Source organism: Microbacterium sp. MYb45 (assembly GCF_002979655.1).
In the GTDB taxonomy this organism is placed as follows: domain Bacteria; phylum Actinomycetota; class Actinomycetes; order Actinomycetales; family Microbacteriaceae; genus Microbacterium.
In genome coordinates this window covers 57,672-113,464 of the sequence record NZ_PCPG01000008.1, presented here as the reverse complement: position 1 = coordinate 113,464, position 55,793 = coordinate 57,672, and the positions used below count along the sequence as shown (strand labels likewise).

The following is a 55,793-nucleotide window of genomic DNA, read 5'->3' as shown; positions in this document are numbered from 1 at the left end:
CCCCGCGCCCTGGCCTGAGCCGTCCCTCACTCGGAGTATGAAGAAAGGCCCCTCGCTGTGCGAGGGGCCTTTCGGGAAGAAGGAGTGGCGTCAGCGCCAACGAGTGGTCATCAGGAAGCCGATCAGAGCGATGCCGAGACCGATGGCCAGGTTCCAGTTGTCGAGACCCGGGATCGGGAACTGCATGCCCGAGATGTAGAAGACCAGGATCCACGCGAGACCGAGCAGCATGAAGCCGATCATCACCGGCTTGAACCACACCGCGTTGGGAGCGGCCTCGCCTTCGGCGCGCTCTACGACGGGTTCTTCACTCTTACGGTCACGTGCCATGCCGTCATTGTACCCATCAGACCCATGAGCCGCCGAGTCCGCAGCGTGCGAGAGACGGCGGGCTCACCGACATCCGTTCAGCGTCCCGGGATATGATCGCGCCATGACTGCATCCGTCGTGCCTGGGGGGCGACGCCCGCGGCGAGAGCGACCACGCTCTCGCGCCACCTTCGCGAGCGTGCTCGGCGAGCTCCTCCTCACCGCCGGAGTGCTCGTCCTGCTCTTCGTCGCCTGGCAGATGTGGATCGGCGACATCATCATCAGCGCCCAGAAGAACGACGAGGGCGCAGCCATCTCGCAGGAGCTCGCACAGGGCGAGGCGCCGGAGCTGCCGCCGGTCGTGGAAGAGGACGACGGCACCACCACCTACGTGCCCCCGGTGCCCGCAGCACCGGCAGACGCCACATGGTTCGGGCAGATGCACATCCCCCGTTTCGGAGCCGACTACAACTTCGGCATCTACGGCGGAACGAGCCGTGCGCGAACCCTGGATCAGAAGGGGATCGGCGTCTACAAGGACTCCAAGATGCCCGGCGAGGTCGGCAACTTCTCGATGGCGGGACACCGCACCACCTGGGGCAAGCCTTTCAACCAGCTCGACAAGCTGCAGCTGAACGACGCGATCGTCGTCGAGACTCCCGACGGCTGGTACACCTACCGCTTCCGCACGCTCGAGTACGTCAAGCCGACACAGACCGATGTGCTCGCCGACGTGCCGCAGATGCCGGAGCAGCAGACCGGAGAGCAGTACATCACGCTCACCGCCTGCTCTCCGCTCTACTCCCTCGCCGAGCGTATCGTCGCCTACGGGGTGTTCGAGAGCTTCCAGCCCCGCGCCGAGGGGCTCCCCACCGCGCTGACCGACCCGCCGCCGCCTCCGGCCGCACCATCGGTGTGACCGTGGACGCTCACGAGGGAGAAGACTGATGTACGCCGCACTCTGGCGCCTGCTGCCCGGCCCGTGGTGGCTGCGCGTCCTCATCCTGGTCGTCGTCATCGCCGCCGTGTTGTACGGGCTGTTCTGGTACGTGTTCCCCTGGATCAGCCCGATCATCGCCCCCGGCGAGGTCGACGTCGAATGACCCGAGTTCTCGTGGTGGACAACCACGACAGCTTCGTGCACACGCTGGTCGGCTACCTCCACGAGCTCGGCGCCGAGACCACCATGGTCGAATCCGACGCGCTGGACGCCGCCGAGTTCGAGCGGATGCTCACCGGCCACGACGCCCTGTTGCTCTCCCCCGGCCCCGGACGTCCCGCGGACGCGGGAGTGTCGCTCGACGCGGTGCGGATCGCCGTTCGACGGCGGATGCCGACGCTCGGCGTCTGCCTCGGACACCAGACCATCGGCGAAGCGCTCGGCACCGCGGTGAGCGAGGCGCCCGAGTTGATGCACGGCATGGTCTCCGCGGTCACGCACGACGGATCAGCGCTGTTCGCGGGGATCCCGTCGCCGTTCGACGTCGGCCGATATCACTCCCTGGCGCTCGCGGCAGCGGACCTCCCGCCCGAGATCGTCGTCACCGCCTGGACGGAGAGCGGAACGGTCATGGCGCTGTCGCACCGAGAGCTGCCGCTGCACGGCGTGCAGTTCCACCCGGAGAGCGTGCTCACCGAAGGCGGGTACCGGCTTCTCGCGAACTGGCTGGAACTCTGCGGCGACGCGGATGCCGTGGCGCGATCCGAGACCCTGCATCCACTCTCGCGCTGACATCTCGACGCGCGATTCGCGTCACGAGAGACTCAGGGCGCGGCGCAGTAGCGAAGCTCGACCGGTGATCCGATCGGCACGTCACCCGGTGCGACCGACATCGAGTGCACGGTCGGGGGCTCCGTGGGAGCGCAATCCGCCTCTTCCACCGGCTCGGGAGTCAGACCGAGGTCGGTGAGGTTCGTCGTCGCGGCCTCGACGGTCCACCCGACGAGATCGGTCAGCGTCACCTTGCCGCTGGCGACGACGAGATTGACGACGGTGTCGGGGGCGACCTCGGTCTCTGCCGCTTCGCTGGCGGAGATCACGGTGCCGGCGGCCAGACCCTTGTCGTTGCGCTGGATGACGGTCCCGAGTTCGAGGCCGGCGGCCTTCAGTGCCTTGGTGGCATCCTCGAGGCCCATGCCTTCGATCTTCGGCACCACCACGGTCTCCACGCCCGAGGAGACGTGAACGGTGACCGTCGAGCCCTCCTCCACCGAGACTCCTGCCTCGGGGTCGGTGCGGATGACGTTGCCCTCGGTGATCTCGGAACTCGACTCGATCACGATCTTCGCGGTCAGATCGAGCTTGGCGAGGTCGTCCTGCGCGCGCTCGGATGACACGTTCACGAGATTGGGGATGATGCGCGAGGTGCTCGGCACCTCGGGCGGACGCATGCTGATCGTGACCACCCAGAACAGCACGGACGCCAACAGCACCGCGAGCAGCGCGACACCGGCCCAGATCCAGGCGACCGGAGGGCCGGACTGGGTGCGGGTCATGGTGGTGTCGGAGCTGAGCTGGCGCAGCGAACGTGCCGTCTCCTGCGCCTGACGCGGGCTCGGACCGTACAGCTCGCTCGTCAGCGCACCGAGCTGCTTGCGGGTCGGCGCGCTCCCGGTGACGGCGGCATCGAGGGCGGCGCGGAAGTGCGCGGCATCCGGGTACCGCTGGTACGGGTCCTTCGCGAGGGCTCGCAGGACGATCGGGTCGAGTGCGCCCGGCGCATCCTCGTTCACCTCGGTCGGTGGGATCGGGGTCTCGCTGACGTGCTGGTAGGCGACGGCCACCGGCGACTCGCCACGGAACGGCTGGCGGCCGGTGAGCAGCTCGTACAGCACGACACCGGTCGAGTACAGGTCGGCGCGGGCATCCACGGGCTCGCCCTTGGCCTGCTCCGGTGAGAAGTAGGCGGCCGTGCCGATGATCTGCGTGGTCTCCGCCACGGTCGACGAGGAGTCGGAGACGGCTCGGGCGATGCCGAAGTCCATCACCTTGACCTGGCCCTTGTCGGTCACCATGACGTTGCCGGGCTTGATGTCGCGGTGGACGACACCCGCGCGGTGGGAGTAGTCGAGCGCCTCGAGGATGCCGTCGACGTAGCGCACCGCGTCTTCGACCGGCACCGGGCCGTCGGCGATGATCTTCTTCAGCAGCGTGCCCTTGACGAGCTCCATCACGATGTACGGCGGCTCGTCGGATGACGGGTCGTTCGACGACGGGTCGCCGGCGTCGAACACGCGGACGATCGAGGGGTGCGACATGCGGGACGCCGCCTGCGCCTCCAGCCGGAACCGGGTGCGGAAGGCGGTGTCGCGAGCGAGGTCGGGATCGAGGATCTTGATCGCGACCTCACGGCCGAGCGTCAGGTCGAATCCGCGATAGACCTTGGCCATTCCGCCATGCCCGATGAGCTCGTCGACGCGGTATCGACCCGCGATGACTCGTGGCTCTGTGGACACGTACTACCCCCTGGAAAACGACTGCGGCTGAGCTGGATTAAAGGCTACCCTTCGGTGCCGCCGCCTCCGTCACCCTCGCCGGGGTCGGTCGCGGCGACGATCGGAACCGAGAGCGGCGGCGACGCGGACGACGTGCGCTGGTCGCCACCCGAGCACATGCCCTGGTACGTGACGATGAGCTGCTGGCCCGCGGCATCAGCCACCTGAATCTGCGTGTTCCGCTGCGTCGGCTGGAAGTTCGGCCCGCCCGACACGAACGTGCCGTTCTGGAGCGAGACGACGTATCCGGAGAGCGTCGTGCCGCTCGGGCACGTGAACCCGGTGCCCCAGGAGATGGTGACCGTGCTGCCGGCGATCGGGTCACCCGTGATGGTCGGGGTGTCGGTCGGGGTCGGCAGGGCGGCGCGCGCGGCGTAGATCGTGAGGGTCATCGGCTGCGTCGTCTCGACGTTGCCCGAGGGGACGACACGGTACACCTTGCCGACGTCGCCGTCGGTCGGGGCCGGGTCGCCCTCGGGGCAGGTGATCTCGCCCGTGAAACCGGCCTCCTTGAGCGTGGACGTGGCCGTGCCGCAATCCATGCCCGCCAGGCCCAACGCGGTCACGTCGACGCGAACCACCTCGGGCGGCGGGGTGGTCGCCGGTGGTGGCGTCTGCGTCTGGGACTGCGACGGAGAAGCCGAATCCGACGGCTTGGCGTCAGGGTCGCCCTGGTTCATCAGCATCGCCCACACGGCTCCACCGAGCACGATCACCAGCAGGGCGATCAGCGCGATCAGCGGCCAGGTCCACGGGCTCTTCTTCTTCTTCTTCTCGTCCGCCGCCGCGTCCTCGGTGGGGAGCTGAGCGGTGGTGGGAAGGATGCGGGTGGTGCCGTCGTCTCCGGACGCCGTGAGCATGCGCGTCGCGTCGTCATCGCCGGCGATCCCGCCGGTCGCAATCGCGGGCACGGCGATGGCCGCGGAGTTCAGGTCGCCGCGACGAAGCGCCTGGGCCGCACGGGCCACCGTCGCGGACGACGAGGGGCGGTCGCTGGGCTTCTTGGCGATCATCGCCATGACGAGGTTCTGCACCGGGATCGGCACGGTAGGCGGCAGCGGCGGCGGCTGCTCGTTGATCTGCGCCATCGCGATCGCCACCTGCGACTCGCCCGTGAACGGACGCTTGCCTGCCAGGCACTCGTACGCGACGATGCCGAGCGAATAGGTGTCGGTGGCGGGAGACGCCGGGTGACCCGATGCCTGCTCGGGAGACAGGTACTGCACGGTGCCCATGACCTGGCCGGTCGCCGTCAGCGGAACCTGATCGGCGATGCGGGCGATGCCGAAGTCGGTGATCTTGACGCGGCCGTCGGGCGTGATCAGCAGGTTTCCCGGCTTGATGTCGCGGTGCACGAGACCGGCCGCGTGTGCGGCCTGCAGAGCGGATGCCGTCTGGGCCACGATGTCGAGCGTCTTGTCGGCGCTGAGTGCACCGTCGCGCTCGAGCACGGTCGAGAGAGCCTCGCCGGGCACGAGTTCCATGACGAGGTAGGCGCTGCCGTTCTCCTCGCCGTAGTCGAAGACGCTGGCGATGCCCTCATGGTTCACGAGAGCGGCGTGCCGCGCTTCTGCACGGAACCGCTCGAGGAACCCGGGGTCCCCCATGTACTCGTCCTTGAGGATCTTGATCGCGACGGTACGTCCGATGACGTGATCCGTCGCTTCCCACACCTCGCCCATGCCACCGATCGCGATACGCGACTGCAGCTCGTAACGACCACCGAACGACACACCCTGCGTCGGCCTCATCTGCCCAGCACCGCCTCTATGACCTTCTTCGCAATCGGAGCGGCGATGGTGTCGCCACTGCCTGATTGTCCCTGTCCGCCGCCGTCTTCGACGACGACCGCTACTGCGACCGCGGGGTCGTCCGCCGGCGCGAAGCCGGTGAACCACAACGTGTGCGGCCTGTTTCCGTTCTCTGCGGTGCCCGTCTTACCGGCCACGTCGATCCCGTCTATTCTTGCACCCTGGGCCGCGCCCGTAGCGACGCTGGCCACCATCGACGCGGTCACGTCGTCGGCGACATCGGCTTCCATCGCACGGCCGAACTCGCTGTCCTGGAAGGCCTCGATCACCGACAGGTCGTTCCCGATCACGGCATCCACCATCCGGGGATTCATCACGACGCCGTCGTTCGCGAGACCGGCCGACACCATCGCCATCTGCAGGGGGGTCGCGGTGACCTTGCCCTGGCCGAATCCGGTGAGTGCGGTCTGCGCGTCGTCGAGGGCGCGGGGGTAGCTGGAGGGGGTCGATTCCAGCGGAGTCTCGAAGGACTTGTTGAAACCGAGCTTCTCGGCCATCTCGCGGATCGTGTCGTCGCCGAGCTCGACGGCGAGCTCCGCCATCGGGATGTTGCAGCTGAGCCGGATGGCCTCGGCGATCGTGACCGTGGCGCCCGGCCCGCACTTGCCGCCCCAGGCGTTCGACACCCGATTGGAGGAGCCGGGGAGGGTGTACGAGATGGGGTTGGGCAGCGTCGACTGCGGGGTCCAGTTCCCGCTGGCGTACGCCGCCGCCGCGACGACCACCTTGAACGTCGATCCCGGCGGGTTGAGGTCGCCGGCGATCGCGCGGTTGGACAGCGGCTTGCCGGGGTCGGCCGCGAGCTGGTCGTAGGTGGCGTTCGCCGCATCCGCGTCGTGCGTCGCCATCTGATTCGTGTCGAAACCCGGGGTGGAGACCATGGCGAGGATGCGTCCGGTCTTCGGTTCCATCGCGACGACGGCACCCTGCAGCCCGCCGAGTGCTTCATAGGCGGCGCGCTGAGCCGCCGTGTTCAGCGACAGCTCCACGCTGTACCCGCGCTGGGGCTGGCCGGAGATGATGCGCTCGACCTCGGCCAGCAGGGCGTTGGCGCCCGTGCCCGAGAGTTCGGCGTTCATGGCGCGTTCGATACCCGTGCGCGAATCGAGTGCCGCGTTGAAGTAGCCGGTCACCGGTTCCCACATCGCGGCATCCGTGTAGACGCGCTGGAACTGGTACCTGTCGTCGCTGGGCACGGAGTTGGCGATGGTAGCGCCGTCGACGATGATCGCGCCGCGCTGGATCTCGTAGCTGTCGAGGCGCGTGCGCTTGTTGTTGCTGTTCTGGGCCAGGGCATCGGCCTCGACGACCTGGATCCAGCTGGTCGCGGCGAACAGGGCGATGAACATGAACAGCATCACGATGCTGAGGCGGCGGAGCTCTCGCGTCATCCGATCACGACCCTCGGTTGGCGGCGGACGCCGTCGGAGATGCGCAGCAGCAGCGCCACGATGAGCCAGTTGGCCACGAGCGACGATCCGCCGGCGGCGAGGAACGGGGTGGTCAGGCCGGTCAGCGGGATCAGCCGGGTGACGCCGCCGACCATGATGAACACCTGCAGCGCGATGGTGAACGAGAGGCCGGTGGCGAGCAGCTTGCCGAAGTCGTCCTGACCCGCGAGACCGATGCGCATGCCGCGGCTGACGAAGACCATGTACAGGCACAGGATCGCGAACAGCCCGATCAGGCCGAGCTCTTCACCGAGGCTCGTGATGATGTAGTCGCTGTGCGCGAGCGGCGTGACCTCTGGGCGTCCCTGGCCCCAGCCGGTGCCGATGAGTCCGCCGCGGGCGAGACCGAACAGCCCCTGCATGGGCTGATACCCCGCGCCGTCGGGGTCGACCTGGTTCGCGTCGAACAGGAACAGCCAGTTGATGAAGCGGCCGTGCACGTAGCTCAGGATCTGCGTCGCGACCGCCACACCGGCGACCACGAGGCCCAGGCCGATGAGGACCCAGCTGGTCTTCCCTGTGGCGACGTAGAGCATCGCGACGAACATGCCGAAGATCAGGGTTCCGGTACCGAGATCGCGCTGGAAGACGATGATCCCGAGCGAGATGAGCCAGACCACGAGGACAGGTCCCAGTTCCCGCATGCGGGGCCAAGTGATGCCGAGAACCCTCTTGCCGACCGACGTGAGGCTTTCGCGGGTGCGTACGAGGTAGCCGGCGAAGAAGATCGCCAGGCAGATCTTTGCGAGCTCGCCGGGCTGGAAGGCGAAGACGCCGCCCAGCGACACCCAGACGGCCGCGTTCGCGTCGTCGATGCGGAGGCCGGGCACGAACGGCAGCAGCAGGAGCAGGATTCCGGCGAGACCGAAGATGTAGGTGTACCGGAACAGGATCCGATAGTTGCGCAGCAGGATCACGACCGCGATGGCGCCCGCGAGGGAGATCGCGGTCCAGGCGAGCTGTTTCGTGGAGTAGGCGTCCCAGCCGGTGTTCTTGAAGGCGATGTCGATGCGGTAGATCATCGCGATGCCGAGGCCGGTCAACAGCGTCGCGATGGGCACGACGAACGGATCCGCATCGGCGGCGACGAAACGCAGCACGATGTGCAGCGCGAAGGCGAGGGCCGCGAGACCGCCGCCGATCGCGAGGATCATCGGGTCGATCACGCCGAGTGCGCCCAGCTGGACGAGAGTGAGCGCGGCGCCGCTCATCGCACAAGCGAACAGCAGCAGCCAGAACTCGCGGTTGCGCTGCGTCTGCGGCATCCGGAGTCGCTTGAGGGCCTTGATGACGGTGGTGTCCGCCTGCACGTCGGTGCTCATCCCTCACCCCCCGCGGGGGTCGCGCTCGGCGTCGGCAGCGGGGTGGGAAGCGGTGTCTGCTCGATCACGTTCGCGTCGGCGCCCGCCCGCAGACGGTCGACGATGGCCATCGCATCGGCCAGCGAGCGCGCATTGATCGTGCGTTCGACGGATGCCCGCTGATACTGCGGCAGGTTCGCGAGGAGGATGTCGGTGTCCTCGATCGGGGTCGACAGCGTGATCGGGCCGATGTTCTGCTGCACACCCTGGAAGATCACGACGCTGTCGTCGTCGGCGCCGATGAAGTAGCGCGTCTGGGTCCAGCTGTACGCGGCGAAGGCGGCGACGACCAGCATCGCGACGACCAGGAGTGCGCCGGCGATCCAGCCCGCCCGGCGGCGCTTCGCGCGACGCCGATCCTCTTCGATGAGCTCCTCGAGATACTCGGGGGCGGGCTCGAAGTGGCTGGGCTCGTTCGCGGCCTGCCGAACCGGGTGCAGCCAGTTTCCGCGCGGCGGGCGCACCGGCGGCACGTAGACGCCGTCGGGGTTCGAGGCCGAGCCCACGATCGTGGGGGTGCCGGAGTGGATCGGATGCTGCCCGCCGACGTCGACCAGCACGATCGTGACGTTGTCGGGAGCGCCTCCGTCGAGTGCCTGCTTGAGCAGGTAGTCCGCCGTGCGGCCGGGGGCGACGCCGAGCTGCATCGCCTTGAGGATGCGAGTCTCGTCGACCACTCCGGAGAGCCCGTCGGAGCAGAGCAGCCATCGGTCGCCGGGCTGCGTGTGCATGACGAACATGTCGAGCTCGGGGTCGGCGTCCATGTCGCTGAGAACGCGCATGAGGACCGAGCGCCGCGGGTGGTAGCGCGCCTCCTCCGGGGTGATCCGACCGGAGTCGACCAGGCGCTGCACGAAGGTGTGGTCGGCGGTGATCTGGGTCAGTGCGTCGTCGCGGTACAGGTAGATGCGCGAGTCGCCGATGTGGCCGATGACCGCGTACTCGTCGACCATGATGATCGCGCTGACCGTCGTGCCGAGGCCGGCGAGTTCGGGACGCTCCTTCGCGGCGCGGATGAGGTCGCCTGCGGCGGTCGTCGCGGCGGCCTGCAGCGAGGCCTGCGCGTCTTCGACCGAGGAGTAGCCCTGGTCGAGGGGCTGCAGCCGCTGGATCGCGATGCTCGAGGCGACGTCTCCACCGGCGTGGCCGCCCATGCCGTCGGCGACGGCGAACAGGTTCGCTCCGGAGTACCCGGAGTCCTGGTTGTTGGAGCGGATCTTCCCGGTGTGGGAGATCGCGACGCTCGAGCCTTCGAAGACCATGCCGGGGTCAGGCTCGCAGCTCGAAGGTCGTGGCGCCCACCTTGATGGGGGTGCCGAGCGAGAGGGCGACCGGTGAGGCCGACACGCGCTGGCCGGCGACGAAGGTCCCGTTGGTCGAGTCGAGGTCCTGGATCGCCCAGCTGTCGCCGCGCAGCATCAGGCGGGCGTGGTGGCTGGACGTGTAGTCGTCACGGATCACGAGGGCCGACTCGCTGGAGCGGCCGATCGTGAGCGAGTCGGCACTGAGTGGCAGCTCGAGGCCGGCCTTGGGCCCGGACGTGATGACCAGGCGCTTGGCGGTGGCGACGGTCGCCGGTCCGGTCGAGGAGCGTGCGGATGACGGCTTCGCCGCGGGGGCCGCTGCCGGTGCTGCCGCAGGAGCGGGTGCGCCGGCGGTCGCCTCGGCGGGGAGCTTGCGCACACGGACGCCGAAGAGGTCGGCGCGGAGCGAGTACACGACGCCGAACACGAAGAACCACATCAGGACGAGGAACCCGATGCGGAGCAGGAGGAGGATCAGTTCACTCAACCGAGGGCTCCGAACGCTCGGGTGGCGTCGTCGCCGCGGGGCGCAGGACGCGACGGGCTGGCCACGGGGACGATCCGGAACACCAGGTCGGTACGTCCGATGGTGATGGTCGTGTCGGTGGGGAGGGCGGCCTCGCGGAGCTTCTGGCCGTTGACCTTGGTGCCGTTCGTGGAGCCCAGGTCGCGCATCATGGCGCGCTCGCCGTCCCACAGGATCTCGGCGTGCTTGCGGCTGGATCCGGCGTCCGCGATCGTGATGTCGGCATCCGTCCCCCGGCCGATGACCGTACGGGCGCGGTTGATCGCGTGACGACGGCCGTCGACGTCGACCACGGCCTGCCAGCTCACGCGGCCCTCGACCGTGCCCGAGTTCACGCGCACGGTTCCCGTGGCGACCTTTTCGTCGGCCTCGAGGTTGATCGACAGGGGGCCGGAGAAGCTGTACCCCTGCGCCTTGGCGTGCTTGGTCAGCAGCGCGAGCAGCTCATCGGTGAGGGCGCCGCCGAGTCCCCGCATCCGCTCCGCGTCGTCCGGGCTGAGGCGCACGACGAAACTGTTCGGCGCGATGATGCGGTCGCGGCTCACGACCGCCGCCTTCGTGTCGGCCTCGCGGCGGAGCGCAGAAGCGATCTCCACCGGCTGAATGCCGCTGCGGAAGGTCTTCGCGAACGCGCTGTTGACTGCGCGCTCGAGACCCTTCTCAAAGCTGTCAAGTAGTCCCACTGGGCTCCTCTGGCATGCCGACCGGTAGACACATCGTAGCCAGGTGACCTGGGGGAACGCCGCCGATCGGGGTCTGAGGCGTGCATCAGGGGGTGAAATCGCGTGATATCTTTGGGAAGTTGAGTTCTTCGGAACGAGACACTCGCGCGAGTGGCGGAATGGTAGACGCGCTGGCTTCAGGTGCCAGTGTCCGTAAGGACGTGGGGGTTCAAGTCCCCCCTCGCGCACAGCGAATGACACAAGGCCGGGCCCACAGGGCTCGGCCTTCTGTCATTCTGAAGAAGGCCCGGTTCCGTTGAGGACACCGGGCCTTCTCCTTCTCCGGGCGCCGCTCAGGCCACAGGAAGATACCGGCTCAGGTGTTCGAACGGGGGCTGGGACGACAGGTGCGACACCGCCGCGGATCCCACCGCACAGGCGGCGGCCAGCGCATCGGCCGGCGCGTGCCCGGCACGCAGCGCGAGTACGAGCGCCGCGCAGAAGGCGTCGCCCGCCCCGACGGTGTTGACGGCCTCGGCGGGGACGCCGTCGGCTCGGGCGATCTCCTCGCCACGGCGATACAGCGCAGCGCCGGCCGCGCCGTAGGTGACCGCGACGAGTTCCGCCTCGGCCAGCTCGGGCATGAGATCCCGCTCGGTCTCGTTCACGATGAACAGGTCGACCCGGCGCAGCAGAGCCTCGGGCAACGGCTGGGCGGGTGCGGCATTGAGCGCGATGAAGCCCTCCGCCGAGGCGACGACCTCCTCGACCACCGCGAGCGCGATCTCCAGCTGCATGAGCACGGCCTCGTCCGCGCCGAACGTCACACTGTCCAGGGAGACGTGGTCGTTGGCGCCGGGGCAGACCGCGATCTGGTTCTCGGCATCCGCGTCGACGACGATGAGCGCGGTGCCGGTGGCGTCATCCACCGTGCGCAGGTCGGCGACATCCACTCCGGCGCGCTTCATCTCCGCGCGGGTCCAGGAACCGTCGGCATCGTCACCGACGGCACCTACCATCCGGACCTTTCCGCCCAACTTCGCGGCGGCGACGGCCTGGTTCGCGCCCTTCCCGCCCAGGTCACGGGAGAGTCGCCCGCCGGCCACGGTCTCCCCGGCAGTGGGGAGTCGTTCGACGAACGCGGTGACGTCGACGTTCGCGCTGCCGACGACGACGAGGGATGGAAGAGCAGGAGAGGTCATGGCAGCAGCTTTCGGATCGAGCGGAGGCATCGGAACGCGGAAATCGCGGCCGGCTTGACGTTCATGATAGAAAGTGTAAACGTTTACGCACGCACATCTGCAAAGGAGCACCATGACAACTCCCGTCCTTCTCGACTGCGATCCCGGCCACGACGACGTCTTCGCCATCTGGCTCGCGGCCGGAAACGACGCCATCGACCTCCGCGGTGTGACGACGGTGGGCGGCAACGGCTACCTCGAGCACACCACCCGGAACGCGCGGATCGCACTCACCGTCGCCGGCGTGACGGACGTGCCGGTCGCCGCCGGAGCCGACAAGCCCCTCGTCCGTGAACTCACCCCCGGCGCATGGATCCACGGCGAGAACGCGCTCGGCGGACCGGTGCTCCCCGAGCCGACCGTGCCCCTCGACCCGCGCCACGCCGTGCAGTTCCTCGCCGACACCCTCGCCGCCTCGCCGGAGCCGATCACCGTGATCCCCACCGGCCCGCTCACCAACATCGCGCTCCTCCTGCAGCAGCATCCGGAGGTCGTGCCCCAGATCAAGGAGATCATCTGGATGGGCGGCTCGACCGGCCGCGGCAATGTCGGCGCGTATCCGGAGTTCAACGCCTGGGCAGATCCCGAGGCCGCGGCCGTGGTGTTCGCATCCGGCGTTCCGCTCACCATGGTCGGGCTCAACATCTCCCACCAGGCACTGATCACCGAAGAGGTGATCCAGCGGATCGGTGCGGTCGGCAACGAGACCTCGGCATTCGGAGTGGAGCTGCTGCGCTTCTTCTGCAGCACCTACGAGAAGGCCGAGGGCATGCCGGAGGGACCTCTGCATGATCCCATCACCGTCGCCATCGCGATCGATCGGGCCGTCGCCACGGTCCAGCGCTGCCACGTCGACATCGAGACGACCGGTGAGTTCACGGCCGGTGCGACCTGCGTCGACCTGCACGACATGCTGGGCAAGGAGCCGAACACCGACGTCGCGATCACCCTCGACGCGCCGAAGTTCTGGGACCTGGTGACGGATGCTGTCGGCGCATTGGCCTGATGCTCAGCGCGGTGCGGCGGGCGTCGTGGACTCGGCCACGCGCAGACTCGGCGCGAGACGGCTGAGGATGTACGGCGCGTCGGGATCCTCCATCCGCCGCACCAGCGCCTCCGTCGCCTCGCGGGCCAGCTCGTCGAACGGCTGCACCACGGTCGTCAGCCGCGGCTCGCAGACATCCGCGAGCATCGTGCCGTCGAACCCGGTGACCTGCACGTCGGAGGGGACGCTCCGCCCCGCATGCTTCAGTGCGGCGATGGCACCGGCCGCGACGAGGTCGTCTCCGGCGATGATCGCATCGGGAAGCGGGCCGCGGGCCAGCAGCGCCTCCGCGGCGCTCTCGCCGAACGACAGCAGGTACTCGCCGAAGATGCTCTCCTCGTGCGGCAACCCGCGGGTGCGCACCGTCGCCTCGAAGGCGGCCCGCCGCTCGCGACCCACCGAGGTCACGTCGTTGCCGGAGACGAGGACGACACGCTTCGCGCCGCGGGAGGTGACGTGCTCGACGGCGAGGTCGATGCCGGCGTCGTTGTCGACCCCGACGAAGTCCGCCGGAAGATCGAGCACTCGCCGGTCGAGCTGCACCAGCGGAACCCTGCGCGCGGTGTCGGCGACCGCCTCGAACGAGAGCTCGGCATCGGAGGGCACCACGAAGATGCCCTCCACGCGCCGTTCGACCAGCATGCGCAGACGATCGCGTTCCCGGTCGACGTCTCCGTGTGAATCCGCGATGACGAGGTCGAACCCGCGGCGCTGCAGATGGTCCTCGAGGCGGTGTATGAGCTCACCGTAGAAGGGGTTGCTGATGACGGGGACGACCACGCCGATGGTGGCGCCCGTGCCTGCGCGCAGACCGCGGCCGATGAGGTTGACCCGGTAGCCCAGCTGCTCGGCCACCTGCGCGACATGCTCGGCCGTGCGTCCCGATACGCGGTCCTTGCCGTTGAGGGCCCGGGAGACCGTCGCGATGGACACACCGGCGGCGGCTGCGACCTCATGCAGCGTGACGGACGCCTTCTTCATCACGACTCTCATCCCCGGTGCCGGTGGCACCACGACTCAAAGATATGACGTGCGTAAAGGATTACGCACGCGAACAGCCAACGATCGACACGAAGAAGTGAGCAATGACCAACCAGACAGATGCGGTTCGTACCCGTTCCAGCGTGGTTTCGCTGATGATCGCGCTCCTCGCGGCGTGCCTCGCGTTCCAACTCAACGCCAGCATGCTGAGCCCGGCTCTGGTGACGATGGAGCGTGAGCTCGATGCGACCGCCTCCGAGATCGCGGCGACCCAGACCGTCTTCTTCACGGCCGCCGCCCTCTTCACCCTCTTTCTCCCCCGTCTCGGCGATCTGATCGGGCGCCGACGGGTTCTGGTCGGGATGCTCGTCGTGATGGCGGTCGGCTGCGTCGTCGCGGCGCTCGCCACCAACGTCCCGATGCTCTTCATCGGTCGCCTCATCCAGGGAGTGTCGGGACCGGTGGTTCCGCTGTGCCTGATCATGCTGCGCGCGGCCGTCGCGGATCCGAAGGTCTACGGCACGCTGCTCGGTGTCGTCACCGCGGTCAACGGAGGGATCGCCGGGGGCGACGCTCTGCTCGGCGGGTATCTGGCGACCAACCACGGCTTCGCCTCGATCTTCTGGACCATGGGCGGTGTCGCCGTCGGTGCTGCTCTCGTCGTGCGCTTCCTCGCGCCCGAGACGATGGCCGAAGACCGTCCGCGGATGGACTGGTGGGGCTCGCTGCTGCTGGTCGTCTCCGTCGGTTCGATGCTCGTCGCTCTGAACGAGCTCGGGAAGCTCGCCGATGCGGACCTGATCCTCGTGCTCGTCCTCGCCGTGGTCGCCGTCGTCTCGTTCGTCTCCTTCTGGAAGCTCGAGGGCACGATCGAGCATCCGCTCGTGTCGATTCCCCAGCTGAAGCAGCGCGCCACCTGGGCGTTGAGCGCCACCTCACTCCTCACCCTCTCCGGGATCTTCGCGATCATGAACGGCGTGGTGCCGGCCCTCGCGCAGGACTCCTCGATGAACCTCGGGATGAGTGCCGAGGAGGTGTCGCTGTGGATCCTCATGCCCTACGCCCTCGCCGGTCTGCTGATGGGGCCGCTCAGCGGCAGGCTCGCCGCCACGGTCGGGTACCGGACGATGCTGCGGATCGGCCTCGGCGGCACCATCGTGGTGCTCGGCCTCATGGTCGCCAACGTCGAGACCGCCTCACGTCTCGTGCTCCTGCTGCTCTCCGTCGCCGTCGGCATCACCTACGCCGGCATCGGGAACATCATGCTCAACGGCCTGGGCGTCGTGCTCTCGCCGAAGGAGCGCCCGGGGTCGCTTCCCGGTTTGAACACCGGCGCCATCAACCTCGGCGCCGGGCTGAGTTTCGTCGTCATCTACGCCGCTCAGACGTCGTTCGCCTCGGAGTCGGCCGGAGCGGGGGCCGGATACGTCGCCGCACTGGTCACCGGAGCCGTCGTGCTCGTCGGTGCGCTGATCTTCTCGATGTTCATCCCGAAGCCGGTGCATGCCGAACTGAGGTGACGCGTCGCCCGGGGTGATTTTTCCCGGATCAGGTGCGGAAAAAGCGGAGGCGTGGTTGAATATGCGCAGCCTCTCGGGGGAGGGAGCGGGTCCATAGGGGCGCGCCCCGCGAGTCCGCACGGACCTCGCCCGACACGAAGAGGTTCTGATGACCGACAAGTCCCGCAGCAGGCGCGCCCGGCAGAACCCGCACTCTCTGAGGAGCCGCTTCGCCGCCGCGGCCGTCGCCCTCACCGTCGGTGTGCTGGGAGCGCTGGCGCCGCTCGGTGCCACACCAGCGCAGGCCGAGTCGAATGCACCGAACACGGTGCTCATCGGAGAGAACACCTTCTACGTCTACGCCGCCGCTGGCGAGACCGTGACGGGGGAGTTCATCCTCAACCTCTTCGACGCCGCGCGAGGCCAGACGTTCAGTCTCACGGACCCCTCCGGCGCCGTGCGCTGGACGTGTGACCTTGCTCCGGCTGCTCCGACCGGAACGACCTGCACCGTTCCGGCCGGGATGACCGGACCGACGGGGGTGTGGCTCCTCGAGACGGAGGGTCTCGGCGCCGTGACCGCCAACTGGCCTCCGGGCTCGGGAAACGAATCGCGGTGGGACATCACCGTGCTCTCCAGCGGCGGCGCGCCGATTGAAGGTCGGGTGTGGTCCAAGCAGTACCGCGCGTACAGCTCCCTCACACCGGGGTCGGGCACCGTCTTCGCCAATTCCGACCTCGGCTTCTGGGTCGTGTCGGAGAACGGCACGCAGTACACGGTGGAGATGCCCGTCTTCAACGGTGGTGGATGGAGCTTCAACAGCGATGCCTTCGGGAACGTGCTCGATCCCGCGCTCTGCACGCCCGCCTACCGATCGCTCGCGCAGACGAGCAACTCGCCGGAACATCAGGGTCCTGGGCCGGAGTGCGGCCCCGGTTACAACCTCTTCTTCGAGCCGCCGGCAGCCGATCTTCCCGGATTCGCCACGTCGGCCGACGGCGAAGAGTTCGTCAATCCCGACTACTCCCCTCCGAGCTTCGGAGGCACCGCCTACTCGCGGACCAACGCCCTCTCGCACGCCGGAGCGCTCGAGTACGAGCTGAACAACTTCACGGGCAACTATGTCGTCCGGGTCGATGTCGACGGCAACGGGTCGTACACGGATCCTTTGGACATCGCTCTCCCCCAGTCGGGAACGGACGGCACCGTGAGCGCTCCGTGGGATGGCCGTGATTCCGCCGGCACGCTCGTCGACGTCTGCACGACGGTGAACTTCGAGGTCGCCATCGAGAAGACGGACGAGATCCACTTCGTGCTCGGTGACGTCGAGGTTCTGCCCGGCGGCATCCGCATCACGCAGATCGTCGGTTCGAGTGTCGGAAACGACACCATCTATTGGGATGACACGGAGGTGCCCCTGTCGGGTACCGGCCCCAAGTCGAGCACGAGCCCTCCCCTCGTCAATCTCGCCGGTCTGAGCAGCGCCGGCTTCGTCCATGGGTGGGCGTCCACCGGCGCGAACCAGTGGGGAAACTTCGCAGCCATCGACAACTGGACCTACAGCGACATCGACGTGAGCGCGCAGGCGTCTTCCCTCGGCAACTGCCTGACGCTGACGAAGACCTCCGACGCGACCGTCGACACCCGCCCGGGCGACGATGTGGAATACACCATCACCGCGACCAACACCGGCGAGGAACCGTACACCGCGGCGAACCCGGCCGTCGTCACCGATGATCTGACCGCTGTCCTCGACGACGCCGCCTACAACGACGACGCCACCGCGACGATGCCGGGGACCATCGCCTACGCGGCTCCCGATCTGACCTGGACCGGCCCGCTCGCGGTGGGTCAGAGCGTGGAGCTCACCTACACGGCGACGGTCGCAGCCGGAGGCGACGGCCTCGCGCGGAACGTGGTGTTCAGCGGTACGCCTGACACTCCGACCCCGGCGTGCAACCCTCCGAACGGCGATGGCGTCGACCCGGCCACGGGGATCGCCTGCGCCGAGGCGGAGTTCCTGCTGCCGAAGCTGGCGGTCACCAAGGCTGCCGACACCACCGAACTGCCGGCGGACGGCGGGGTGGTCGAATACACGATCACGGCCACGAACACGGGACCCGGCGCCTACACGGCCGCCGAGCCGGCCCGCGTGACCGACGATCTCAGTGCCGTTCTCGACGACGCGACGTTCGGCGGGATCACCTCGCCGACCGACGGCTCCGCGGAGCTGGTCGGAGACGAACTCACCTGGGTCGGCCCCCTCGCCGCCGGCGAGAGTGTCACCATCACGTACACGGCGACGTACGACTCCGCCGCGGGCGACAACGTCCTCTACAACCTCGTCTGCATCCCGACGGACGAGACGGCAGCAGGACAGGACGACTGCGCGAGCGTGCGCATCCCGGCGGCAGAACTCGTGATCGACAAGACGGTGGACCCGGAGTCGGGCACCGCGGTCGACGCGGGGCAGGTCGTGACCTACACGCTGTCGTTCGAGAGCGTCGGCGAGGCCGCGGCGGCGGTGGACAAGGTCGACGACCTGTCCGACGTGCTCGACGACGCGGAGCTGGTGGCGGGGTCGATCACAACGTCGAACCCCGGGCTGACGGCGGAACTCCAGGGCACCGACCTGATCGTCACGGGCTCCGTCGCGGTCGGGGAGACGTACACCGTGTCGTATTCGGTGACGGTGGATGCGTTCGCGGATCAGGAGAACCACCTTCTTGCGAACATCGTGCAGAATCCGGATGGCTCCTGCGATGTCGAAGGCTGTCCGGAGACGTCGAACCCGATCCGTCATTTCGTCGTCGAGAAGGACGCGGATGCGACCACGGCTGTGCAGACCGATGATGTCGTGACGTACACGGTCACGGTCACGAACGACGGTGAGGGTGACTACACGGCGACCGAACCGGCGGGTTTCACGGATGACCTGACCGATGTGCTCGACGACGCGTCCTACAACGGCGATGCGGTCGCGGTGGCGTCGGACGGTTCGACGGTGCCGACTCCCACGGTGACCGGCGCGGTTCTCGCGTGGTCGGGGCCGATCGTGGCGGGCGAATCCGTATCGGTCACGTACTCGGTGACCGTGACGAACGCCGGCGACGCCGACCTGATCAATGCGGCGACGCCCGTGTGCGCACCGGGCGTGATCTGCGACCCGGTGACGCCGCCGGTGGACATCGACCTGCCGCGCATCACCCCCGAGAAGTCATCCGATCCCGTTTCGGGCTCGGGTGTGGTCGCCGGTGACGTGATCACGTACTCGCTGACGTTCACCAACAGCGGCCAGGCCGCGGGTGACGTCGCCTCGACCGATGATGTGTCGGAGGTGCTCGACGACGCGGAGGTCACGACCGGCCCGACGGCCGATCTCGCGGGCATCACGGCCACGTTCGACGCGGGCACGGGCGAGATCCGCATCGAGGGGTCGCTCCCCGCCGCGGCGACGGTGACCGTGACGTATCAGGTGACCGTGCTGGCGGACGGTGAGCGCGGCGACAACATCCTCACCAACGTCGTCACCCCGGATGTGCCGCCCTACGTGTGCGGCGACACCGACCCGGACTGCGACCCGTTCGTGCCGCCGAGCACGGAGCACCCGGTCGGCCAGCTCGCGGTGGACAAGACCGTGGACCCGGAGTCCGGCACAGCTGTGGATGTCGGGCAGGTCGTGACCTACACCCTGACGTTCGAGAGTGTGGGGGCTGCGGCATCGACGGTGGACAAGGTCGACGACCTGTCCGACGTGCTGGACGACGCGGCGCTGGTCGCGGGCTCGATCACGCCATCGAACGCGGCGCTGACCGCAGAACTGCAGGGAACCGATCTGGTGGTCACCGGATCGATCCCCGCTGGAGCGACGTACACGGTCACCTATTCGGTGACGGTGAGCGCGTTCGCCGATCAGGAGAACCATGTCCTCGCGAACGTCCTGCAGAACCCGGACGGCTCGTGCGGTGCAGAAGAATGCCCGGACACATCGAATCCGATCCGCCACTTCTCGGTAGAGAAGGACGCGGATGCGACGGCGGGCGTGCGGACCGGTGATGTCGTGACGTACACGGTCACCGTGACCAACGACGGGGAGAGCGCGTACACGTCGTTCGTCCCGGCGGGCTTCACGGACGATCTGATCGATGTGATCGACGACGCCTCGTACAACGGCGACGCCGCAGCGGTGGCGTCAGATGAGTCGCTGGTGCCGGCTCCGACCCTGGAGGGTTCGGTGCTCGCCTGGTCGGGTCCGGTCGCCGTCGGCGAATCGGTGTCGATCTCCTACTCCGTGACCGTGACGAACGCTGGAGATACGGATCTGGTCAACACGGCCACGCCGGTGTGCGCGCCGGATGTGGCCTGCGACCCGGTGACCCCGCCGGTGGACATCGATCTGCCACGGATCACTCCCGAGAAGTCATCGGACCCGGTCGCCGGGACGACCGTGGAGGCGGGCCAGATCGTCACCTACACGCTGACGTTCACCAACAGCGGCCAGGGCGCCGGCGACGTGGCATCGTCGGATGACATGTCGCAGGTGCTCGACGATGCCGCGCTCACAGCAGGCCCGACCGCGGATGTCGCCGGCATCACGCCGATATTCGATGCGGACGCGGAGCAGATCCGCATCGAGGGCTCGCTTCCCGCCGGCACCGTCGTCACGGTGACCTACCAGGTGACGGTGCTGCCGGACGGCGACCGCGGCGACAACATCCTCGCCAATGTCCTCACCCCGGACGCCCCGCCGTACGTGTGCGCCGACGGCGACCCCGACTGCGACCCGTTCGTGCCGCCCGGCACCGACCACTTCATCGGCGAGCTGCGCGACTGGAAGACGGTCGACCCGGCCTCCGGAGGCACGGTCGTGCCCGGGCAGGTCGTGACCTACACGCTGCACTTCGAGAGCGTGGGCACCGGGCCCGTCACGGTCGACCGCGAGGACGATCTCACGACCGTCCTCGATGATGCGACCGTCACGTCGGATCCGGTGAGCTCGGATGCCGCGCTCGCCGTCTCCGGGATCGTCGACGGGCGTTTCGGGATCACCGGCTCGCTCGAACCCGGAGATGCCGTGACCGTCACCTACCAGGCGACGGTCAACCCGGACGGTGAGCGCGGCGACGACCGCCTGTCGAACTACCTCCTCGACCCCGACGCGGCCCCACCGGCCGAGTGCGTCGTCGCCGAGGGCGAGGAGTTCCCCGACTGCACCGTGGATCACGTCAGCAGCGTGGTGGTCGTGAAGTCGGCCGACCCCGCGTCGGGGACCGAGGTGGAGGAAGGGCAGCAGGTGGAGTACACCGTGACGTTCCGCAACGTCTCGACCGACCCGGATGCGGCGGGTGCAGACGTGGACTACACCGATCACCTGACCGATGTCCTCGACGATGCGACACTGACCCGCGGACCCCAGGCGTCGACGGAGGCGCTGGCCACGGCGGTCGAGGGGCGGACCATCCGCATCACGGGCTCGGTCGCATCCGGAAGCACGGCCACCGTGACATACGTGGTCACGGTGCAGCCGTGGGCCGATCAGGGGAACCACAGCCTCGGCAACGTGATCGCGGTGACCGGCGAGGAACCGATCTGCGTCGAGGGGAACGGCCTGTGCACCACGCATCCGCTGGGTGAGCCGGATCCACTCGCGGTGACCGGTGGCCAGGTGGCCGTCGGCGCACTGGCTGCCGGTGTCGTTCTGCTCCTCGCGGGCGGGCTCCTGGTGGCGATCCGCCGCCGACGTCAGGCGATCGAGTAGGTCAGCGCCGCGAACCCGGGTGCCCGCCTTCCGGCCGACACCCGGGTTTGCGTGTGCCCGGGGGGTGCCCCCGTGTCCGCGGCCCGGCCGACGACCCACCGTTGCGCTCCCCCGACACCGAGCTATACTGAACAATAGATCACCAGCCCGCACTATTGTTCGGAGTTCAGTGTGCAGAGCCGCACTCGCATCATCCTCGGCGTCGACGCCGGCACCACATCGGTGAAGACCGTCGCCTTCGACCTCGACGGTCGCATCGCGAGCGTCTCCCGTTCGAGCGTGCGCGTGCAGCGGGCCGAAGACGGGCGCGCCGAAGCCGACATGAACCACATCTGGGATGCCGCAGCGTCCACGATCGCTGCCGTGGTCGATGACATCGGCGACGCGGAGATCGTCGCGATCGGTGTGACCGGCCAGGGCGACGGCGCCTGGCTGGTGGATGCCGACGGTCGGCCCGTCGGTCCCGCAGCCCTCTGGCTCGACGGGCGGGCTCACGAACGCCTCGATGACTGGCTGGATGACGGACGCGCGGCGGCCGTGCACCAGGCCACCGGCTCTCCTCTCTTCTCCGGTGCGCTGCCGATCCTCGTCGACGAGCTGATGGCGGCGGATCCGACCCTGCGGGAGCGCGTCACGACGCAGCTGAACTGCAAGGACTGGCTGCGCTTCAAGCTCACCGGTCGCCGTGCGACCGATCCCAGCGAGGCCTCGCGCACCTACCTCGACACCGCGACGGGGGCGTACGCCGAAGAGCTGTTCCCCGCACTCGGACAGGAGCACGTGCGCGAATACCTGCCGGAGGTGCTCGATCCGCAGCAGATCGCCGGCCGGCTCGAGCCGCGAGCGGCAGCGGCGCTGGGGCTCCCCGAGGGGCTGCCCGTCGTCGTCGGAGTCGTCGACACCGCGGCTGCCGGCATCGGACTCGGCGTGCTCGACGACGGCCGTGGCTACGCCATCCTCGGCACGACGAGCCTTGTCGGCATCAACCACGCCTCGCGTGCCGACGTGCGCAGCGAATCGAGCATCGTGCTCGCCACCGGTCGAGGGACCCAGGTTCTGGAGTCCATGGCCCCGATGACCGGCACCCCCAACCTCGACTGGGTGCGCGCCACGCTCGGCCTCGCGGACGAGGACTGGGTCGTCGTCGAGAAGCAGGCCGTTGCGGTCGCGCCGGGCAGCGGGGGCGTGATCTACCTCCCCTACGGCGCCCCGAGTGGCGAGCGAGCTCCGTTCTTCGCCCCCGACGCCTCGGCATCCTGGCTCGGGATGAGCGTCACCACGACACCGGGTCAGCTGCTGCGGAGCGTCTACGAGGGCCTGGCCTTCAGCCTGCGCGAGTCCACCGACGCGCTGGGGCTGGAAGGCCCCCTGCTCGTCTGCGGAGGAGGCTCCGATTCCGACCTCCTGTGCACGATCCTGGCCGACGTCCTGGCTCGCGACATCGTGCGTCAAGACCAACCGGAGGTGGGCGCCCGCGGCGTCGCCATGCTCGCGATGGCCGCGGTCGGCCTGGCTGACGACCTGCACGACGCGTCGCGCCGACTGACGCCGTCGACCACGACCTTCTCTCCGGACGCCGCCCGCACCGCGCTGTACGACGACGCGTATGCGCTCTTCCTCGCGACGCGCGATGCTCTGCGCCCGCACTGGGGCGGACTCCGCCGCCTCCGCGAGAGCGCCGAGCAGCATCCCGCTCCCGAGTCCTCGGCTCACTGACCACCACCTGAAAGAAGACACATGACTGAAACGTCCCGCCCGAAGGTGCTCATCACCGCTCCGTTCGACGCCGGCATCGCCGATTCCCTCGCCGACGCCTTCGACGTCACCCTGATCGACCCGACCATGGACGGCGGATCCCTCGCCGACCGTGGAGTCGACGACGCGCTCGCCGCAGCGGATGTCGTCATCGCCGAGCTCGACGTGGTCGACGAGAGCGCGCTCGCAAAGGCGCCCGAACTCAAGGCCGTCGTCTCCTGCCGTGCCAAGCCGGCGAACGTCGACCTCGACGCCTGCACGGCCCGCGGTATCCCCGTCTTCACGACCCCCGGCCGCAACGCCGAGGTCACGGCCGATCTGAGCTTCGCCCTGCTCCTGGCCACCGTGCGCAAGGTGAGCCAGTCGGAGCGCTGGCTGCGTGCCGGCAACTGGACCGAGGACGACGTGTTCGAGCCCTACGAGGTCTTCCGCTCGATCGGGCTCGGTGGGCGCACGCTCGGCATCCTGGGCGGCGGCGCGATCGGCCGTCGGATGGTCACCCGTGCCCGCGGATTCGGCATGACCGTCAAGGTGTACGACCCGTTCCTCGCCCCCGATGCGTTCGGCGACGAGGCCAGCGTCGTGCCCCTCGACGAGGTGCTCTCGACCTCCGACATCGTCACCGTGCACGTGCCGCTGATGCCCGAGACCGAGGGGCTTCTCGGTGAGCGCGAGCTCGCGCTCCTCCGCCCGGACGCCTATCTGATCAACGCCGGCCGCGCCGCGATCATCGATGAGGAGGCACTGATGGCCGTCCTGCGCGACGGCCGGATCGCCGGCGCCGGCTTCGACGTCTACTACCAGGAGCCGCTCCCGCAGGATCACGAGCTCTTCACCTTCGACAACGTCACGCTGACGCCGCACATCGCGGGCGCCTCGGATGACGTCATCGTCGAGCACTCGCGCATCGCTGCGGCGGCGCTGCGGGGCTGGCTCGCCGGGCAGCGCGTTCCCGGAACCGCGAACGAGAAGGCTCTCGCCGCCGTCGGCTGAGCGTCTGAACGCGGGGAGCGGATCGTGCGTCGCGCGGTCCGTTCCTCAGCGCGTCAGTCGAGCAGCGCCGTGACGGTGTTCGAGTCGGTGACGAGCATGTTCACCATGCCGCTCGAGAGCGCGGTGCGCACGGCATCGAGCTTCGCCGCGCCCGCCGCGATCGCGAGGCGGTGCGGGATGGCGCGAAGCTGATCGAGGTCGAGCCCGACGACGCGCGAGTCGAGCTCGCCGCGGACCGGGGCGCCGTTCGCATCGAAGAAGCGCCCGCCGATGTCGCCGATCGCTCCGGCTTCGTGGAGCGCGGCTCGTTCACGCTCGCTCAGCGACCCGAAGAGCAGTCCGCGGCTGTCGTGCGTGCTGCCGATGCCCGCGATCAGGGTGCTGGCCTCGGCCGCCCGAGCGAGCACGTCGCGCACTCCAGGGTCGGCGTACGCGCTCTCCGCGGCCTGAGGTGTCGCGGCGACCAGGGGGGCGGGGAGGTGGAAGGCCGAGCCGTCGGTGCGGCGGGCCAGGGCGAGGGTCAGCTCGTGCGGGTTGGCGCCGTTCGCGAGACCGCTGCTCGATCCGGTGAGCGGCACGAAACGCGCCCCGAGCGAGCGGGCCGGGAAGGCATCGACCACCGCGGCGACCGCCGTGGAGAGACCCATGGCGACCGTGGTGTCCTTGTCGATGACGCTCGCGAGCGCTTCGGCGCCGACCGTCGCCATCGCGCGGGACGCCTTCGCGGGGTCGTCCACGCTCGGGGCGATCCAGGCCTGGCGCAGTCCGTAGCGGCTGAGCAGCGCCTGCTCCTCGGCGGCGAACAGCGACTCCTCGACGTGCACGATGATCTCGACCATGCCGCTGTCGCGGGCCTCGGCGAGCAGTCTCGTGACGCGGACGCGGGACAGGCCGAGTGCGTCGGCGATCTCCTGGTGCGTGAGCCCCAGTTCGTAGTACATGCGCGCCACGCGACCCATCAGCATGCTGAACATCCTCCCACGCCGACTCCTCCGGTCCTGCTTGACAATTCCGCGGCACGTGCCCAAGATGTCCATGGGCATTCGTTCACGATGCTGAACAAATGTACACCACATCCCGAAATCTCTACGCGCTCAACGAGGAGACACCCATGGTCACCCCCGCATCACCTCCCGCCGAGGGCCGCTTCGCGCGCCTCCTCAGCTCTCAGGGCATCTCGCGGCCCATCGCCTGGGGCTTCGTCGCCCTGACGATCTTCATGATCGGCGACGGCATCGAGGCCGGCTTCCTCTCGCCGTACCTCGACGAGCGCGGCTTCGACGGCGGTCAGATCGCTCTCCTCTGGTCGGTCTACGGCATCGTCGTCGCGGTGGCCGCCTGGTTGAGCGGCGCCCTGGCCGAAGCCTGGGGCCCCAAGCGCGTCATGATGCTCGGCTTCGGCATCTGGGTCGTCTTCGAGGTGCTCTTCCTCGTGTTCGGCGTCATGGCCGGCAACTTCGAGATCATGCTCCTCGCCTTCGGGATCCGCGGGCTCGGCTACCCGATGTTCGCCTACGGGTTCCTGGTCTGGGTCACGATCGACACCGACGAGCAGGTGATGGGTCGCGCCGTCGGCTGGTACTGGTTCTTCTCCACGCTCGGACTCGGCGTGCTCAGCTCCTACTTCGCCGGGGCCGTCATCCCGATCATCGGCGAGCTCGCGACGCTGTGGATGGCGCTCGCCTTCGTGGTCGTCGGCGGAGTGATGGTGCTCGTGCTGCTGCGCAATCCCGTGACCAAGAAGGTCACCGTCGCCAGCAGCGTGAAGGGTGTCGTCAGCTCCCTCACCATCGTCGCGACCAACCCGAAGGTCGGCGTCGGCGGCGTGATCCGCATCATCAACACGCTCTCCTTCTATGCGTTCGTCGTGTTCCTCACGACCTACATGGTCCGCGACGTGGGCTTCGACCTGGCGCAGTGGCAGATCATCTGGGGCACGATGCTCGCCGCGAACGTGGCCGCGAACCTCCTCTCCGGCTACCTCGCCGACTGGATCGGTCGCGTGAACGTGGTCGCCTGGGCCGGTGGCATCGGATGCTTCGTCACCGTGCTCGCCCTCTTCTACGTGCCCACCCTGATCGGACCCAACTTCTTGGTCACGATCGCGATCGCCATCGTCTACGGCCTGGCCCTCGGCATGTTCGTGCCGCTGTCGGCTATCGTCCCGCTGCTCGCCCCCAAGAACAAGGCTGCCGCGGTCGCCATCCTGAACCTCGGCGCCGGCCTCAGCCAGTTCATCGGGCCGGTCATCGCGGGCCTCGCCGCACCCATCGGCGTCGAGGGCACCGTCTGGATCATCGCCGTGCTCTACCTCGTCGGCTTCGGCCTGACGTTCCTGCTGAAGGCGCCCAAGGAGGCGGATGACGTCGTCTCGGCGAACCCCGCCCCGAGCGCCGTCGCCGCCTGAATCCCCCACCCTGACAAGGAGTCACCCATGACCACGCGTGTGGAATCACTCATCGAAGAACTCTCGGCCCTCGGCGTCGACATCGTCGCCCGCGGGCTCGCCCTCGCCTCCGGAGGCAACATCTCGGCGCGCATCGATGAGGACACCTTCGTGGTCACCGGCTCCGGCACCTGGCTCGACAGGCTCACGCCCGAGGACTTCTCGGTCATGAGCCTGTCGGGTGAGGTGATCAGCGGCTCCCCGAGCCCGTCGAGCGAGTGGAAGCTGCACCAGCGCAGCTACGCCACACGGTCCGACGTCAACGCCGTGGTGCATGTGCACCCGCAGCACGCGGTGCTCCTGAACGCCCTGGGTCACGACGTGCGACTGATCACCCTCGACCACGCCTACTACGTGCGCTCGGTCGGGACCACTCCGTACTACCCGAACGGATCGGATGAGCTCGCCGACTCCGCCGCCGAGCAGGCCGCACATCACGACTGCATCATCATGGGCCACCACGGCTGCTCCGCCCTCGGCGACTCCGTGAGCATGGCCTTCCGCCGCGCGCTCAACCTCGAGGAGGCGGCCACCGCGACCTACCGCGCGCTGCTCCTCGGCGACACCGAGTCCGCCTTCCCCGCCGAGGCGCTCGCCGCCCTGCACCACGCCTGAACAGGAGCCGCGATGACGACCGTCCCCACGCACATCAGCATCGATCCCGACATCAGCGAGGCGACGAAGCGCTTCCTCGCCCAGCCTCCTCGCCTGCTCATCGACGGAGAGCTCGTCGAAGCCCACTCCGGACGCGCCATCGACATCGTCGACCCGGGCACCGGTGCCGTCATCGCCCGGTCGGCGGCGGCGGATGCGGTGGACGCCGACCGCGCGGTGCAGGCTGCGCGTCGGGCCTTCGCACCGGATGCGCCCTGGCGGAAGATGAGCGCGCTCGATCGCGGACGGATCATCCTGCGTCTCGCCCGCATGCTCGAGGAGCGCGCCGACGAGTTCGTGGAGCTCGAGGTGCTCGACGGAGGCAAGCTCAAGGGTGCCGCCGCGAGCGTCGATCTGCCGCTTGCGATCAACCACTTCGAGTACTTCGGCGGCTGGCCGTCGAAGATCGAGGGCAACACGATCCCCGTGTCCGTGACGGATGCGATGGTGCGCACCGAGCGGGTCCCGGTCGGAGTCGTCGCGCAGATCGTGCCCTGGAACTACCCGCTGCTCATGGGTGTGTGGAAGATCGCTCCCGCGCTCGCCGCGGGCTGCACGATCGTCATGAAGCCCGCCGAGAACACCCCGCTGTCTCTGCTGCGCCTCGGGCAGCTCGCGCTCGAAGCGGGCATGCCGAAGGGCGTCCTCAACATCCTCACCGGATACGGTGCCGAGGCCGGCGAGGCGCTCGTCGACCACCCCGACGTCGACAAGGTGGCCTTCACCGGATCTACTGCTGTGGGCACGCGCATCGCGCAGCGCGCTGCCCCGATGGTGAAGCGAGTGACACTGGAGCTCGGCGGCAAGAGCCCGAACATCATCTTCGACGACAGCCCGGTCGAAGAGGCGGCGGCCGCTGCGGCCAGCGCGATCTTCTTCAACGCCGGTCAGGCCTGTGCGGCGGGCTCGCGGCTGTACGTGCAGAAGCGCTCGTACGACGACGTGGTCGGTCGGCTCGCCGACATCGCCTCGTCGATGACGGTCGGCCATGGCTTCGACCCGTCGGCGCAGATCGGGCCGGTCATCTCCACCCGTCAGCACGAGCGCGTGCTCGGCTACATCGACGGCGCTCAGGAGCAGGGGGCCACGGTCGCCGCGGGAGGATCCGCCTTCCCCGATGCCGCGATCCCCGGGGGCTTCTACATCCGTCCGACCGTGCTGACCGACGTGGACGATACCTTCACCGCCGTGCGCGAGGAGATCTTCGGCCCCGTCGTGGTGGCGCAGCCCTTCGACGACATCGATGAGATCGCACGCCGGGCGAACGACTCGCCCTACGGCCTCGCCGCGGGGATCTGGACGCGCGACATCGGCAAGGCGAATCGACTCGCAGCGCTCCTGCAGGCGGGAACCGTCTACATCAACATGTACGGCGCGACCGATGCGGCCGCCCCCTTCGGCGGATTCAAGATGTCGGGATACGGCAGGGACATGGGCCACGCCAACCTTGAGTCGTACCTGGAGACGCGCACGGTCTGGACCAACCTGGCGCACTGATGTCGCCGATCATCCCCGCTGCGTGATCGGGCCGGAGTGGCGTGCCGAGTCCGGCTCGCCACTCCGGGGCTTCCGGACGAAGGGAAGTCCGAGACCCCACGCGACGAGTGCCGCGGCGGCGAACACCGCACCCAGGATCGACGATCCGGCCCATCCCCACGCGCTGAAGGAGACGGTCGTGGTGACGGCGCCGACGGCAGATCCCAGCGAGTAGAAGATCATGTACCCGCCGATGGTCGTGGAGACTCGATCCGGATGCAGCGTGGTGAGAGTGTGCTGGTTGCTGACGTGCACGGCCTGAACGGCGAAGTCGAGCACGACGATGCCGACGATCAGCAGCATAAGTGACCACGGGAGCTGTGCGATCAGCACCCAAGAGGCGACGAGTGCGACGAGGGCCAGACCGGTCACACGATTCGCCTTACCGCCGTCAGCCCAGTGGCCCGCGCGAACGGCGCCCAGAGCACCCGTCAGGCCGGCGAGGCCGAAGAGCCCGATCTGCGTCTCGGAGAGCTCCCAGGGCGTGTCCGACAGGGGCAGCGCCATCCCGCTCCAGAGCGTTCCGAACGACGCGAAGAGGAAGAAGGCGATCACGCCCCGGCTGAGGAAGGCAGGTTCGGTGAGCAGCCGACCGATGCCACCGACGAGGACGCTGTGGTGGCGGGATGGCGGGCGCACATCGACGGGCAGCAGTCGAAGTGCTGCGGCCCCCAGCAGGAGGGAGAGCGCCGCGAGCAGGACGTAGATGCTGCGCCACCCCCAGAGATCGGCCATCATGCCGGCGATCAGCCGCGAGCCGAGGATGCCGACCACCACGCCCGACGTCACGAAGCCCAGGTTCCGTCCGCGCTCGCCGGGATCCGACACCGCTGCGGCGTAGGCCACGGTCGTCTGCACGACGACGGCGAAGATCCCCGTGAGTGTGAGGCCGGCGAACGCGACGCCCGCGGCCGGAGCGAGTGCGACCGCGAGCATCCCGACGGCCACGAGGCCGAGATGGAGGGCGATCAGCCTCCGCCTGTCGAAGCGGTCGCCGAGGGGAACGAGCAGGACGAGCCCGACGAGGTAGCCCAGCTGCCCCACCGACACCAGCCAGCCGAGCGCATCGGTCGGCAGCTGAAGGTCTCGCCCCATCTGCGCGAGCACGGGCTGCGCGGCATAGACCGTCGCGACGGCGACGGCGCAGATGGCGGCCAGCAGTGTCTTCTTCCGGAGATCCACATAAATCCTTTGGTTTCAAATTGCTACCAAAGTGACCGTAGGGCATAATGGTTGCAGATTGCAACTCTTGGAGATCTCATGAGCGATGCCCCCGATCGTCCGCAGTGGACCGATCCGACCTGTCCCGTCGCGCGCACCGTCGACCTGGTCGGCGACCGCTGGAGCATGCTGATCATCCGCGATGCCATGGACGGCGCCCGCACGTTCACCGACTTCCAGCAGCGCACGGGGATCGCGCGCAACATCCTCGCCGACAGGCTCCGCCGCCTCGCCGCGTACGGGCTCGTCGAGCAGGTCGATGCTCCCCCGGCCAAGCGGAAGCACTATGAACTGACCGCTGCCGGAGAGGAGCTCTTCCCGGTGATCCTCGCCCTGCGGGGCTGGGGAGAGCGCCATGCCTTCGCTGCCGGGGAAGCTCATTCGACTCTCGTCGATGCGGCGGGTGAGCGGGTGGTCGCATCTGCGCCCCTCGGCGCTGACGGTGCGCCGCTGACCAGTGGCAACACCCGCGTCGTGAGGTGAGTGCGTCCTGCCTTCGCGACGAAGTCGGCCCGGTAGGACCCTGGGTCCGGGCTTTAGGGCGCTGCTCTGCGGTTTCTGACAGGGTGGAACGCAGGACCTGCCCCTGGACGATGAAGCGGTGAACGATGAGTGGACCTGATTCCCCGGTGATCGGGGTCGACCACGCACCGTCGCGGTGGTCGCCATGGTGGCTGGCATCCGGAGCGCTGTTCATCGCCTCGGCCCTGCTGGCCGCGTTCCGCAGTCTTCCGGGTTCACTTGACCTGGGTGCTCTCAGCGGGGTCTCGACCGCGGTGACACTGACCTTCAGTCTCGCGCTCGTCGCCGCCGGCGTCGGAGCTGCGCGCCACGACGACACCCTCCGCCTGCCGAGGGCAGCGATCATCTCGCTCTTCCTCCTCGCCGTCTGGCTTCCCGTGGCTCCGCCGGCGCTGACCGCTTCATTCGGAATCGCCTCGGCGGCACCGCTCTACCTGAACGCTCTCGTCGAGCTGGGGCTGAGCGGTGCGATCGTCGCCGGAGTCCTCCGCAGTCCGCTGCCGAAACCCTGGAGGTTCATTCCGGCGATTGCGCTCGCCGCCGTGGTCTTCGGGTCGCTGCTCCAGGGCGCCTTCCTGTCCGGCAGTGTGACCGACCAAGGCGCGATGATCCTCGTCTCGAACGTGCTGACCTTGGCGCGCATCCTCGCCACCGGAGCGCTGGGCGCCGTGGCGCTCCGGGCCGCCAGGTCGCGGGCCGGTTCAGTGGTCGTGTTCGGGGGATGACCGAGGGTCGCATGAAGGCACCGAAGTGGTTGCGCAGCGCCGTCGGCTTGCCGGGGACGATCTCGTTCTCGGCGATGGAGCCCACGGTGGCGAACGCTCTCTCGTTCCAGCCGGAGTTGGACGCCCTCTCTTCGCAGGAGCTCCTCGATCGAGCACAGGCGTTCTCGGGAACGCGCGCCGATGCGCTCGCCCTTGCCGTCGCCGCCGCGCGTCGCACTCTCGGAGTAGATCCTTTCCGGGAGCAGGTACGGGCGGCCGCCGCGATGCTCGCCGGCTTCGCAGTGGAGATGGACACCGGAGAGGGGAAGACCCTGGCCGGCGCACTCGCGGCTGCTGCACATGTGCTGGCCGGACACTCGGTGCATGTCGTCTCCGTCAACGACTACCTGGCCCGTCGGGATGCGGAGTGGATGCGTCCGCTCTATGCCGCGCTCGGCATATGCGTGTCGGCGGTCGAGGAATCCAGCACCTCCGAAGAGCGCCGCGAAGCGTATCTCGCCGATGTCACGTACGTGAGCGTCAGCGAGGTCGGATACGACGTGCTCCGGGACCGGTTCTGCGTGCACGATGCGGAACGTGTCGCTCCGCGGATGGATGTGGCGATCGTCGACGAAGCCGACGCGGTCATGATCGATGAGGCGCTCGTGCCCCTCGTTCTCGCGGGGAGCGCACACACGACCGAGGACGATCCCGCCCAGGCGGCCGCCTTCGTCCGTGCACTCACCGAGGGCACGGACTACGTCGTCGACGGGGATGCGGCAACCGTCTCGTTCACGGATGATGCTCTCGACGCCCTCGAGTCGGAGCTCGGCGGGGTGAACCTGTACGCCGCGGAGAACATCCCCCTCCTCACCGGGCTCAATCTCGCACTGCATGCCCAGGTGCTGATGCACAGCGACGTCGACTATGTGATCGAAGACGGGGAACTGCGCCTCGTGAACACGAGTCGTGGACGCATCGCAGACGGGCAGCGCTGGCCGGACGGTTTGCACGCGGCCGTCGAGGCGAAGGAGGGTCTTCCGGCCAGCGGTTCCGGAATCATCCTGGACACGCTGACTGTGCAGGATCTGCTCATGCGGTACGACTCCCTCATCGGCATGAGCGGAACCATGCTGGCCGTGGCCGAGGAGCTGATTGAGTTCTACGAGGTGGAATGCGGCCGTGTCGAACGGCGCTTGCCTCAGGCGCGGGTGGATGAGCCCGACCTCGTCCTCGACTCCGAGGAAGAGGTGTCTGCCGCGGTGGCCGCCGAGGTGGAGCGCCGGCATGCGATCGGGCAACCGGTCCTCGTCGGCACGCAGAGCATCGCGCAGTCAGAGAACATCGCGCAGGAACTCGCGGCGCGTGGTCTGGAGCTGCGGGTGCTGAACGCGAAGAACGACGAGACCGAAGCCGACACCGTCGCTCGAGCAGGCGAGCGGAACGCCGTGACGATCTCTACGCAGATCTCCGGACGCGGCACCGACATCCTCCTCGGGGGTGCGGCTGCCGTCGACCACGACGCCGTCGCCGCGGTGGGCGGTCTCGCCGTGATTCAGGTCGGGCTCTACCCCTCGCGGCGACTGGACGCGCAGCTGCGGGGGCGCTCGGGTCGGCAGGGCGACCCCGGTGTCGCGATGCGCATCTGCAGCATCCACGATGAGCTGATCGAGACCACGGCCACGCGCACGATCCGAGACCAGATCGCTTCGCCCCGATCGGTTTCACCGAAGCGGCGAGGGCAGATCGTTGCCACGGCGCAGGACATCTCCGAGGCAGTGCGCGCCGATGCGCACCGGGCCACGTGGGGATACAACCGCGCGATCACGCGACAGCGCGATACCGTCTTGGCCGAGCGGAAGCGTCTCCTGGCCTCCGATGCTCACTTGTGGGAGCAGATGGGGAGCGTGGGCGCGGGGCTCGATCCGACCGACTCCGTCGTGACGGATGCCGTGCGCGAGATCGCCGTCCTCAGTCTCGATGACGCGTGGTGCGAGCACCTGCTGATGCTCCAGTCTGTGCGCGACGGCATCCACCTCCGCGCACTCGGCGGCCAGAATCCCCTGGATGAGTTCCATCGCCTGGCGCTGGCTGAGTTCGAAGGATTCTTCACGCACGCCTACGGCGAAGCCATTCGGCTCATCGTCCGTGCGGGAGTCGTGGACATCGACGCGGCGCTCGCCGCGGCACGACAGCGCAGGCCCTCAGCGACATGGACGTACATGGTGAGCGACAACCCTCTCGGAGACGCCGCTTCACGGGCCGCGGACGCACTCCGCTCGATGTGGTCGGATCGGCGGAGACGCCGCTGACGACGCGACGGTCCGCCTTCCGCGGGGTTCCGGCACCCCTTCCGATCCGGATCCCAGGGCGCTCCCCTCAGGCGACAGTGAGGTACCCGCTCGAGGAGTCGTCCTCGACGAGGGTGTACGACAGCACGCCGTCTCCGTGCGCTCGCGTCCGGCGCCACACTCGCTCGTGACCGCCGGTGGCGTAGTCGAGGACGATCCATTGGGGCGCCTCGGGATCACGTCGACCGACGATGTAGGAGACGCTGCCGAGCCCGGTCGAGCAGAGGTGCGCGACGAACTGATCGGCAGCCGGGCTCTTCGGCGGCGTGCGGCACAGGTCCGTCGGGCGGATGCGCAGGGTCAGGTCCGCCTGCGCCGGCCGGGCCTTCACGCGGCACCCCCGGCACGGGCGCCCAGCTCGGCGAGATCGCGGAGGCCGTGCGCGTCGAGATAGGCGCGGATCGTGTCCTGGACGATGCGGATCTGCGACTCGTTTCCCATGGCGGCCTGCATCGCGCCCATCGTGGGCGTCGGCTTGCCGTTCACGCGTTCGAGCGCCTCCCACACGATGTCTTCGCGTGAGCCGCGGCCCATCGAGTGCGGCATCGAACTGAACACCGGGTTCGGCTTCCAGCCGGTTCGGGTCTCCTCCATCAGTGGTTCCTCTCGTCTCACCGGACGCCGTCGAATGCGGGTGCACTCGGTCTCGTGCGCGGGCACGCCGAATAGCCCTGGGGCGAGGTGCCCCGGTGGACGGCGCGCGGTCCTGCGGCCAGGGGCCTTCCCGAAGACTGTCGGATGTCGACGCGGGAAGGACGATCTGGCCGTCCGGTTCCCTCCGACCGTATCACGTTATTTTGAGTCATTCAAAATAACGGAGACGATGAAATGCGAAAGGGCCCGATCCGCTGCGGATCGGGCCCGGTCATCCCCTGCGCGTCAGCGGCGAGGGGCGTCGTTCCACGACCAGATGTCATCGCCGCGGAGCACCGCGTCGGCGCCCCCGTCGCAATAGATGGTCTGGCCGGCCATGTGGGTGTTGGCCGGGCTCGTCAGCCACACCAGCAGTTCGGCGATGGACGACGCCGGCTGATGGTAGTTGAGCGGCATCGGCACCGCGGCGTCGACCTGCGCCAGACCCTCCGGGTTCCCGAGCAGCCCTGCCGTCATCGGCGTGGTGACGGTGCCGGGGGCGACGGCGTTCAGCGGAATCCCGACGCCGGCCCATGCCGGTGTCACGGATTCGCGGCGGACCCAGCGTGACAGGGCCCGCTTGCTCGACGAGTAGTTCAGGAATCCGGCCTCCGGGGTGGTCGCGAGCTGGTCGCCGATCTCGAGCGCCAGCGCCTCGTCGCCGCTCAGCGCGGCGTCGACGAGTTCGGCCGATACCGGCTGCAGCGAGGCCATCGACGAGACCACGGCGGCGCGCGGCTGGTCCGCCAGGCTCAACGTCGGCTGAAGCGCTTCCAGGAACTCGGTCACGCCGAAGTAGTTGATGGCCATCGTCTTCGAGATCGGCGCGGCGATGCCGGCACACGCGATCACCGCGTCGATCATGCCGCCGGCGGCCGTGATGGCCGCTTCCGCCGCCGCCCGGCGGCCGTCGGGGGTCGACAGGTCGCCGGAGACCTCGACGCCGGCGAGGTCCACGCCGATGACGGTGTGTCCCTGCGCGCGGAGCAGCTGAGCAGTGGCGGCGCCGATGCCGGATGCGGCGCCCGTGATGACGTAGGTGCGTGTCATGTTTCCTCCTGAGTTGATGGGACGGTGTCGGGTGGAACGGGGGAGACCGTCGCTCGAGACGCTCCCGGGAGTGCGACGACGAAACGACTGAGCCTGGTCTGGAAGTCCGCGATCTCGTGCGGAGCCCAGCCCGCGAGGGCCTCGCCCACCATCTGCTGCCCAGCGGCCACGAGTCGCGCATATGATTCGATGCCGTCATCCGTCAGCCGGACCACGACCGTGCGCCCGGAGCGGATTCGATCGAAGAGCCCCTGGGCGGACATGCGGGAGACGAGCTTCGAAGCGGTCGGGCGCGACAGAGACGCTCGTTCGGCGAGCTCGCTGAATCCGAGGGAGCCCCCGCCCGCACCGACCGTGTACAGCGCGCGGACCTCGGTGGCATCCAGAGGGGCGTCGAGTTCCGCGGCGACCGAAGCCTGCAGGTCGTTGCGACTCCATTCGGCCACCACCCGCACGAGCGAGTCGCGGATGCTCTCGATCTCTCTGTCGATCGCCATAGTTCGACAATATCAGCTCAGTTGCGTGAGGCAACTGTTGATGCCGCGCATCCGGGAGTGGCGGGCGACCTTCCCTGGTGCTCCCGAATGACGGTGTGATCAGCGTGACGATCACCACGCCCGCGAGCGAGGGAGTCGAACCGCCGACCTCTCAGGTCGCCGCGATCACGAACGTGTACCCGGTGCTGCCTCCGGATCCGACTCCGGATGGCGGCGGCGGTGACGGCGGCGCGATGCCGGCGACCGGGCTGGACGGGTCCTCCGCGTCGTTGCACGCCGCGCTCGGAGCACTCCTCCTCTTGGCGGGAGCTGTCCTGATCCGCCGGCGACGGGGCGATCTGGTCGGTCGGGAGCTCAGTCCTCAGGAATGACGATCATGCTGAGGCCGACCCGGCGCCGCCCCTCGCCCTGCTCTGTCGTGTAGGGAGCGATCAGCGTGGCCAGTCCGGCTTGCAGTTGCTCCAGCGCGGCCTCGTCCACATAGAGCGGGACGGAGCCGAAGCCGAGGAAGCCACGCGCGCCCGGAGCCTCCTGGTCGGCGAAGCGGTCGAATCGGCCGGCGAGATCGCCGAGAAACGTGAGGAATGCGGAACGGAGCTGCAGGTCGCTCATCGCCTGCAGCTCGGCCTCCGGCACGTGCGCCATACGGTCGCCGAGGGTGAGCGTGCGCTCGGTCGTGCCCCGCACTTTCCGCTCTTTCGCCACGGCGAGGACGCCGGCGTCGATGAGGGCGGCGACATGCCGGTAGAGCGTGGGCTGCGACACGTCGGGGATCGCGTCGCGGAGCTCGGCGGTCGTCAGGTCGCGTCCGCCGAGCTGCTGGACGATGCGGATGCGTACGGGGTGCAGGATGACGTCGGCGATCGAAGTCTCTGGGGTCACGGGACGCCTCCATTATTATCACTGTGATAATGTTCTCGTTCTGTAGTCAGTTTACGGGGAGGGATCAGATATGGCAGCCATCGAGGTCACGGGTGTGACCAAGCGCTACGGCACGGTCGAGGCGGTGTGCGACGCCGACTTCGCCGCCGAGAAAGGTCGCATCACGGGTCTTCTCGGTGCGAACGGCGCGGGCAAGTCGACGACACTGCGGGTGCTGCTCGGACTGGCCCGCCCCGATGCCGGGTCCGCGCTCATCGACGGCGTCCCCTACCGAGCGCTGCACGCGCCCGCGCGCACGGTGGGTGCGCTGATCGACATCGCCGGCGCGAACCCGAGGATGACCGCCCGCGCGCACCTGCGCACGTACGCCGCTCTCAGTCGGCTGCCGAAGACGCGTGTCGAGCAGGCTCTCGCCGAAGTCGGCGCTCTCGAGTACGCCGACCGACGCATCGGGACGTTCTCGACCGGGATGCGCCAGCGCCTCGGGCTGGCGACCGCCCTCCTCGGAGAGCCCGAGATCCTCGTGCTCGATGAGCCGCTCAACGGACTCGACCCCGCGGGGATCGCCTGGCTCCGCTCCTTCCTCCGCGACTTCGCCGACGCCGGGGGGACGGTTCTGCTGTCCTCGCACGTGCTGAACGAGCTCGAGCACACGGTCGACGACGTCGTGGTGCTCGACCGGGGCCGCGTCCGCTGGTCCGGGACGCTCGCCGAGACGATCTCCGGGCGCGAGTCGCTCGAGGCGGCCTTCCTGCAGATCACCAAGGAGGTGGCGGCGTGAGCGTGCTGCGCGGAGAGCTGATCCGCGTCACCTCTACCCGGTTGCTGCTGTGGACAGCGGTCACGGCCGTCATGGTCGCCGCCTTCCTCTCCGGGGTGCTCGCCATCGTCGGGCCGGAGAACGCCAACCCGCCCATGCCGGGCATCGACACCGCCGAGGGTGCGGGCCTGATCCTCGGCCTCTCCACCGTCACCCTGTTCATCCCGGCGCTGATCGGCACGGTGGCCGTGACCGGCGAGTATCGGCATCGCACCATCGGGACGACCTTCTTGGCCGTTCCGCGCCGCGGGCGGGTGCTGGGCGCGAAGCTCGTGGTGTTCGCGCTGGTCGGCCTCGTCTACGGGGTGCTGTCCTCGCTCACGACGGGGCTCGTCCTCGTGTCGGCCGCGGCTGTGCGCGGTGTCCCTCTCGCGATCGGCGTCGATGACCTGCTCCTGTCTCTCGGCAAGCTGGCGGTCGCCTCGGCGGTGTACGTGCTGCTGGGGGTGGCGATCGGTGCGCTCGCACGCAACCAGATCGTCGCCATCGGCATCGTGCTCGGGTACTTCTACTTCCTCGAGAACGTGATCATGATCGTCCCCGGAGTCAACGCCCTCTACTCGTACCTGCCCGGCGGCGCGACGGCGTCGCTCACGCGCTTCACGTTCCTGACCGATGCGATCTCCGAACAGACGCCGCTCGCCGCCGCCCCGCTGGTGTCGCCGATGCTCGGCGCGCTCATCCTGCTCGGATACACGGCCGTGGGCGCTCTGGTCGCCCTGGCGGTGCCGCTGCGGCGGGACATCGCCTGAGTATGCCCCGCCGCACGCCTCAGCTGAACAGGACGATCACGTAGACCGCGAACGTCACCAGGTGCGCGGCTCCGTGCATCGCGGTCACCCGCTTCGCCGCGAACGTCGTGACGGAGAGCAGCAGCGTGACCCCGAGCATGAGCAGGTTCGCCGGAGACTCCGCCAGGACGACCGTCTGGCCGGTGAGCATCCCGATGATGAGAACCGCGGGGATGGTGAGGCCCACCGTCGACACCAGTGCTCCGTGGCACAGATTGTTGACGCGCTGGGCCTCACCGCCGAGAGCGGCGCGCACCGCGGTGATCGACTCCGGCAGGAACACGATGCCCGCGATGACCACGCCGGCGAGAGCGACCGGAGCGCCGAGCCGGCCCAGACCGTCGTCGAGCAGCGCCGCCATGTCGTGCGACAGGAGCACGATCGGGATGACGGTGACCACCAGGAGCCCGAGGCGCACGAGGACCTCCGTGCGGTGCTCGGCCAGCACCTGCCGGATCCCGCCGGTGTCCTCCGCCTTCTCCTGACGCTCGGCGCTCTGCAGCAGCCGGGGATCGACCTCGGTGAAGTCGCTCGCCTGTGCGCCCATCTGCCGGTAGAGGAAGAACGCGTAGAGCACGAGGGTGAGCACGATGACGGGGATCTCCTGCCCCGTCGTGTACGAACCGTCCGCGCCGATCAGGGCAGGGAGTCCGAACGCGAGGGCGACCAGCACCACCAGCATCGACAGGTAGGCCGAGGTGCCGGTGCGGTTGTGGGCCATGCCGCGGTGGCGGAGCCCGCCGAGGAGGAGTGCCAGACCGATCACGAGGTTCATGATGATCATCGCGACGGCCATGACCGAGTCGCGGGCGATGGTCGCATGCTCGCCCGGTCCGAGCATGACGGCCGAGATCAGGATGACCTCGATCAGCACGATCGAGAGCGTCAGGACGAGGGATCCGTAGGGGTCGCCGAGTCGATGTGCGAGGGCCTCGGCCTGCTTCACCACGCCGAATGCGCAGACGAGGATCACGGCGATGATCCCGAGGAGAGCGATCACGAGGACAGGTCCCGGCACAGGCGGCGCCAGCACCGGGTGGAGGAGGAGGAGAGCCGCGAAAGCGCCCCATCCGAGGGCGACTCGGACGATATCCGTGACGCCGATCAACTGCTTAAGCTCCGTGCGTGACATCGCCGGACTCCTTCGAGGTGGGGCCGTCCCCGACTGATGACCGCGAGCGGGTCGTCCCGGTCGCAGCGTTGTGTCAACGCACTTTCTGACTCCACAAGCTTAGCAAAAATTTCCCGATCAGGAGGAAATTTGACTTCCGCTGGGCGCTGGCTATGGTCGGAGGTTACGCCAGCCACCGAAGGGGAAGCGAGTAACCATGTCCGGAAAGTCCATCCAGGGTCGCGACAGCAAGAAGGCGCCGCAGCTCTCGCTCAAGGAGAAGCGAGCTGCGAAGCGGGAGAAGAACGCACCAGCCGAGTTCATCAAGCCCCGCAAGGGCGCGAAGGGCTGACGGGATCCGGCCCGGCCGGCGGCGCATCGTCCCGGATGCGGGTGATGCGCCGCCGGCGTTCGGGCGTCAGCGGAAGACGCGGGTGATGCCGCTTTCGAGCTGCGTGAGCTGGATGAAGAGCACGAAGCGAAAGAGCGGCTTCATCAGCACGCGGACGATGCGACGGCCGCCGCGGCTCGGAGGGGTCAGCCATGTCAGGGTCACGCGGAGTTGCATTCCGCCGGCGGCATGTTCGAGCGCGAACGCCACCGACCGCGGATTCGAGCGCGCTGCATCGGGGTGAGTGAAGAGCCACTGGATGCTCGTCGGCTCCTCGCGCTGGGCGAGGTGCACGCGCTGGCGCCGGAACTCATCCTTGACCTGCATCGGCTTGCCGTCGGGCAGGGTCGTCGCGGTCTCCGCCTCCCACGACCCGCTCGTCTCGTCGTCCGCATCGACCGCGGCGATGCCCTGGTCCCACTCGGGGATACGGGCGGGAGCGGACAGCAGCGCCCACACATCCTCGATCGGCGCAGGCACGAAGACCGAGCGGGAACCGGAGAGGTTCTGATGGCCCGCCGGGGCAGGGGGGATGAGGCGAAGCCGCTGCACCTCGTCCAGCCGGGTTCGCAGAGTGTCGGGATCGGCATCGAGTCGTCTCAGGATCTGGTCGATGAGCCCGCTCGGCTCGTCGACCAGAGCGCGGAGCACGGCTGCCGAGTCACCGCGCCGCTCGCCGCTCGACGCGTCTTTCAGCACCGTGATCGCGCGATCCGTCCATTCATAGCCGCTGGTCTCGTGGAAGACGATGCGACCCGGACTGTCCGGATCGGTGGCGATGCCCACGAGCCCGAGTTGAGACGCGTGCTGCGCCGCGACGGCTGCGCGCGCCGCCTCCAGGCTGACGCCCATTCCGCGGAGGGTCTGGCCGCCGGTCTCGGAATCGATCGTCAGCGCGAGGAGGAGGTGATCGATGTCGGTGTCGCGGACGCCGAAGCGCGAAGCCTCTTCCATCGCCGCGAGCGAGAGGGTGTGCATCGTGGCGGCGGCGTGCGTGAGCCGGCTCATGAGTTCCTCCGAGGGACGGTGATGGTGGGGTCGATCCGCTTCGAGTGCTTCTTGTGTACAGCCTGTCTCGTGACGCCCAGGGCATCGGCGATGGCCTGCCAGCTCATTCCGGAGCGCAATCCGGCTTCGACCTGGCGTAGCTCGAGGGCATCGGCGAGGGTGCGCAGCGAGGCGACCGCCCGCAGTCCCGCGCGCGGGTCGGTCGTATCGGCCGCGACCTGTGCGACATCGAGGGATTCCATGCTGTCAACCTACGTTGCGTGACGAGCGAATGTCAACCCGGGTTGCTTAGATCGGCACGACGTGAAGTGTCCCTCGGCTGATGATCACGGGTACCGAGACTGGATCTCGAGAATCTCCTGCGGCGTGGGCGCGGTTTCGACGGAGACACGGCGCTGGAGCGTCTGGAACGGCGTCAAGCCCTCACCGGCCGCCGCGGGTTCGATCTTCTGCTTCCAGGTCGGCTCGATCACGTCGAGCATGTAGCCCAGTTGGGCACCTGTTTCGTAGGCGATGTCGCGTTCCAGGATCTCGAACTGCTCGGTTTCCTCGATGTAGTCCAGAACAGACACGAAGGTCGCGGTCCCGCCGGGCTGGGTCGTAAGGATGTTGATATCGCCATGCGTGAGGTCGGACATGCGTCGTTCGACATACTTCGCCGTGCCTTCGATCGCCTCGGTGTTGTCCTGCACGCGCAATTCCGGCCACTTCTCATAACGTGCGACGCGGATCTGCGCGAGGTCGTGGGCGGCGATCTCCATGCGGGCGGGATCTGTGACACCAGTGGCGGAATCGAGGATCGCGAACTCGGTGCGCAGCATTGCCAGCTGCTCGGCTGACGTCGGGTAGTCGAAGATGCGGTCGCCCTCCGCCCCGCGGTCGTACGTCCATTCCTGCTGCTTGCCCACGTGGAAGGCTTCATGGAGCAGGAAAGTGCCGAATTCGAGGGATGGGTCGCCGGCTCCGTCCAGGATGTCGGCCGAATACTTGAAGGTCAGCACGGGAGTCTCCCCGAGCGTCTCGATGGTGAAATTGAAAGGTGCCCAGAACGGCAATGATGCTGTCCCGAGGGTCTTGGTCACGCGCACATCGTCCGGCAAGGAGCCGTCGGGAAGCTCGACCTTCTGCATTCCCGCGGTGTCGATCACATCCGACATGTTGACGAGGTACGCATAGTGCCAGATGACTCCCCCCACCTCGTCGCGGCGGATCAGCGTCAGAGGTTGCTCGTCGAAACGGTAATCGGCCGACCAGATCGCTGCGGGGTCGGCCTGGAACTGCTCGTAGAGAGAGCTCAAAGACGTGAACATGCGCTGATCGGTGTCGTCGAGCTCTGCATAGTGCGTGCCGGGGAGCTTCTTGACGCCGAACCACACCACGGCCGCGCCGACAACCACGAGGATGACCACCGCGATGAGTGCGATCCACCCGCGCCTGAGTCTTCTGGAGGTGGGTGCGCCCACCGGCGTCGTTCCTTCGGCCATGATTCTCCCCCTGTCGGTCTTCGGGACTGCGTCCCGACAACACCGCCTAACATTATAGATGCCGAACCTGGGAGTGGAGAGTGATACGCCAGCGCCGGCACCGCTGTCAACGGGTGTGTGCTGCGGCCGGTAGCGGCGGATCGTTGTCGTTCCGAGAGAGGAGACCACGATGTCGAATCCTGATCAGCCACCTGCCCACGAGCACGCCGACATGCCAGCTGCCGCCCGCGACAGCATCGCCGCGCACCTGGCCGAACGCGGGAGCGAAGACTCCGCTCCGGCCGAGGACGTTCCAGCGGGGGGCGCCGGCGCCGACTCCGGGGCTGTGGAGGCGGTGCGTGTCGACCCCGAGTCGCGCTCGTCGGTCCCGGACGAGTCGACTGACAATGACGAACCCGGCATCGGCACCCGCCGTGCCGACGTCGACGAGGCGAACCGCGACGACGGGGACCCCGGCAGCCGCGCCTGAGCCCCTCCGCCCTCACACGGTCGACGGATGCAAGACGACCTTGATGCAGCCGTCCTCCTTCTTCTGGAACGTGCGGTAGAGGTCGGGCGCGTCCTCGAGGGGTGCGTGATGCGTCGTCAGGTCCATGACGCCGAGCGGATCAGCGGGATCCTCCACGAGCGGCAGCAGGTCGTCGACCCAGTTCTTCACGTTGCACTGCCCCATCCGCAGGGTGATCTGCTTATCGAACAGGGTCTTCATCGGCATGATGTCGGCGTCCCCTGCATACACACCGCTCAGCGACACGGTTCCGCCGCGGCGCACGACGTCGATCGAGGCGTAGACGGCGGCGAGCCGGTCGACGCCCGCCTTGTCGAACACTTGGCGAGCAGCGGGGTCGGGAAGGAGGCCGACCGCCTTCTGCAGGAACTCGACTCCCGAGTTGCCGTGCGCCTCGAGCCCCACGGCATCCACCACCGAGTCGGCACCACGCCCCTCGGTCAGGTCCCGCAGCTCCTCGACCACGGTGTCGGTCAGGTCGAACGTCTCGATGCCGTGACGCTCCGCCATCGCCCGCCGCTCCGGTACCGGGTCGACCGCGAGCACTCGATACCCGCGGTGCCGTCCGACGCGGGACACGAACTGGCCGACCGGCCCGAGGCCCATCACGGCGAGCGTCCCGCCCTCAGGCACCTGCGCGTACTCGACGCCCTGCCAGGCCGTGGGGAGGATGTCGCTGAGGAAGAGGTAGCGCTCGTCGGGAAGGTCGGACGCTACGGGGATGTGGTTGTAGTCGGCGAGCGGCACCCGCAGATACTCGGCCTGCCCGCCCGGAACCTGGCCGTAGAGCTTCGTGTATCCGAACAGCGCCGCCCCGCTGCCGTACTCGCGCACCTGCGTGGTCTCGCACTGGGACTGCAGTCCGCGCCGGCAGAGGAAGCACTCGCCGCAGGAGATGTTGAACGGGATCACCACGCGATCGCCGACCGAGAGGGTCGTGACGCCCGCACCGACCTCGACGACGACGCCCATCGGCTCATGGCCCAGGATGTCTCCGCGGTCGAGGAACGGGCCGAGCAGCTCGTACAGGTGCAGATCCGATCCGCAGATCGCCGAGGACGTGACACGGATGATGGCGTCCGTGGGCTCCTGGATGACCGGATCGGCGACCTCCTCGACGGTCACGTTGCGCTTGCCCTGCCAGGTGAGTGCCTTCATGGTGTCCTCCGATCATCGGTCCGTGTCGGCCCACGCTCGTCGAACGATGCGCCGCCGCCAACCGGGTTGACAGAAGTACCGCGCTCCGTGTCAAGCGTCTTCTGCGGTCGGCCGCGGGCGTGCAGGATGATCGCGGACGGAGGAACCATGGCGACGAACACTCGTGACCTGGCCTGCACCACGGATGACGTGTTCCGGGTGCTCGCGAACGGCTGGCTGTATCCCGGATGGGTGGTCGGTGCCTCGCGGATGCGCGACGTCGATGCCTCCTGGCCGGCGGTCGGCGCGCAGTTGCACCACTCCTTCGGCGTGTGGCCGGCGCTGCTCGACGACAGGACCGAGGTGCGGGAGTGGGAGCCGCCGCGCCGGATGGTGCTCATCGCCCGGGGCTGGCCGATGGGCGAGGCCAAAGTCACTCTGCACGCGCGCACGACGGCGTCGGGCTGTCAGGTGCGCATCGACGAGGAACCCGTGAAGGGGCCGGCGGCATTCATCCCCCGCTTCCTCACGACGCCGATGCTGCGCTGGCGCAACGCCGAGACGCTGCACCGGCTCGCCTACCTCGCCGAGGGCCGAGCGGGAGGCGACGGCAGGGCGTCGGGCGAGGTCACTCCCCCGAGTTCTTCTTGAACTGCCGCTCCCAGTCGCGCAGCTCCGAGCGGCCGATGAGCGAGTCGAGCGACACCTGGAACAGCAGGCCCTTTCGGGCATTGACCTGCTTGATGTTGTCGATGATCTGCGTCGTGACGGCCGCCAGTGCCTCGCGCACCTCGGCGACGCGCTCCTCCGGTGCATCCCACAGGTCGGGCCGCGTGAGCAGGTCGAGCAGATAGTCGCGTTCCAGCGCGGCGACGAGGCGGGCGAGCTTGTCGGAGTACTCCGCCTCGGCCAGCGCGACCTGGTCGGTCTCCGCCTTGGCGTCGAGTCGTACGAACAGCTGCTCGACGTGGGAGGCGAGCGCCTCGATGCCCGCGGCCGTCTCCGCGGCCACAGGGTTGCCCGGGAGGTTCGCATAATCGACCCGCAGCTCGCGCAGCCGGTCCACCCGCAGGCGGATGCCGGGAGGAACAGGATCCACCGCGGTCTTCGGCGTGCGACGGCGACGGGCGAGCAGTCCGATAGCCGTGCCGCCGGCTGCGAGCAGGACGGCTCCGCCGATCACGACGGGCAGCAGCCAGTCGGTTCCTCCCCCGGCTTCAACACCCGGGGAGGACGGATTCTCCTCGACGATCTGCTGCACGGTCTCGACGAGAGCGGTCTGGGTGTTGCCGCCTGCCGCCGCCTCGTTCTCGTTGGCGATCCGGAGCACGTCGTTGCTGTCGATCACGGTGGAGCCCGCCTGCAGGTCGTCGCCCACGGCGAGCACGACGGTCGTCTGCGGCACTCGCTCGCTGAGCCGGTCGAGCAGTTCCAGCGGGTAGACGGTGCCCAGGTCGGCATCCTCCGGCAGCACCACGACGGCGATCGTCCGGTCCCCCGGCACGGCGGCCGACAGGGCATCGGTCATCGCCGACTGCCCCTGCACGCCGGGGGCGACGTAGACGTCGCCGGACTGCAGGGCGGCGATCGCGTCGGTGACCCCGCTCGGGTCGGATGCCGTGGAGCTGATCATTCCCACCTCAGAAGTTGTTGATCACGGAGGCGAAGACGAGGTCGATGCGCTCGGCGTCCGACGCGTCGAACATCTGGCCGCCGGTGGCATCGGCGATCCGCTGCAGCACCGAGGTGTCGGCGGCCGAGCTGTACGCGATGGGGAAGATCCGCACCGGGGCATCGGTTCCGCCCTCCTTCGTGCTCTTGCCGATCTTCGCGATCAGCGAGTCGAGGGATGTCGTCGAGTCGGTGTCCTCGCCGTCCGACAGCACCACGATCGCGTTGATCCGTCCGGGCTCGGCGCGCTCGCTCATGGCCTCGTACGCCGTGAGCACCGCGTCGTACAGCGGTGTGCCGTTGCGCTCGGCGTAGCGGAGGTCGTCGAGGGAGGAGTCGAGCTTCTCGCCGTCGGCGCCCAGCGGGGTGACCCCACGGAGCACCTCGATGTTCTCGCCCTCGTCGGACGAGACGCCGGTGGTGAACGCCCAGACGCCGACCTCGTCGGTGGAGCGGAAATGGTCGAGCGTCGTCTGGGCGCCCTGGATCGCCCCGTCGAGCCGGGAGCGGCCGTCGCCGATCGGCTCGTCCATCGAGCCGGAGATGTCGATGAGCTCCAGCACCGATGAGGGCTTGCGAACCTGCGTCCACTGGTCGATCGCGGTGGAGATCACATCGACCTCCGGCTTCGGCAGCGTCACGGCGGGCTGTGCGGGGTCGACGCCGAAGTTCGCCGTGAACAGGTCGCCCAGGGGGACCGACTCGTCGAGCGGACGGAAGCCGTACTCGGGAAGGATCGTCTGCGCGGCCTCGGTCTGCAGGAACGCCGCGAACGCCTCACCTGCCGTGCGCTGCTCGGGCGTCACCCAGTCGGCGCCGAGAACGGTGACGGGGTTGTCCGACCACATCGACCCGCCCGCGGGGTACACCGCGACCAGCTTGGTCTTCGGCGGGACCAGGGTCTCTCCCGGCTGCACGGTGTGCGAGTCGGGGTTGCCCTTGTTGTAGTTGAGCAGCGAGGTCTCCTCGAGCGCGACCGCCGAGACGTAGGCCGAGCCGTTGGCGCCGTTCTGCGTCTCGTCGTACAGCGTCGACAGCACGTTGCCCGTGGTGTCGCCGTAGTGGATCACGCACTCCTCGAACACGCGGGAGAAGTCGGCCGCGGCATCCACATCGGCCGAGGTCAGCCCCTCCGCCTTGCCCGACGCCTCGTACGACTGCATCAGGATGGTCGACAGCCCGGTGGTCGAGGTGTTCGGGTTCGTCTTCGAGATCTTGAAGGCGCCCCAGATGTCCTTGCCCACGCTCCCCCAGCCGTCGGGGTCCTGGCACAGGCCTTCGAGGTCGGTGATGCTGATCGGCTTGTCCGGCCACCCGAGCGCCTTGGCCATCGGCTCGGGCATACCGAACACGACGGGAGTCCGCGTGAAGGATGCGGGTGTGCCGACGAGGTTCTGCGAGGCGGCCGCCGCGACGCGGTCGGTCCAGACCGTGGAGGCGGGCGACCACAGGGTGGGCCACAGTGCGCGGTCGTCGCTCGGCCAGTCCTCGCCGGATGTCAGGTAGCGGGCGGCGTTGCCGGACGAGACGTTCGTCGGCCGCACGGTGGCGCAGGTGTCGAGCGACTCGTGCTCCGGGGAGTCCTTGAACGCGGCCGCCAGCTCGTCGAGCATGTTGACCTTCTCCGACGAGGTCGCCACGGTGATGTGCGTGCAGCCGTCGTCGGGAAAGCCCTGGCTGCCGTCGGGGGCGGGCTCTTCTCCCCCACCCGTGCAGGCTGCCAGCACCAGTGCGACGATCGCCGCCGTGGCCAGGGCGGCAGGTGTGCGGCGGATGGTGGTCCTTCGTGCGGTGCGAGGCGCGCTCATGCGCCAAGGGTACCGATGTATCGGGCTCCCGATCACGCGGTTCCGGCGCGCATGAACTCCTCGGCCGCCTGCACCTGCGCCGCGCTCGGACGGATTCCGGTGTAGAGCACGAACTGCTCGAGCGCCTGCAGGGTCGCGACTTCGGCACCGGTGATCAGGGTCGTGCCGGCGGCGCGACCCGCGATGATCAGGGGTGTCTCCGCGGGCAGTGCGACGACGTCGAAGACGACGGATGCCGCAGCGATCGCCGCCTCCGAGAACGACAGGGCGTGCTCCTCCGAACCGCCGGCCATGCCGATCGGGGTGACGTTGACGAGGATGTCCGCCGTCGAATCGGACGCGTCCGCTCGCCAGTGGAATCCATACAGGTCGGACAGCGCGCGCCCGTTCGATTCGTTCCGGGCGACGATGGTGACATTCGCGAAGCCGGCGTCGCGGAAGGCGGCTGCGGTCGCCTTGGCCATGCCGCCCGAGCCCCGCAGCAACACGGAGGCAGCAGGATCCAGCTCGTTGCGCGCGATCAGCTGCGCGATCGCGGAGTAGTCGGTGTTGTACGCCGTGAGCACGCCCGCATCGTTCACGATCGTGTTGACCGAATCGATCGCGGTCGCCGAGGGGTCCATCCGGTCTACCAGCGCGATCACGTCTTCTTTGTACGGCATGGAGATCGCGCAGCCGCGGATGCCGAGTCCGCGCACGCCGGCGATGGCCTGGGCGAGGTCGATCGGAGCGAAGGCCTTGTAGATCCAGTTGAGTCCGAGCGCCTCGTAGAGGTGGTTGTGGAAGCGCGTCCCGTTGTTGCTCGGCCGCGCCGACAGCGAGATGCAGAGCGTCATGTCTTTGTTGAGCAGCGTCACCGCATCAGGCTACCTCCGCGTCGTCTCGGCGCCGGGCGAGCGGCGGCTGACCTCGCGATCTCACCAGGACGAGGTCCGTGACGAGACGGTGCGTCCTCCCCTATGGTGAAAGTGCATGCACACGGGGATTGATCGTCTTCGTCTCTCCCCAGGAGACGAACGGCCCACCCCAGGGGCAAGACGATCCGTGCATGCGATTGGGCCCCCTCGAGTGGTTCAGTCCCCAATGGACCGCTCGAGGGGGTCGCTATCGCCCTCCGCGCACTGATTTTCGGATTTGTCCCCCAAAAGGGGGACAAGCGCTCCGAAAAGGAGTTAGGCTGTTCTTGACGCACCCTCCGGTCGTCTTCGGCCCTCATCGCTCCCCCCGCGGTGAGGGCCACACCATTTTCTGGGCGTCGTGCGTTCGCGCGCCCCGGGAATCCGCCGGATGACGGCCGTGTGCCGCTCGTGCAACATTTGGATTACCTTCTTGCAGCGGCTATTCCGCTCGGGGGCTCCTCCACTAGCGTTAGCGATGTCGGGGCACCCCTGCGTCGGCTTCTTCATCAGCAGAACAGGCAGTACATGAGCACCCAGGGCACGGTCAAGTGGTTCAACTCGGAGAAGGGCTTCGGCTTCATCTCCCCCGACGACGGAGGCGCTGACGTCTTCGCGCACTACTCCGCCATCCAGTCATCCGGCTACCGGTCTCTCGAAGAGAACCAGCGAGTCGAGTTCGATGTGGCACAGGGTCCGAAGGGCCTGCAGGCAGAGAACATCCGCCCCGTCTGAGACGGGCCGGGAACACGTACTCCCCGACCGGAGCGCCATGATGGCGTCATCCGGCGGGGAGTTCTGTGCTTCTGATGGGTCGCTCCGATGTGCCGGCACGGCAACCGCCGGATGCGCGCGGGTCGCCGGTGCCGGCGTCAGTCGATCAGGAGAGCGCGCAGCTCGGCCACGCTCGTCACACGGAACTCGGCCTCGTCGCCCTCGTGTGCGTCGCTGAATCCCCACCCGACGAAGATCACGGGGACGCCGTTGGCCTTGCCGCCATCGACATCGTGGTGCCGGTCGCCGATGAGCACCGGTCGTGACGTGTCGGCACCGAGCTCGCGGAGCCGGCGCAGCGCCTCGGCGACGATGTCGGTCTTCGAGGCGAGCGTCGCCTCATCGGGTGTGGCGCCGACGGTCGTCAGGAACGACGGGCGGAGGCCGAAGTGGTCGACGAGTGCGTCGACCTGGTGCTCCGGCTTCGAGCTGGCCGTCGCCTGCGGGATGCCCGCCGCCGCAAGTTCGTGGATGAGGTCCGTGACGCCGGGGTACGTGGCCACATCGGTGGTGTAGCCGTCGGCCTTGCCGAGCGTGCGATAGAACGTGACCGCCTCGCGGGACTCCTCGGGGGTCATGCCCGCCTGGTCCTGGAACGACTGGAACATGGGTGGCCCGATCCAGTGCACCAGTTCCTCACGCGTCGGCGCCGGCCGTCCGAAATGGGTGAGGGCGACGTTCAGTCGGCGGAGGATGCCGACGGACGCATCGATGATCGTGCCGTCGACGTCCCACAGCACGCAGGAATAGGGGGAGTGGGGCATGCCTCCAGCCTATGGGCCCGGCGGCGAGGGCCATTCCTCCTGCACAGCTGTGCTCCGAAAAAGCTTGTTCACACCTTATGTGAGAGCGCAATGTCCTCATATAAGGTCGTGACAAGAGCGGAGTTGCAGGTCAGAATGGGGGAATGTACGTGTCGGTGGAAGTCATCACGATGCTGGCGACAGCAGCGGCGACTCTGGTCGCGATCGTCAGCGGGTTCGGCTGGATGATCACTCGGATGGACGCGCGCTTCGAAGCGCAGGATGTGAAGCTCGAACTGCGGTTCGATCGCATCGACCGCCGCTTCGAACGGGTCGATGAACGGTTCGAGCGGATCGATGAACGGTTCGACCGGGTCGATCAGCGGCTCCGTCTTGTCGAGCTCGAGATGACCGAGGTGAAGATCGCGGTCGCTCGGCTCGAGGGACCGACGCCGCGCCTGATGGCGGCTCGCTGATCCGTGCGGGGGTCAGACGGCAGAGGCTCAGAACAGGCGGGGGATGCCCGACTCGATGCCCTTCATGTCGTCGTAGTCGAGCACCAGGCAGCGGATGCCGCGATCCTCGGCGAGCACACGGGCCTGGGGCTTGATCTCCTGTGCCGCGAAGACGCCCTGCACGGGGGAGAGGTGCGGGTCGCGGCCGAGAAGCTCGAGGTAGCGGGTCAGCTGCTCGACGCCGTCGATGTCGCCGCGGCGCTTGATCTCCACCGCGATCGCGGCGCCGTCGGCATCGCGCACCAGCAGGTCGACCGGGCCGATGGCCGTCGGATACTCGCGGCGCACGAGGGTCGCGCCCTCGGAGATGCGCTCCACCTGCTCGGCGAGCAGCCGCTGCAGGTCGGCCTCGACGCCGTCCTTCTGGAGTCCCGGATCGAGGCCCAGCTCGTGGGAGGTGTCGTGGATGATCTCGTAGATCTGCACCCGCAGCGCATCGCCCGTCTTCTTGTGGGTGACGCGCCAGACCTCGACGACGCCGGCGCTCGCCTCCTCCTCGCCCGGTTCCTCGCTCGACAGCGAGCACGGCGGGCTCATCCAGTTCAGCGGCTTGTAGCTGCCGCCGTCGGAGTGCACGAGCAGACTCCCGTCTCCCTTGTGCACGAGCAGACGCGTGGCGAGCGGGAGATGGGCATTGAGCCGACCGGTGTAGTCGACCGAGCAGCGGGCGATGACGAGACGCACCCGTCGAGCCTACTTCGTCGAAGTCCTTCTGGTCGCCGCGTCGGGCTGCGTGGCGATCAGTTGCCGAGAAAGCCGCCGAGTGCGTCGAAGAGTCCGAGTTCGGTGGCCGCGGAGCGGGCGATGAGGAACCCGATGATGCCGATGATCCAGGCGGTGTTCTCCGCGCCGGTGCGCTCCATCCACGCCGCGAAGCGCTCCAGCGGGCGCTGAACGAGGGGAGCGGCGACGATGCGCAGGACGAGCAGGACGATCGCCGGCAGGATCATCAGGGCGCAGTAGCCCGCGAGTGAGAGCACGCGCAGCGGGGTGTCGACGGCGGCATCCGCGAGCATCGTCATCGCGACGATGTACGGGAGCATCGTGGCGACTTCCACCACCCCGGCGGCGATCGCGACGGCCATCACGGCGGTGCCGCGGGTGCGCGGATCGAGCAGGCGCACACGCCAGCGTGTTATGCGGCCGGGACGGACGGTCGCTGTTCCGGCCTGGTCTGCGGCCGGGGAGGGCGGAGGTGGTGTCAGCGTCGCCGGAGCAGGGGCATCGCGCACGGGCATCCCCGTCCACGGGGAGACCTGCGCCGGCGCGACGGCCGGACTCGCGGGGACAGCGGAGGCACCTTCCGGTTGCTTATCACCCGTCGGCATCACGAACGCGGTGATCAGGAGCGCGGCTCCGACGAGGAGGCGGACGACCAGGCCGGTCGGTGACGCGAGGAAGCCCGACGCGACATCGACGAGGTTCACCAGCCCCCACAGGAAGAGGAGGCCGACGGCGAGGTAGAAGGCCGCGATCGTCACGAGGTAGAGGAGGATGCGTCCTGCGCGCACCCGCCCGGGGTGCAGCAGGAGGAAGACCGGGATGAGGAGTGTGCCGACGCTGAGCCCGTCGATCAGCGCCAGCAGCGCGAGGGAGAGGGGGAGCGGGAGCCCGCCGAAGAGTTCCATGGCTCCACTGTCGCCGGGGCGGGGGCGGCGGCGGATCGGGCGAAAGTACCGTTCGTCGTGCGCTCCTCATCCCTTCGACGGATGCGACCCCAGCCGTGCCGTGGTTGCATGAGGTCATGCACGAGCAGGTCGACGGCGGCATCGGTGCCTGGTATCGCCGGCACCGCGGGTGGGCGGACCCCGCCGGGATGGCGCTCCTCGCCGTCGTGATGGCCGCGCTCGGATTCCGCGGTGTCTGGGGCTCGTTCTCCCTCCTGTCGGGGCCGGTGTCGCCGTGGTGGGCGCTCGCCTTCGCGCTTCCGGCCTGTGCGCTCGCGCTCGTCAAGCGACGCCTGCCGATGACCGTGCTCGGCATCGTGACGATCCTCTTCGTCGCCGACCTCCACACGGTCGGCGGCATCGGGACGCTCTTCGTGCTGCTCGACGTGCTGTGGACCGCGGTGTTCCTCGCCGGCCCACGACGTCGTCGCACTCTGCTGGTGCTCCTCAGTGCCTCGACGGTCATCCTCTTCATCGTCGCCTGGCTCTTCACCGACATGCCCTTCGCCGTCGCCTTCCTCATCGGGGTGCAGTTCGGCGCGATCTTCGGCACGGACTACTGGTGGGCGGTCGCCGTCTCCCAGGCGCACGAGCTGGCCGAGCTGCACCGTCAGCGCGCGGAGGACGCCGCGGCCGTCGCCGAGCGCGACCGCGCCGAGGCCGTGCAGCGCGAGCGCGAGGCGATGGCGCGCGAGCTGCACGACGTGGTGGCCGGTCATGTGATGGCGATGGCGATCCGAGCGGAGGCTGCTCTCTCCACGACGCCCGACCAGACGAAGGACCGCGAAGCGCTCCAGGCCGTGCGCGATGCGGGCCTGGATGCCCATGGAGCCCTGCGGTCGATGATCTCGGTGCTCCGCCGCGGCGACGGCGCCCTCGTGGCCACACCGCGCTGGGCTGATCTCGACGGCATCGTGCGCGATGCCGAGCGTGCGGGGCTCGTCGTCGGCTTCGACGCCCCGGACGTGCCGGAGCTCGGAGCCGCCGCAGAACAGGCCGTGGTCCGCATCGTGCGGGAAGCCCTGACGAACTGCATCCGGCACGCGGGCGGCGCCGAGGTCGACATCGAGATCGTGGAGAGGAACGCCGAGGTCCAGGTGCGCGTTCGGTCCCGTGGAGGTGTGGCCAGCGCCGCGGCCGCGCACGGAGGCGAAGGCTGGGGCCTGCAGATGCTGCGGGAGCGCGTGGGAGCGCTCGGCGGATTCTTCACGGCGGGCCCCGCCCCGGACGGATGGTCGGTCGAGGGCCGGCTTCCGCTCGAGGTGCGGGTATGAGCGCGCCGACCGTGCTGCTCGCCGACGATCACGGCGCCATCAGGGCGGGGTTGCGAATCATGCTCGAGGCGCACGGGATCACCGTGGTCGGCGAGGCGGCGGACGGCGACATCGCCGTGCGCAACGCGGCCGCGCTGCGCCCCGACGTGGTGCTCATGGATCTGCGGATGCCCGGCAGAGACGGCGTGTCCGCCACCCGGGAGATCGTCGCGCGCGGACTCGGCGACGTGCTCGTGCTGACCAGCTTCGATGAGGATGAGCTCGTCCTCGGGGCGATACGCGCGGGTGCGGTCGGCTTCCTCCTCAAGACGGTCGATGCGCCCGCGCTCGTGCAGGCGGTGCGCTCCGTCGCTGCCGGAGAGGGCGCGCTCGACCCTCGGGTGACGCGTCGCGCGCTCGCCGCAGTGGTCCAGGGTGTGGCGGCGCCGTCACCGACAGCGAGTACGGCGGAGCGGACCGATCTGACCGTTCGCGAACGGGAGGTCCTCGACGGCATCCTGCAGGGGTGGTCGAATGCGCAGCTCGCGGCACGGCTGCGCATCTCGGTGCCCACGGTGAAGACGCACGTGTCGAACGTGCTGACCAAGCTCGGCGCGCGCAGCCGCTCGCACGCGGCAGCGATCGTGCGAAGCCGCGAGGGCTGAGCGCTCAGCGCTGCTCTGTGCTCGCCGCCGGGGTCTTCTCGTCGTCGCGCAGCGGGCGGGCGGCGCCCGAGAACAGCCCGGACATGACGACCAGGGCGACCAGGATGAACAGGGTGTTCAGCAGGCCGATGTGCTCGCTGATGACGCCGAGCACGGGCGGTCCGCCGAGGAACGAGATGTAGCCGATCGTGGCGGCCGCGCTCACGCGAGCCGCCGCCTTGGCCGGGTCGTCTGCGGCGGCGGACATGCCGAGAGGGAAGCCGAGAGAGGCCCCGATGCCCCAGAGCGCCGCGCCGACGAGCACCAGCGGGAAGGTGGGCGCGAGGATGAACAGCAGGATCCCCGATGCCGCGGCGACGGCGAGGATGCGCAGCACCGCGACGCGTCCGAATCGGTCGACGAGCGGGCCGCCGAAAAGGCGCACCGTCGTCATCCCGATGGAGAACACCGCGAGCGACACGGCTCCCGTGCCCTCGGCGAAACCATGACCCTGTTCGGTGCCGAGCGCAATCCAGTCGTTGGCGCCGCCCTCGGCGAACGACATGCCGAGCATGACGACGCCGATCAGGTAGGTGCGGGGTTCGCGCCAGGCCTCGAGCGCGGTGCGCATGCGCTCGCGGAACGGCGGCTTGACGTGATCCTCCGGGTCGAGGGCGGCCTCGCGCACCGGCACCTGGAAGAAGCAGACCACCGCGATCACGGCGATCAGCACGCCCATGGACACCGCGTGCGTCGCGACATCGATCGCGAGGTGGGCGGCGAGGGCGCCGATGCCGGCGCCGAGGACGGTTCCGAAGCTGAAGAAGGCGTGGAAGACGGGGAGGATCGTGCGGCCCATCTGCTGCTCGATCGCGGTGGCCTCGACGTTCATCATCACGTCGACGCAGCCGTTGCCGAATCCGAACAGGGCCATGCCGAGGAGGACGACGGCCACCGAGCCGAACACCGTCGCGCCGAGGCCCACGAGTGCGATGCCCAGCGCGAACAGGAGCATCGCCGCCAGCATGCCGCGGCGGGCGCCGGTGCGCGCCATCACCGCGGGGCTCGTCGAGATGCCGATGATCGAGGCGACACCCATGCCGAGAAGCAGCATCCCGACCTGCGCGTTGTCGAGCTCGAGCGCCTGCTTGATCCCCGGCACGCGCGACGCCCAGGTCGCGATCGAGAGGCCGCTCGCCAGGAAGATGGCGAAGATCGCGGCGCGCCAGCGGACGAACTGCGAACGGGTCAGGACTGCTTCCATGCCGGACAGCCTATCGAATCGATTCGACCCGGGGGAGCGGAAGCGAGCTATCCTCGAAGCATGAGCAGTCAGGAGACGCCGCGTCGGCCCACGATCGCCGACGTCGCACGCGAGGCGGGCGTGGCCACGTCCACCGCCTCGGTCGTCTTCAGCGGCAAGGCCAAGGTGGCCCCCGCGACGCGCGAGCGCGTGCTCGCCGCAGCCGCCGAGCTCGGCTACGCCGGACCGGATCCCCGCGCCGCCTCCCTGCGCCGCGGACGCAGCGGCATCGTCGCCGTCGTGCTCGAAGGACATCTGCGTGCGGCCTTCCTCGACCCCGTGACGACGGCCATGATGGACGGCCTCACCGACGGACTCGCCGAACTCAGCGCCGGCATCCTGCTGATGCGCGACGAGCCGGGGGAGGGCACGGCGATCGCCGATGCCCCCGTCGACGCGGTCGTGCTGATCGGCTGCTCCGGACGCACACGGGCATCCCTCGAGGTGGTCGTCGGCCGGGGGCTCCCGGTCGTCGTGATCGAAGGCGACGCCGGAGAGGCGATCCCGCGCGTCACGCTCGACAACGCGGCAGCCTCCGCCGACATCGCGAAGCACGTGCGCGACCTCGGCCACCGCGATGTC

54 protein-coding genes and 1 tRNA gene (1 of these 55 only partly in view) are annotated in these 55,793 nt (G+C 68.6%); 26 read left to right on the top strand and 29 right to left on the bottom strand.

All coding sequences use genetic code 11. The features are described from left to right. Window positions 1-90: 90 nt before the first annotated feature. Window positions 91-330 (bottom strand): cell division protein CrgA, encoded by a 240-nt coding sequence (locus CQ034_RS13755; protein ID WP_091028134.1) that lies wholly within the window; start codon window positions 328-330, stop codon window positions 91-93. Window positions 331-433: 103 nt separating this feature from the next. Between CQ034_RS13755 and CQ034_RS13750 the strand changes: the two genes are divergently transcribed. From CQ034_RS13750 to CQ034_RS13745, 3 genes are read left to right on the top strand one after another with little or no spacing between them, the layout of a single operon-like run. Further along, on the top strand, window positions 434-1,228 hold the full coding sequence (locus CQ034_RS13750; RefSeq protein WP_105711474.1) for a class E sortase: 795 nt from the start codon (window positions 434-436) through the stop codon (window positions 1,226-1,228). Between the two features lie 28 nt (window positions 1,229-1,256). After that, a complete protein-coding gene (locus CQ034_RS19460) occupies window positions 1,257-1,412 on the top strand; it encodes a DUF4175 domain-containing protein (protein WP_140403281.1) in 156 nt (51 codons plus the stop codon). Continuing rightward, window positions 1,409-2,041, top strand: coding sequence for an aminodeoxychorismate/anthranilate synthase component II (locus tag CQ034_RS13745; RefSeq protein WP_105711473.1), 633 nt, complete (start codon window positions 1,409-1,411; stop codon window positions 2,039-2,041). The genes CQ034_RS19460 and CQ034_RS13745 overlap by 4 nt, the downstream gene beginning before the upstream one ends. A 32-nt stretch (window positions 2,042-2,073) precedes the next feature. On the opposite strand, the gene pknB is transcribed toward CQ034_RS13745, so the two are convergent. From pknB to CQ034_RS13710, 7 genes are read right to left on the bottom strand one after another with little or no spacing between them, the layout of a single operon-like run. Then, on the bottom strand, window positions 2,074-3,765 hold the full coding sequence (gene pknB, locus CQ034_RS13740; protein ID WP_105711472.1) for a Stk1 family PASTA domain-containing Ser/Thr kinase: 1,692 nt from the start codon (window positions 3,763-3,765) through the stop codon (window positions 2,074-2,076). A 44-nt stretch (window positions 3,766-3,809) separates the two neighbouring features. Next, window positions 3,810-5,555 (bottom strand): protein kinase, encoded by a 1,746-nt coding sequence (locus tag CQ034_RS13735; RefSeq protein ID WP_205828771.1) that lies wholly within the window; start codon window positions 5,553-5,555, stop codon window positions 3,810-3,812. After that, on the bottom strand, window positions 5,552-7,006 hold the full coding sequence (locus CQ034_RS13730) for a penicillin-binding transpeptidase domain-containing protein (protein WP_029264175.1): 1,455 nt from the start codon (window positions 7,004-7,006) through the stop codon (window positions 5,552-5,554). Before CQ034_RS13730 ends, CQ034_RS13735 begins: the two co-directional genes overlap by 4 nt. Continuing rightward, a complete protein-coding gene (locus CQ034_RS13725; protein WP_105711470.1) occupies window positions 7,003-8,388 on the bottom strand; it encodes an FtsW/RodA/SpoVE family cell cycle protein in 1,386 nt (461 codons plus the stop codon). The genes CQ034_RS13730 and CQ034_RS13725 overlap by 4 nt, the downstream gene beginning before the upstream one ends. Then, the gene (locus tag CQ034_RS13720) at window positions 8,385-9,689 is read right to left on the bottom strand and encodes a PP2C family serine/threonine-protein phosphatase (RefSeq protein ID WP_029264173.1); all 1,305 of its coding nucleotides are present in this window, start codon (window positions 9,687-9,689) and stop codon (window positions 8,385-8,387) included. Before CQ034_RS13720 ends, CQ034_RS13725 begins: the two co-directional genes overlap by 4 nt. Before the next feature lie 7 nt (window positions 9,690-9,696). After that, window positions 9,697-10,218, bottom strand: a complete 522-nt coding sequence (locus tag CQ034_RS13715; protein ID WP_029264172.1) for an FHA domain-containing protein — start codon at window positions 10,216-10,218, stop codon at window positions 9,697-9,699. Continuing rightward, window positions 10,215-10,940, bottom strand: a complete 726-nt coding sequence (locus CQ034_RS13710; protein WP_105711469.1) for a DUF3662 and FHA domain-containing protein — start codon at window positions 10,938-10,940, stop codon at window positions 10,215-10,217. The genes CQ034_RS13715 and CQ034_RS13710 overlap by 4 nt, the downstream gene beginning before the upstream one ends. 144 nt (window positions 10,941-11,084) lie before the next feature. Between CQ034_RS13710 and CQ034_RS13705 the strand changes: the two genes are divergently transcribed. Then, window positions 11,085-11,167 (top strand) — tRNA-Leu (locus CQ034_RS13705). A gap of 105 nt (window positions 11,168-11,272) precedes the next feature. Here CQ034_RS13705 and CQ034_RS13700 read toward each other — a convergent pair. Beyond that, window positions 11,273-12,121 carry a ribokinase gene (locus CQ034_RS13700; protein ID WP_105711490.1) on the bottom strand — a complete coding sequence of 283 codons (849 nt, stop codon included), beginning with the start codon at window positions 12,119-12,121 and terminating at the stop codon, window positions 11,273-11,275. A 112-nt stretch (window positions 12,122-12,233) separates the two neighbouring features. On the opposite strand from CQ034_RS13700, the gene CQ034_RS13695 reads away from it, so the two are divergent. After that, a complete protein-coding gene (locus CQ034_RS13695; protein ID WP_105711468.1) occupies window positions 12,234-13,166 on the top strand; it encodes a nucleoside hydrolase in 933 nt (310 codons plus the stop codon). A 3-nt stretch (window positions 13,167-13,169) separates the two neighbouring features. Here CQ034_RS13695 and CQ034_RS13690 read toward each other — a convergent pair whose 3' ends face one another. Further along, a complete protein-coding gene (locus CQ034_RS13690; RefSeq protein ID WP_029264168.1) occupies window positions 13,170-14,186 on the bottom strand; it encodes a LacI family DNA-binding transcriptional regulator in 1,017 nt (338 codons plus the stop codon). 104 nt (window positions 14,187-14,290) lie between these two features. Between CQ034_RS13690 and CQ034_RS13685 the strand changes: the two genes are divergently transcribed. From CQ034_RS13685 to CQ034_RS13670, 4 genes are all read left to right on the top strand, one after another. Beyond that, a complete protein-coding gene (locus CQ034_RS13685) occupies window positions 14,291-15,706 on the top strand; it encodes an MFS transporter (RefSeq protein ID WP_105711466.1) in 1,416 nt (471 codons plus the stop codon). A 148-nt stretch (window positions 15,707-15,854) separates the two neighbouring features. Further along, window positions 15,855-21,443, top strand: coding sequence for an LPXTG cell wall anchor domain-containing protein (locus tag CQ034_RS13680; protein WP_105711465.1), 5,589 nt, complete (start codon window positions 15,855-15,857; stop codon window positions 21,441-21,443). Window positions 21,444-21,614: 171 nt separating this feature from the next. After that, complete coding sequence (locus tag CQ034_RS13675) at window positions 21,615-23,159, top strand: FGGY-family carbohydrate kinase (RefSeq protein ID WP_105711464.1); 1,545 nt, start codon at window positions 21,615-21,617, stop codon at window positions 23,157-23,159. 21 nt (window positions 23,160-23,180) lie between these two features. Next, window positions 23,181-24,191, top strand: coding sequence for an NAD(P)-dependent oxidoreductase (locus CQ034_RS13670; RefSeq protein WP_105711463.1), 1,011 nt, complete (start codon window positions 23,181-23,183; stop codon window positions 24,189-24,191). A 53-nt stretch (window positions 24,192-24,244) separates the two neighbouring features. On the opposite strand, the gene CQ034_RS13665 is transcribed toward CQ034_RS13670, so the two are convergent. Continuing rightward, window positions 24,245-25,156, bottom strand: coding sequence for a sugar-binding transcriptional regulator (locus CQ034_RS13665; RefSeq protein WP_168380822.1), 912 nt, complete (start codon window positions 25,154-25,156; stop codon window positions 24,245-24,247). Window positions 25,157-25,254: 98 nt separating this feature from the next. Here CQ034_RS13665 and CQ034_RS13660 point away from each other — a divergent pair, with 98 nt between their 5' ends. From CQ034_RS13660 to CQ034_RS13650, 3 genes are read left to right on the top strand one after another with little or no spacing between them, the layout of a single operon-like run. After that, entirely contained in the window at window positions 25,255-26,598 is a 1,344-nt protein-coding gene (locus CQ034_RS13660; protein ID WP_219860797.1) for an MFS transporter, read from the top strand. A 27-nt stretch (window positions 26,599-26,625) separates the two neighbouring features. Next, the gene (locus CQ034_RS13655) at window positions 26,626-27,252 is read left to right on the top strand and encodes a class II aldolase/adducin family protein (RefSeq protein ID WP_105711460.1); all 627 of its coding nucleotides are present in this window, start codon (window positions 26,626-26,628) and stop codon (window positions 27,250-27,252) included. Between the two features lie 12 nt (window positions 27,253-27,264). Further along, window positions 27,265-28,788 (top strand): aldehyde dehydrogenase family protein, encoded by a 1,524-nt coding sequence (locus CQ034_RS13650; protein WP_105711459.1) that lies wholly within the window; start codon window positions 27,265-27,267, stop codon window positions 28,786-28,788. 9 nt (window positions 28,789-28,797) lie between these two features. Here CQ034_RS13650 and CQ034_RS13645 read toward each other — a convergent pair whose 3' ends face one another. Next, window positions 28,798-30,009 carry an MFS transporter gene (locus tag CQ034_RS13645; protein ID WP_105711458.1) on the bottom strand — a complete coding sequence of 404 codons (1,212 nt, stop codon included), beginning with the start codon at window positions 30,007-30,009 and terminating at the stop codon, window positions 28,798-28,800. 78 nt (window positions 30,010-30,087) lie between these two features. Between CQ034_RS13645 and CQ034_RS13640 the strand changes: the two genes are divergently transcribed. From CQ034_RS13640 to secA2, 3 genes are all read left to right on the top strand, one after another. Continuing rightward, window positions 30,088-30,531: a helix-turn-helix domain-containing protein gene (locus CQ034_RS13640; protein ID WP_105711457.1), complete on the top strand. Its 444-nt coding sequence runs from the start codon at window positions 30,088-30,090 to the stop codon at window positions 30,529-30,531. A gap of 125 nt (window positions 30,532-30,656) precedes the next feature. Next, complete coding sequence (locus CQ034_RS13635) at window positions 30,657-31,295, top strand: hypothetical protein (protein ID WP_146114848.1); 639 nt, start codon at window positions 30,657-30,659, stop codon at window positions 31,293-31,295. A gap of 11 nt (window positions 31,296-31,306) precedes the next feature. Then, window positions 31,307-33,586, top strand: a complete 2,280-nt coding sequence (gene secA2, locus CQ034_RS13630; protein ID WP_181156321.1) for an accessory Sec system translocase SecA2 — start codon at window positions 31,307-31,309, stop codon at window positions 33,584-33,586. A 67-nt stretch (window positions 33,587-33,653) separates the two neighbouring features. Here the strand turns inward: secA2 and CQ034_RS13625 are convergent, their stop codons facing one another. The 4 genes from CQ034_RS13625 to CQ034_RS13610 form a co-directional block, all read right to left on the bottom strand. Next, window positions 33,654-33,956, bottom strand: a complete 303-nt coding sequence (locus CQ034_RS13625; RefSeq protein WP_105711454.1) for a hypothetical protein — start codon at window positions 33,954-33,956, stop codon at window positions 33,654-33,656. After that, a complete protein-coding gene (locus tag CQ034_RS13620; RefSeq protein WP_029264156.1) occupies window positions 33,953-34,219 on the bottom strand; it encodes a hypothetical protein in 267 nt (88 codons plus the stop codon). The genes CQ034_RS13625 and CQ034_RS13620 overlap by 4 nt, the downstream gene beginning before the upstream one ends. Window positions 34,220-34,504: 285 nt before the next feature. After that, on the bottom strand, window positions 34,505-35,308 hold the full coding sequence (locus CQ034_RS13615; protein ID WP_105711453.1) for an SDR family oxidoreductase: 804 nt from the start codon (window positions 35,306-35,308) through the stop codon (window positions 34,505-34,507). Further along, window positions 35,305-35,805, bottom strand: coding sequence for a MarR family winged helix-turn-helix transcriptional regulator (locus CQ034_RS13610; protein ID WP_105711452.1), 501 nt, complete (start codon window positions 35,803-35,805; stop codon window positions 35,305-35,307). Before CQ034_RS13610 ends, CQ034_RS13615 begins: the two co-directional genes overlap by 4 nt. 104 nt (window positions 35,806-35,909) lie before the next feature. Between CQ034_RS13610 and CQ034_RS13605 the strand changes: the two genes are divergently transcribed. Beyond that, window positions 35,910-36,176, top strand: a complete 267-nt coding sequence (locus CQ034_RS13605; RefSeq protein WP_146114847.1) for a hypothetical protein — start codon at window positions 35,910-35,912, stop codon at window positions 36,174-36,176. Here the strand turns inward: CQ034_RS13605 and CQ034_RS13600 are convergent. Next, window positions 36,160-36,687: a helix-turn-helix domain-containing protein gene (locus CQ034_RS13600; protein WP_029264152.1), complete on the bottom strand. Its 528-nt coding sequence runs from the start codon at window positions 36,685-36,687 to the stop codon at window positions 36,160-36,162. The genes CQ034_RS13605 and CQ034_RS13600 overlap by 17 nt on opposite strands. Before the next feature lie 70 nt (window positions 36,688-36,757). Here CQ034_RS13600 and CQ034_RS13595 point away from each other — a divergent pair, with 70 nt between their 5' ends. Together CQ034_RS13595 and CQ034_RS13590 are read left to right on the top strand one after the other, a co-directional pair. After that, window positions 36,758-37,468, top strand: a complete 711-nt coding sequence (locus tag CQ034_RS13595; RefSeq protein ID WP_105711450.1) for an ABC transporter ATP-binding protein — start codon at window positions 36,758-36,760, stop codon at window positions 37,466-37,468. Continuing rightward, the gene (locus CQ034_RS13590) at window positions 37,465-38,259 is read left to right on the top strand and encodes an ABC transporter permease (RefSeq protein WP_105711449.1); all 795 of its coding nucleotides are present in this window, start codon (window positions 37,465-37,467) and stop codon (window positions 38,257-38,259) included. The genes CQ034_RS13595 and CQ034_RS13590 overlap by 4 nt, the downstream gene beginning before the upstream one ends. Before the next feature lie 19 nt (window positions 38,260-38,278). On the opposite strand, the gene CQ034_RS13585 is transcribed toward CQ034_RS13590, so the two are convergent. Then, window positions 38,279-39,430, bottom strand: a complete 1,152-nt coding sequence (locus CQ034_RS13585; protein WP_105711448.1) for a calcium:proton antiporter — start codon at window positions 39,428-39,430, stop codon at window positions 38,279-38,281. Between the two features lie 196 nt (window positions 39,431-39,626). Here CQ034_RS13585 and CQ034_RS19790 point away from each other — a divergent pair, with 196 nt between their 5' ends. Continuing rightward, on the top strand, window positions 39,627-39,761 hold the full coding sequence (locus tag CQ034_RS19790; protein ID WP_017829963.1) for a hypothetical protein: 135 nt from the start codon (window positions 39,627-39,629) through the stop codon (window positions 39,759-39,761). Window positions 39,762-39,827: 66 nt separating this feature from the next. On the opposite strand, the gene CQ034_RS13580 is transcribed toward CQ034_RS19790, so the two are convergent. From CQ034_RS13580 to CQ034_RS13570, 3 genes are all read right to left on the bottom strand, one after another. Then, window positions 39,828-40,808: an SRPBCC family protein gene (locus CQ034_RS13580; protein WP_105711447.1), complete on the bottom strand. Its 981-nt coding sequence runs from the start codon at window positions 40,806-40,808 to the stop codon at window positions 39,828-39,830. Beyond that, entirely contained in the window at window positions 40,805-41,050 is a 246-nt protein-coding gene (locus tag CQ034_RS13575) for a hypothetical protein (RefSeq protein WP_105711446.1), read from the bottom strand. The genes CQ034_RS13580 and CQ034_RS13575 overlap by 4 nt, the downstream gene beginning before the upstream one ends. Before the next feature lie 84 nt (window positions 41,051-41,134). Next, window positions 41,135-42,460 (bottom strand): hypothetical protein, encoded by a 1,326-nt coding sequence (locus CQ034_RS13570; protein ID WP_146114846.1) that lies wholly within the window; start codon window positions 42,458-42,460, stop codon window positions 41,135-41,137. 1 nt (window position 42,461) lies between these two features. On the opposite strand from CQ034_RS13570, the gene CQ034_RS13565 reads away from it, so the two are divergent. Continuing rightward, the gene (locus tag CQ034_RS13565) at window positions 42,462-42,761 is read left to right on the top strand and encodes a hypothetical protein (RefSeq protein WP_105711444.1); all 300 of its coding nucleotides are present in this window, start codon (window positions 42,462-42,464) and stop codon (window positions 42,759-42,761) included. A gap of 12 nt (window positions 42,762-42,773) precedes the next feature. On the opposite strand, the gene CQ034_RS13560 is transcribed toward CQ034_RS13565, so the two are convergent. Further along, a complete protein-coding gene (locus CQ034_RS13560) occupies window positions 42,774-43,958 on the bottom strand; it encodes an alcohol dehydrogenase catalytic domain-containing protein (protein ID WP_105711443.1) in 1,185 nt (394 codons plus the stop codon). A gap of 147 nt (window positions 43,959-44,105) precedes the next feature. Between CQ034_RS13560 and CQ034_RS13555 the strand changes: the two genes are divergently transcribed. Beyond that, window positions 44,106-44,588 carry an SRPBCC family protein gene (locus CQ034_RS13555; RefSeq protein ID WP_105711442.1) on the top strand — a complete coding sequence of 161 codons (483 nt, stop codon included), beginning with the start codon at window positions 44,106-44,108 and terminating at the stop codon, window positions 44,586-44,588. On the opposite strand, the gene CQ034_RS13550 is transcribed toward CQ034_RS13555, so the two are convergent. Genes CQ034_RS13550 through CQ034_RS13540 form a run of 3 tightly spaced genes read right to left on the bottom strand, consistent with a single transcriptional unit; the run spans window position 44,566 to window position 48,273 of the window. Beyond that, window positions 44,566-45,570 carry a hypothetical protein gene (locus CQ034_RS13550; protein WP_105711441.1) on the bottom strand — a complete coding sequence of 335 codons (1,005 nt, stop codon included), beginning with the start codon at window positions 45,568-45,570 and terminating at the stop codon, window positions 44,566-44,568. The genes CQ034_RS13555 and CQ034_RS13550 overlap by 23 nt on opposite strands. Before the next feature lie 7 nt (window positions 45,571-45,577). After that, window positions 45,578-47,416, bottom strand: a complete 1,839-nt coding sequence (locus CQ034_RS13545; protein WP_105711440.1) for a substrate-binding and VWA domain-containing protein — start codon at window positions 47,414-47,416, stop codon at window positions 45,578-45,580. Window positions 47,417-47,448: 32 nt separating this feature from the next. Further along, the gene (locus tag CQ034_RS13540) at window positions 47,449-48,273 is read right to left on the bottom strand and encodes a shikimate 5-dehydrogenase (protein ID WP_258134216.1); all 825 of its coding nucleotides are present in this window, start codon (window positions 48,271-48,273) and stop codon (window positions 47,449-47,451) included. 567 nt (window positions 48,274-48,840) lie between these two features. Here CQ034_RS13540 and CQ034_RS13535 point away from each other — a divergent pair. Beyond that, on the top strand, window positions 48,841-49,047 hold the full coding sequence (locus CQ034_RS13535; protein ID WP_017203899.1) for a cold-shock protein: 207 nt from the start codon (window positions 48,841-48,843) through the stop codon (window positions 49,045-49,047). Between the two features lie 137 nt (window positions 49,048-49,184). On the opposite strand, the gene CQ034_RS13530 is transcribed toward CQ034_RS13535, so the two are convergent. Beyond that, entirely contained in the window at window positions 49,185-49,850 is a 666-nt protein-coding gene (locus CQ034_RS13530; RefSeq protein ID WP_105711439.1) for an HAD hydrolase-like protein, read from the bottom strand. Between the two features lie 143 nt (window positions 49,851-49,993). Here CQ034_RS13530 and CQ034_RS13525 point away from each other — a divergent pair, with 143 nt between their 5' ends. Then, on the top strand, window positions 49,994-50,305 hold the full coding sequence (locus CQ034_RS13525) for a hypothetical protein (protein WP_029264138.1): 312 nt from the start codon (window positions 49,994-49,996) through the stop codon (window positions 50,303-50,305). A gap of 27 nt (window positions 50,306-50,332) precedes the next feature. Here the strand turns inward: CQ034_RS13525 and nucS are convergent, their stop codons facing one another. Next, window positions 50,333-51,028, bottom strand: coding sequence for an endonuclease NucS (gene nucS, locus CQ034_RS13520; protein WP_029264137.1), 696 nt, complete (start codon window positions 51,026-51,028; stop codon window positions 50,333-50,335). Between the two features lie 56 nt (window positions 51,029-51,084). Continuing rightward, window positions 51,085-51,972, bottom strand: a complete 888-nt coding sequence (locus CQ034_RS13515) for a GAP family protein (protein ID WP_105711438.1) — start codon at window positions 51,970-51,972, stop codon at window positions 51,085-51,087. A 116-nt stretch (window positions 51,973-52,088) separates the two neighbouring features. Between CQ034_RS13515 and CQ034_RS13510 the strand changes: the two genes are divergently transcribed. Together CQ034_RS13510 and CQ034_RS13505 are read left to right on the top strand one after the other, a co-directional pair. Then, window positions 52,089-53,285, top strand: a complete 1,197-nt coding sequence (locus tag CQ034_RS13510; RefSeq protein ID WP_105711437.1) for a sensor histidine kinase — start codon at window positions 52,089-52,091, stop codon at window positions 53,283-53,285. After that, entirely contained in the window at window positions 53,282-53,929 is a 648-nt protein-coding gene (locus CQ034_RS13505) for a response regulator transcription factor (RefSeq protein ID WP_105711436.1), read from the top strand. Before CQ034_RS13510 ends, CQ034_RS13505 begins: the two co-directional genes overlap by 4 nt. Window positions 53,930-53,933: 4 nt before the next feature. Here CQ034_RS13505 and CQ034_RS13500 read toward each other — a convergent pair whose 3' ends face one another. Next, entirely contained in the window at window positions 53,934-55,172 is a 1,239-nt protein-coding gene (locus tag CQ034_RS13500; RefSeq protein WP_105711435.1) for an MFS transporter, read from the bottom strand. A 60-nt stretch (window positions 55,173-55,232) separates the two neighbouring features. Between CQ034_RS13500 and CQ034_RS13495 the strand changes: the two genes are divergently transcribed. After that, window positions 55,233-55,793, top strand: partial view of a LacI family DNA-binding transcriptional regulator gene (locus tag CQ034_RS13495; RefSeq protein ID WP_029264132.1) — the 5' portion only. The gene runs 498 nt beyond the window's last position; only the first 561 of its 1,059 coding nucleotides appear in the window; its start codon is at window positions 55,233-55,235; its stop codon lies off the right edge, out of view.

What these genes read in the sequence shown, in the direction of transcription:
- CQ034_RS13755 (WP_091028134.1), bottom strand. Translation starts at nt 330, where the DNA reads ATGGCACGTGACCGTAAGAGTGAAGAACCCGTCGTAGAGCGCGCCGAA.
- CQ034_RS13750 (WP_105711474.1), top strand. Translation starts at nt 434, where the DNA reads ATGACTGCATCCGTCGTGCCTGGGGGGCGACGCCCGCGGCGAGAGCGA.
- CQ034_RS19460 (WP_140403281.1), top strand. Translation starts at nt 1,257, where the DNA reads ATGTACGCCGCACTCTGGCGCCTGCTGCCCGGCCCGTGGTGGCTGCGC.
- CQ034_RS13745 (WP_105711473.1), top strand. Translation starts at nt 1,409, where the DNA reads ATGACCCGAGTTCTCGTGGTGGACAACCACGACAGCTTCGTGCACACG.
- CQ034_RS13735 (WP_205828771.1), bottom strand. Translation starts at nt 5,555, where the DNA reads ATGAGGCCGACGCAGGGTGTGTCGTTCGGTGGTCGTTACGAGCTGCAG.
- CQ034_RS13730 (WP_029264175.1), bottom strand. Translation starts at nt 7,006, where the DNA reads ATGACGCGAGAGCTCCGCCGCCTCAGCATCGTGATGCTGTTCATGTTC.
- CQ034_RS13725 (WP_105711470.1), bottom strand. Translation starts at nt 8,388, where the DNA reads ATGAGCACCGACGTGCAGGCGGACACCACCGTCATCAAGGCCCTCAAG.
- CQ034_RS13720 (WP_029264173.1), bottom strand. Translation starts at nt 9,689, where the DNA reads ATGGTCTTCGAAGGCTCGAGCGTCGCGATCTCCCACACCGGGAAGATC.
- CQ034_RS13700 (WP_105711490.1), bottom strand. Translation starts at nt 12,121, where the DNA reads ATGACCTCTCCTGCTCTTCCATCCCTCGTCGTCGTCGGCAGCGCGAAC.
- CQ034_RS13695 (WP_105711468.1), top strand. Translation starts at nt 12,234, where the DNA reads ATGACAACTCCCGTCCTTCTCGACTGCGATCCCGGCCACGACGACGTC.
- CQ034_RS13690 (WP_029264168.1), bottom strand. Translation starts at nt 14,186, where the DNA reads ATGAAGAAGGCGTCCGTCACGCTGCATGAGGTCGCAGCCGCCGCCGGT.
- CQ034_RS13685 (WP_105711466.1), top strand. Translation starts at nt 14,291, where the DNA reads ATGACCAACCAGACAGATGCGGTTCGTACCCGTTCCAGCGTGGTTTCG.
- CQ034_RS13680 (WP_105711465.1), top strand. Translation starts at nt 15,855, where the DNA reads ATGACCGACAAGTCCCGCAGCAGGCGCGCCCGGCAGAACCCGCACTCT.
- CQ034_RS13670 (WP_105711463.1), top strand. Translation starts at nt 23,181, where the DNA reads ATGACTGAAACGTCCCGCCCGAAGGTGCTCATCACCGCTCCGTTCGAC.
- CQ034_RS13665 (WP_168380822.1), bottom strand. Translation starts at nt 25,156, where the DNA reads ATGCTGATGGGTCGCGTGGCGCGCATGTACTACGAACTGGGGCTCACG.
- CQ034_RS13660 (WP_219860797.1), top strand. Translation starts at nt 25,255, where the DNA reads ATGTACACCACATCCCGAAATCTCTACGCGCTCAACGAGGAGACACCC.
- CQ034_RS13655 (WP_105711460.1), top strand. Translation starts at nt 26,626, where the DNA reads ATGACCACGCGTGTGGAATCACTCATCGAAGAACTCTCGGCCCTCGGC.
- CQ034_RS13650 (WP_105711459.1), top strand. Translation starts at nt 27,265, where the DNA reads ATGACGACCGTCCCCACGCACATCAGCATCGATCCCGACATCAGCGAG.
- CQ034_RS13640 (WP_105711457.1), top strand. Translation starts at nt 30,088, where the DNA reads ATGAGCGATGCCCCCGATCGTCCGCAGTGGACCGATCCGACCTGTCCC.
- CQ034_RS13635 (WP_146114848.1), top strand. Translation starts at nt 30,657, where the DNA reads ATGAGTGGACCTGATTCCCCGGTGATCGGGGTCGACCACGCACCGTCG.
- secA2 (WP_181156321.1), top strand. Translation starts at nt 31,307, where the DNA reads ATGAAGGCACCGAAGTGGTTGCGCAGCGCCGTCGGCTTGCCGGGGACG.
- CQ034_RS13620 (WP_029264156.1), bottom strand. Translation starts at nt 34,219, where the DNA reads ATGGAGGAGACCCGAACCGGCTGGAAGCCGAACCCGGTGTTCAGTTCG.
- CQ034_RS13615 (WP_105711453.1), bottom strand. Translation starts at nt 35,308, where the DNA reads ATGACACGCACCTACGTCATCACGGGCGCCGCATCCGGCATCGGCGCC.
- CQ034_RS13610 (WP_105711452.1), bottom strand. Translation starts at nt 35,805, where the DNA reads ATGGCGATCGACAGAGAGATCGAGAGCATCCGCGACTCGCTCGTGCGG.
- CQ034_RS13595 (WP_105711450.1), top strand. Translation starts at nt 36,758, where the DNA reads ATGGCAGCCATCGAGGTCACGGGTGTGACCAAGCGCTACGGCACGGTC.
- CQ034_RS13585 (WP_105711448.1), bottom strand. Translation starts at nt 39,430, where the DNA reads ATGTCACGCACGGAGCTTAAGCAGTTGATCGGCGTCACGGATATCGTC.
- CQ034_RS19790 (WP_017829963.1), top strand. Translation starts at nt 39,627, where the DNA reads ATGTCCGGAAAGTCCATCCAGGGTCGCGACAGCAAGAAGGCGCCGCAG.
- CQ034_RS13580 (WP_105711447.1), bottom strand. Translation starts at nt 40,808, where the DNA reads ATGAGCCGGCTCACGCACGCCGCCGCCACGATGCACACCCTCTCGCTC.
- CQ034_RS13575 (WP_105711446.1), bottom strand. Translation starts at nt 41,050, where the DNA reads ATGGAATCCCTCGATGTCGCACAGGTCGCGGCCGATACGACCGACCCG.
- CQ034_RS13565 (WP_105711444.1), top strand. Translation starts at nt 42,462, where the DNA reads ATGTCGAATCCTGATCAGCCACCTGCCCACGAGCACGCCGACATGCCA.
- CQ034_RS13560 (WP_105711443.1), bottom strand. Translation starts at nt 43,958, where the DNA reads ATGAAGGCACTCACCTGGCAGGGCAAGCGCAACGTGACCGTCGAGGAG.
- CQ034_RS13555 (WP_105711442.1), top strand. Translation starts at nt 44,106, where the DNA reads ATGGCGACGAACACTCGTGACCTGGCCTGCACCACGGATGACGTGTTC.
- CQ034_RS13550 (WP_105711441.1), bottom strand. Translation starts at nt 45,570, where the DNA reads ATGATCAGCTCCACGGCATCCGACCCGAGCGGGGTCACCGACGCGATC.
- CQ034_RS13545 (WP_105711440.1), bottom strand. Translation starts at nt 47,416, where the DNA reads ATGAGCGCGCCTCGCACCGCACGAAGGACCACCATCCGCCGCACACCT.
- CQ034_RS13535 (WP_017203899.1), top strand. Translation starts at nt 48,841, where the DNA reads ATGAGCACCCAGGGCACGGTCAAGTGGTTCAACTCGGAGAAGGGCTTC.
- CQ034_RS13530 (WP_105711439.1), bottom strand. Translation starts at nt 49,850, where the DNA reads ATGCCCCACTCCCCCTATTCCTGCGTGCTGTGGGACGTCGACGGCACG.
- CQ034_RS13525 (WP_029264138.1), top strand. Translation starts at nt 49,994, where the DNA reads ATGTACGTGTCGGTGGAAGTCATCACGATGCTGGCGACAGCAGCGGCG.
- CQ034_RS13515 (WP_105711438.1), bottom strand. Translation starts at nt 51,972, where the DNA reads ATGGAACTCTTCGGCGGGCTCCCGCTCCCCCTCTCCCTCGCGCTGCTG.
- CQ034_RS13510 (WP_105711437.1), top strand. Translation starts at nt 52,089, where the DNA reads ATGCACGAGCAGGTCGACGGCGGCATCGGTGCCTGGTATCGCCGGCAC.
- CQ034_RS13505 (WP_105711436.1), top strand. Translation starts at nt 53,282, where the DNA reads ATGAGCGCGCCGACCGTGCTGCTCGCCGACGATCACGGCGCCATCAGG.
- CQ034_RS13500 (WP_105711435.1), bottom strand. Translation starts at nt 55,172, where the DNA reads ATGGAAGCAGTCCTGACCCGTTCGCAGTTCGTCCGCTGGCGCGCCGCG.